Here is a 57671-nt window from a genome sequence, read left to right as displayed (position 1 = left end):
AAATTTTTTCATACATCGTCTTTTTGCTGCTCATTCATTTCACCCCACACAAGGATTCGAACCTGATGTCAAGGCGGAAAACCGGCTATTCCGGGCTCTTCCGGCCTTGAATGTTGAATCCAATATAACATGGCCGCGTTAATTGTTCCAAGATATAATAACTATAATTGCGATAGGTTGAAACTATAAGAAACGACGTACATTCAAAGAGGGCAGACCGCGTATAGCGGCAGTTTTTCCTGCGCTATCAACTTAAGCCCCGTTACTGAACATCAAGCGGGCGAATCTGAACCTCATCGAACCGGGAAGCCGTTGCAATGGACTTCAGCCCGATCTTGCCATGCAGGAACGGTCTATCGCTACGGTCTTCGTATTCCAACACCGGCTCGTTGCCGTTGTCGGCATAGACCGCAATTCGCGTTCCGACGGCGGTAACTTTCAGGCGAATCGATTCCCCCGCATGCGGCAGAGGGTATGCCGCGTCCGCCAGAGGCTCCGTATCGTAATCATGCTTTACGAGATGGATGCGGGCTCCGTCCGCATAAACATAATATCCCCGCAGGAAATCATCGCGGTTTTGGTTCAGCTCCAGCCCGTTCGCAGGGTCCGTAACCCGGATCAACAGGCCGCTCTGTCCGCCTTCCGCGGGTACGGCAAGGTCGGCTTCCACCGAATAATCCGTCCAGCCATATTCACCGGTTACGATTTTTGCCGGTTGCAGCGACGATGCGCGCAGATGGCCGTCCTTCACGGACCAAACTCCTTCATAACGGATCCAGCCGAAAGCGTTTTTGCCGTCAAACCCGTCCTTGAATTCCTTGACGGGCGCGAATTCGCTCGCCTCCATCCAGGCAAAATCCATGGAACCTTCCTTCACTTTCAGCTTCAGCGTTTGCAGACCGCTTTCAAGTTTCACTCCATGGAACGATACCGTCTTCCATTGCCCCGGATTCCCGGGAGGTTTCACTTCGACGGCAGGCGCCGCCTCCTTGTTCCCGTCCGAGAGGCTGAACTTGACGCCTTGCGAACCGGGGGCTATGCGAAAATGAAGGCTGTAGCTCCCTTCGCTGGATACGTTCACACGATAGCTTAAGCTTGTGCCTTCCGCCAGCTCGGCGAGGTAGTAACCGCCATTCTCGTCAGCGGCAGCGGCAGTAACCGCCTCCGCATTTTCCGCATGAACGGCATCAACTTGGCCAGGCAAGGGGGCGTAGGCCAACCGATCGCCGCTTCCGTTTACTTTATTGCTGAAGGCAGCGTATCCGAAACGGGCGTCGGTGTTTTCAGCGGCGTAACCGATTTGCCCCGCTCCGGCCGCTTCCTCCAGTTGGAGCGAGAGGAGAAGCATGCCCGCGGCATGCACGCGGACCGCTTGGTTCTGAACTTCCAGCCGCAAATTTTGCAGGGTGCCGAGATCAAGGCCGTCCGGAATCGGCTGCTTTTCCACGGCGGCGGTTTTTCCTTGCCGGTACAGCTCGGCCTTGATTTCGCGGGATTGACCATCCAGCAGAACGATGCCGTAGCTTTCATCGTCCTGATAGGAGAAAACAAGACCCGCTTTGCTTCCTTGGCTTTCCGAACGCAGCTGTACATGAAACTCCGCGGTATAGTCGGATTCGGTCCTCGGTTCCGCCAGCAGCAAGGAACGCCCTTGTTTCCCTTGAGCAGCGGCGATCAGACCTTCCGCCGCGTTCACGGACCATTCGCCTTCCCCTGTTTTTTTCCAATCATCCCCGATTTCACTTCTTTCAAATCGGTCGCTGAAGGACGGCGGCTCAGGCGCGGGTTGCGGACCCTCCGTCGGCCCGTATACCTTGAAGCGGCTTCCGTTCCAGACCAGGCGATCCATGTTCAAATGCCGGAGCGGACCGACGATACCGGGCCCCTCCAGATTGTGATACATCATATATTGCGTGTCCAAATCAGGACCGGTCACGATCGAATTGTGGCCCAGGCCCACCGTCGCACCGTCTGAATGGAGGAGTACCGGATTGCCATCAAAGCCTGCGAATCCCGTGAGCGGAGAATCGCTTACCGCCGCATTCACCCGGTAACCGTTGCTGAACACATGATTTCCTGTATAAGTCATGTAATATTTTCCGTTTCGCTTGAAAACCGTCGGACCTTCCGTCCAACCTCCCATGTAAGCCCCCGTTTGCGTTTCTCCCGGAGCGACGGTGAGCGGATCGGTCATAGGAGCGGCTTGGATCCCCATCGAGCCGGCGTAGTAAAAATACCACTTACCATCGTCATCCACGAAAGTCGAACCGTCGATCGTACGGCCGAAATTATCCGTCGCCACGCGGAATGGCCCGGTCGGCAAGTCGCTCTCCAGCACGTAATGCCCTTGACCGGCCGGTGAGGTATACATATAAAACTTCCCGTTCCAATATCTCACTTCCGGAGCATAGGCAGCCGTCGTGATCGGATCCTCCGTACACAACCCTTCATACTTCCACTCTGCCAAATCGACCGAGCTCCATACCTTAACCCCTGCGTCCGTATCTCTCGTACTTACATATAAGTAATAATATCCGTTATAGGAGAATACGAACGGATCGCCCAATCCATATTGCTCCCATTCATCAGGCAGCGTGATCGGGTTCGTATAAGTACGAATTTGGGCTGGCTGGCTTTTCGCGTCCTGCCCCATAGAGTCGCATCCGGCTCCCCCAATCCCCAAACCGATGATCAAGAGTCCCGCCCAGCACGCTTTTCTCATGGCTCTCCCCCTTAACCCTAGAGAAATTCAATCATTTGTTTTATTCCAATATTTATGTTTATTTCGAGCTGATTATACGTTCATAAATCCATTATGTCAACGTTTTCATACCGATTTTATGAATATAATAAATAAAAAAAGAGATTTTATTCTAATAATATTAGAATAAAATCTCAAGAAATAGATTCGCATGGGCCAAGAAGGCAAGTTATAACGGCCCCACAGACCTTATTGGGTATGGCTTGGCACGATATTCGCGCGTCTCCGGATTACTTCACCAAACCTCCGCGCAGTGCCATCACGACGACCTGGGTCCGGTCCTCGCAGCCAAACTTCTGCAAAATCCGGTGGACGTAGGACTTGAGCGCCGCTTTAGTTGATGGCCCGGGCGAGCACCAGCAGCGCCGGGAGCGCAAGAAATGAAGCGAGCGTCGTCCAGACGATGCATTTGGACACCAGGCCGGGAGCGGCGTCGAAGCGTTCGGCCAGCACGACAGCATTGACCGCGACCGGCATCGAGGCCAGGATGAACAGCACGGAAAACAGCGTGCCGGTAATGCCCAGCAGCTTCAAGGCTGCGTAGGCCATGATCGGCGCTATGGCCAAACGAACCGCCAGGCCCGTCCAAAATGCCGCCGGTTTCACCCGTTTGGCATCCGGGCGTCCGACCTTGGTCATTTGGGCGCCCAGGATCGTCAGCACGACCGGCGAATAGGCGTCCGCTACCATAGAAATACCCTGCTCCAGCTCGGCGGCCAGGTGCAGTCCGGCGATTTTCAAAAACACGGCTAACGCCGCCGCGTAGACCGCCGGCAAAGCAAATACGGATTTGACCGCGCTTTTCACGGAAAAGCTGGATCGCGCGGCGAAATATACGCCGACCGTATTGACGATAATCATTTGCGTAATGACGTACACCGAGGCTTTGTCCAACCCCAACTGGCCGAAGGCGAGCAGCACGAGCGGCAACCCGTAATTGGCGCTGTTCGTCAAAGTCGAGATCAGCGTCAAACCGGCGGCTTCCGGCTGATCCAGCCGGCCGACGATCCCCGCCGCCTTGGCCACGCCCCACATCAGCAGCAGATTCACCAGGGAGAAAGCGATGGTGCTGTAAAGTTCATCCGAAGTAATATGAGCGTTTCGGAGCGTGTCGAAAATGATCGCCGGACTTAACACGTACAGGTACAACGTCAGCAGGGGCTTCGTGTCCCAGGCGCGGAACCGCGCCAGAAGCGCGCCGGCGGCGACCGGGACCGACAACGGCACGATGACATGGAGCAAAGTGGACAACACGGTTTGCAGCAGGGCCGAAACCTCCTCTCTCTTTTTGCTGCCCCCTATTTTAAACTCCGTTCCTCGCATCGTCCAAGACCAGAAAGCAATACCATTGATAGCCATTGCCTATACCTCTCGATTTCCGCCATAGATCGGCCAACTTCCGCGTTCTCGGCGAAGAATGGGATTATGGCAAGAAAAAGGCGGAAACGGAGGACAATAGATTTGAGAAGCGAACAAGAAATGATGAACCTCATTTTGGATTTCGCAAGGAACGATGAGAGAATCCGATTGGTTACTTTGGAAGGATCGCGTACGAACAAAAGGATTCCCCCCGATGCATTCCAGGATTACGACATTTCCTATTTCGTGACGGATTTGGATTCCTTCAAAGAAAACGATCGATGGCTCGATGGTTTCGGCCGTCGCCTCATGATGCAAAAACCCGAGGACATGGAGCTTTTTCCTCCGGAATTGGGCAACTGGTTTTCATACTTGATTCTTTTCGAGGATGGAAATAAATTGGACCTTACCCTGATTCCATTAAACGAGCTGGAGGATTATTTTGCGGCGAGCGACGGTTTGGTCGAGGTCTTGTCCGATAAGGATGCGTTGATCAAAAACGAAGTGATCGCGAACGATCGGCAGTACTGGATCAGAAAGCCGACCGCAAGAGAATTTGATGATTGTTGCAATGAGTTTTGGATGGTTTCCACTTACGTCGTAAAAGGATTAGCGAGAAAAGAAATCCTTTTTGCCATAGACCATTTAAGCGAGATAGCACGTCCTAATTTATTGCGAATGATGGCTTGGCAAATCGGTTCGACAAGGATATGCCTTTAGCGTCGGGAAAAACTACAAATTCATCCCTCGTTACCTGCCGATTGAAGATTGGGAGGCTTTGCTATCCACTTATTCCAAGAATGGGTATCCGGAAATATGGCGGTCTTTATTAACATGTTACGTATTGTTCAGGAAATACTCAAAAGCCGTGGCAAAAGCTCTCGGATATAAATATCCGGATGACGATGCGGCTATCACGAAGTATACGGAACGTATGTAAACGCGACCACGCAAATAACCCGCCTATAGAGGCGGGTCTTGTTTTTGGAACCATAATACAACCAGAGCTTATTTAAAACGAATCGATGCCCATCACATGATCCAGCGGCACCGGACCGATGCTGCGGCTGTCGTTGCTGTTGTTCCGGTTGTCCCCCATCACGAACACGTGATTTTCGGGAACCTCCCATACCTGGGCCGTCCCGTCAATCATTTGCTCCTTAATGTAAGACTCTTGCAGCTGCTCTCCGTTGCGGAACACGTGGCCATCCTTCACTTCGATCATATCGCCGGGCAAACCGATCACTCTTTTGACGTAGAAAATATCTTTCTCTTCCTCCCCGGAAAGCCAGGTGATGATCGGGTGTTCCTTCACATCGTCCCAGAAGGTGCGGCTCCGGTCCACGCGGCTGTCGATAATGACGATATCGCCATAGGCCGGCAGCTTCTCGAGCACATGCGTAAACTTCCAGGCGTAAATCCGCTGATTGTCGTTTAAGGTCGGTTCCATGGAATGTCCGTCTACCTTATAGGGCTGAATAATAAAAATGCCGATAATCATGCTAAGCACGAAGCCAAGGGCAATCGAGACGCCCCAGCCGCTGATTTCTTTCCACCATCTTTTCCGTTTCAAGCGAAAAACCTCCACCCACTCGATGTTTGACTCTATTATAACGGGAAGCGATACGGGAAGACAAACTTGGCAGTTAATCCCAGAATTCACCCCGTATCGCGAACCGCCCCTCGCCTCTTGCGATCGATGAATTATTTCACCCTATATGATATAGTCTAGTTATAGGTTCTACTTATAAGAAATAAAGGGGTTAACACGCATGGAACTTCGCCAACTTCAGTACACTTTGCAAATCGCCGAGGAGAAAAATTTCTCCCGCGCCGCCGACAAGCTGCATATCGCCCAGCCTTCGCTCAGCCAGCAGCTCTCCAAGCTCGAGCAGGAGCTCGGGGTAAAGCTGTTCCAGCGCAATACGAGCACCGTTGAGCTGACTTACGCCGGGGCCAGCTTTATCGAGCATGCGCAAAAAATCATGGACGCCGTCGCCCAGCTCCGCCAGGAAATGGACGATATCTCCCAATTGCGCGCCGGGCGCGTCGTGGTCGGCAGCATGCCGATTACCGGCTCCCACCTGCTGCCTTACGTCCTTCCCGCTTTTAAGGAAAACTACCCGGACATCCAGGTCACCCTGCTGGAGGATACCTCGCTGAACCTGGAGAAGCTGACGGCCGGCGGCGGCACCGATCTCAGCCTGCTCTCCTTGCCGCTGCAGGAGCCGACGCTCTCCTACGTGCCGATCGGCGAGGAGATCATCGATTTGGCGGTCCCGCAGGGCCATCGGCTGACGAAACTCCCGGGAGTCATGGAGCATGGCGTCAAGCTGGCGCTGCTTCAGGAAGAGCCGTTTATCGTCCTCAAAAAGGGCCAGGGGTTCCGCAAGCTGACGGTCGACCTGTGCCGCAGCGCCGGCTTCGAGCCGAACGTGGTGTTCGAGAGCAACAACATCGAAACCGTACAGTCGCTGGTCGCGGCCGGCATGGGCATCACGCTCGTTCCGCGGTTTATCGCCCGGGCCAAACGCAGCGAGCTGATCCCGGCCTATTTGCCGCTGGCCGAACCCGTCCCGAGCCGGACGCTTGTAATCGCCTACCGCAAAGGCCGTTATTTGTCTAAGGCCGCGGAAGCGTTCATCGACACGTTCAAGGCGACGATGGAGCGGCGCGAGTCGCTTTATAACTCATAAAGGCCGGGGCGGCGGTCGGCAAAGACGGGAATGCGGCGGCGGACCTGGTCGACCAGCGTCAGATCGATGGTAACGCCGACGATTTCCTCTCCTTCCCCGCCCTCCGCGATAACGTCGCCCCACGGGTCGATGATCAGGGAATGGCCGAAAAAGTCGTCTTTGCCGCTGCTCCCCGTTCGATTGCAGGCGATGACGTACATCTGGTTTTCGATGGCCCGGGCCATCAGCAGCGTACGCCAATGATGCAGGCGGGGATGCGGCCATTCCGCCGGCACGAACAGCAGCTTCGCGCCTTGAAGGGCCAGGGTGCGGGCCAGTTCCGGGAAGCGGATGTCGTAACAGATGGATGCTCCCGCCTGAATGCCGTCCAGCTCAAAGGTGACGCACCGCTCGCCCGGGCTCAGGAACTTCTCTTCCTCCATCAACCGAAACAGATGGATTTTCGCGTAGCTGCCCGCCTCCTGACCCGAACGGTCGAACACCCGCATCGTGTTGAACACCTGACCGCTCCGTTTCTCTGCGATCGATCCGGCTACCACGTTGATCCCGTGCCGCGCCGCAAATGCCGACAGCCACGCGCGACTCTCCCGCCCTTCGGGATCGGCAAGCCGCGCGATTTCCGTCAAGGCGTACCCGGTATTCCACATTTCGGGCAGCACGATCACGTCAGGCTTGGCCGGAGCCTCAGCCGCCCGCTCCATGGCGCTTTCCAGCCTCTCGCGATTTCGCGCCGGCTCGCCCAGGGCAATATCGCTTTGAATCAAAGCGATCCGCCAGTTTGTTCGTTGCTCCGTCAAATCGGCCATAGCGTAATGCCCCTCCCTTCGCGTGTCATGACTTTCGTAACTTGAGTCCATCTTAACGGGGGCGCTCCCAAGTACGCAAGGCACAACGCGATAACTCGCTTGATTTGCGAAAAAACGCGCCCGAATTACGCCTTTCCTTTGCAAAGCCGCGAAACGCATGGTATTCTAACATTAATTCATATCGTTTGCAGATATTCGTTAAACGCTAGGACGGGACCAGTACGAAAGAATGCGGCGCCCAGAGAGTAAATTCCATCGGCTGCGAGAATTTACATGCTTGCCCTTTCCGAACCCTATCCCCGAGCGGCCGGCCCCAAGCCGGACAGCGCCCCTGTTACCGGGCATTCGAGTCGGATGAGAACCTCATCAATAAAGGTGGTACCGCGGAAGTCACACTTTCGTCCTTTGCATGCAAAGGCGGGAGTTTTTTTGTTTTTCTGGGAGGCCCCGGGAAGCCGGCTCCTCTGTCCGTCAGTTCGAAAAAGACCGTTCTTTCCACCATTAGCGGCTCCCGTGTCGTTAGGCAACAAACTGCCGGCAACAAACGCCGGCAACCAGCTCCATCCTGCAATTTCAACCAAGATTTAGGAGTGATCCCCATGCTGCGTCGTATCGTCGTTAAAATCGGAAGCAGTTCGCTGACATCGTCGGAAGGAGGTTTAAACCGGGACGCCATCGCCTATTTCGCGACCGAGCTGGCCGGGTTGATCCGCAGCGGTTACCAGCCGCTGCTCGTCACCTCCGGCGCGGTAGCCGCCGGCTTCCGCGAGATCGGCTACCCCGAGCGGCCGAAGCTGCTGCATGAGAAGCAGGCTGCGGCCGCCGTCGGCCAAGCGCTCCTGATGCAAAGCTACCGCGAAGCGCTCGCCGGGCACGAGGTGTCGGCGGCCCAGGTGCTGCTCACCCGATCCGATTTTCAGAACCGTAAACGGACCGGCAACGCCAGCATGGCGATCGAGGAGCTGCTGAAAAGAAACGTGCTGCCGATCATCAACGAAAACGATACCGTGTCGCTGGACGAGTTGAAATTCGGCGACAACGACACGTTGTCCGCCCTCGTCGCCAATCTGATCCGGGCTGATCACCTGCTCATCCTGACGGACATGGACGGGCTATACACCAAGGATCCTCGCCTGGATCCCGCCGCCACGCGCATCGGCCGCGTGGCGGAAATTACCGGCGAGATCTACGCCATCGCCGGCGGCGCCGGCTCCGCCGTGGGCACGGGCGGCATGCGTTCGAAGATCGATGCCGCCAAAATCGCTTCGATCGGCGGGGTTCCCGTCTTCGTCGGCAAAGTGGCGGAGCCGGGCGATCTGCGGGCCGCCTTGCAGGGCGACGGAAAAGGCACCTATTTCGAAGCGCACGGGGCGGCGCTGCCGCGCAAAAAACAGTGGCTCGGCTTTTTTTCCACCCCGATCGGGACGCTGACGGTCGATGCCGGCGCGGAGGACGCGCTGATCCACGGCGGACGCAGCCTGCTGCCGGTCGGCGTCAAAGCCGCCAACGGGCACTTCCACACCGGCGACGTTGTTGAGGTGGCCAATGCCGGGGGCGAGGTGCTCGGCCGCGGGATCGTCAATTACGACGCGGACCAGCTGCTTGATATCCTGGGACTCCCCAGCGCCGAAGTCATCAAAAAAATGGAAGTCGTCCACCGCCTCGAGGTTATCCACCGGGATGAGTGGATTTCGCTAAAATCATAATTTGGGAACATGGATGAAGGAGGGTTTGACCCATGAGTGAAGTGAGACAAAAAGCCGAACAGGCCGGCAGCGCCGTATCTGCATTAAACCGTTTGACGACCGCGCAGAAAAACGAAGCGCTCCTGGCGGCGGCGGAGGCGCTCGTCGAAGGCAGCGCCGCCATCATTGCGGCCAACGAAGAGGACTTGCAGCGGGGACGGGACATCGGCACCTCTTCCGCCATGCTGGATCGGCTCGCTTTAACCCGGGAGCGCATCGAAGGCATCGCCGAAGGCTTACGGCAAATCGCCGCGCTGCCCGATCCCGTCGGAGACGTGCTGGAAACGATCGACCGCCCGAACGGGCTGCATATCGTCAAGCGCCGCGTGCCGCTCGGCGTGATCGGGATCATATACGAAGCCCGGCCGAACGTGACCGTCGACGCGATGGGGTTATGCCTGAAAACCGGCAACGCCGTCGTGCTGCGCGGCGGGTCCTCCGCCCTCTCCTCGAACCGCAAAATCGTGGAGATCATTCACGGAGCTTTGGCCGGCACCGCCATCCCGGAAGCTGCCGTACAGCTGATCGAGGACCCGAGCCGTTCTTCCGTCGACGAAATGCTCAAGCTGAACGGGCTGCTCGACGTCGTGATTCCGCGCGGCGGCAGTTCGCTGATTCAAAACGTCGTGCAAAACGCCACCGTCCCGGTGATCGAAACCGGTGCCGGCATTTGCCACACCTATCTGGACGCTACGGCCGACGCCGAAATGTCGGCGGCCATCGCATTAAACGCCAAGGTGCAGCGCCCCTCCGTTTGCAACTCGATGGAGACGCTGCTCGTCCACGAGGACTTCGCCTCCCGCCATCTCAACGACCTGGCGAACCGCTTCAAGGAAGCCGGCGTCGAGCTCAGAGGCTGCGAAGCGACCAGACGCCTTGTGCCCTGGGCCGTTCAGGCCACGGATGACGACTACGCGACCGAGTACAACGATTACATTCTTAACGTCAAAATCGTCGGCCGTCTGGACGATGCGCTGGCGCATATCGCCAGGTTCGGCACCAATCATTCGGAATGCATCGTGACGGAAGACGGCGGCAACGCCGAACGGTTTCAGCAGGAGGTGGATGCGGCCGCGGTATATCATAACGCGTCCACCCGCTTTACGGACGGTTTCGAATTCGGCTTTGGCGCCGAGATCGGCATCAGCACGCAAAAACTGCATGCCCGCGGCCCAATGGGGCTTACGGCGCTGACGTCCAGCAAATACATCATCCAGGGGAACGGGCAAATCCGGCAATAACGCCCGGATGCCCTTCCTCTTTTCGCAATCCACCCACCCACATCTCAGGAGGTCATAACTATGAACACGAATCTTTCTTTGGCGGCTTCCTCCATCTGCTTCTACGGAGCCGGCTCGATGGCCGAAGCGATCGTTCGCGGCCTGCTCGGCAAGCATGTTGCCGACGCGGACCGGATCGCCATGCTGAACCGCTCCAGCAAGGAGCGGCTCGCGTATTTATCGGACACCTACGGCGTGGCGACCGCGATCGAAGACGAGGCCAAACACCGCCATTTGCAGGAAGCTTCGATCATCGTCCTCGCCATGAAGCCGAAAGACGCCGGCGAAGCGTTAACCGGGCTCGGCCCACTGCTGCGCGAGAACCAGCTGATCGTCTCCCTGATCGCCGGCCTGTCCATCTCGACGATCCAGGCGCTGCTTCGCGCCAAGGCGCCGATCGCCCGCACGATGCCGAATACGTCCTGCTCGATCGGACAAGGCGCGACCGGCATCTCCTTCTCCGCCGAAACGACGGAGACGCAGCAGTCCCAGGTATTGTCGATGTTCGAAGCGGTAGGCATGGTCAGCGTCATTCCCGAAGAACAGATGGAAATTCTGACCGGAGTATCCGGCAGCGGCCCGGCATATGTATATTACTTGATGGAAGCCATGATCGAAGCCGGCATCCAAGGCGGCTTGTCGGCGGCGCAATCGCGCGAGCTGACGGTACAGACGGTGCTTGGCGCCGCCCTGATGATGGCCGAAACCGGCGAAGAACCGGCCAAGCTGCGGGCGGACATCACTTCGCCGAACGGCTCCACGCAGGCCGCGATCGCGGTGCTGGAAAGCGGCCGCTTCCAGCCGAGCGTGCGGGCCGCCGTGCACCGGGCCGCCGAGCGTTCCATGGAAATGGGCGAAGCCGTAAAAGCGGCCTTATTGTAGGATAGTCGAAGACGATTTTCAAACGCGGGAAGGGAGATGGCAACCGTGACGTTCAGCGCGATTCCATGGGAGGAGAAACAAGCCGCTCTTGGCGAGCTGCGCGGCTTTCATGAGCAATTTGCCGAACGCAGCCGATTTCCGGATATCGGCGGCAGTTTGTCGGTTCGAGTGGGCGATTTTGCGCCGAGCGACTTTTATTTTGCCGTCGCATCCGGCGGCAAGAACATATCGGCGCCTGCTCCCGAGGGCTTCCTGTTCGTGGACGCCGCCGGCGAACCGTGCGAAGCGACCCGGCTCGAGCCCGTCGCCGATACGCCCATCCATGCCAAAATCTACCGGATGACCGGAAGCGGCGCGATCATTCACGCCCATACGGTGATGAACAATGTGCTCAGCGAATATTACGGCGATGAAGGTTACGTGCCGGCGCAAGGGATTGAATCGATCAAGGAGCTGGGCATCGGGGAAGAAAATGCGGCCATTCGCGTGCCCATCCTGCCCAACCATGCCGAGATTTCCGCCATCGCCAAGAGGATTCCCCGCGCGCTCGACACCCGGATTCCCGGCATATTGCTGCGTGGTCACGGCATTTATGCCTGGGGCCAAAACGCCAACGAGGCCCGATGCCGTCTTGAGGCGTTCGAATTTATTTTCGAGGTGCTGCACCGTTCGATCCAGCTTCCGCCCAAACGCTGACGCACGCCAAACAAACCCGCGGCATGCATTCGTTCCTTCGTGCCGCGAGTTTATTTTTTTGCGCGTGGCTTGCGCTTACCTTTCGAGGAATTCGCCGTATGCCTTCGAATCCATCAGCTTGGAGAACGCGATGTTCGGATCTTCCTTCAGCCGGATATGCACCATCCATCCCCCGTCATAGGGCTCTTCGTTGACGAGCTCCGGCGACGCATCCAGCTCTCCGTTGACCGCGAGCACGGTTCCGCTGACCGGCGTAAACAGATCGGCCACCGTTTTGACCGATTCGATCGTGCCGATGCCGTCCTGGGCTTCAATCTCCTGTCCCGGGTCCGGCAGCTCCACGAATACGATATCGCCGAGGCGGTGTTGGGCCACGTCGGAGATGCCGATTTTCACCGTACCGTCCCCCATGTCAAGTACCCATTCATGATCGTCGCTGTACCACACATTTTCCCTGATCTCACTGGCCAAGCTATTTCCTCCTCTTTCAAACTGGATTATGAAGTCCAACGTTGGCGCGTTAGAAAAAAGACAACAACCGCGGTTCATCATGAATCATTTTGCATTTCTCGTTCAGATTATTCCAAACCTAGCTCTCATGTCAATATTATTAACACAATTAATAGAGTTGATAAGATGTAAGCGTTGCCTTCTCTGAAAATGAAAAATATTAAAAATTTTTATGATAACTTTATTGACATAGAGGCGTATTTTGAGTATTAATGAGATGTGTAAACTGCGGTTGATGGCAGAGGGAGAGATTACAATTCCGAAGTACTGTAACGCCGAAGGAGCAAGCCGCGGTCGCGGTGAATCTCTCAGGCAAAAGGACTTCTGCCGGACGCATCTCTGGAGAGAATTTGCCTATAGGGGTTGATTGTTCAAACACCTGTAACGCGAATCACCCAAGGGGAAACCTGTTTTCGATGGCGTCGAGGGATTACGATCACTCGCGTTCCGGCGCAGGGTAACTCTCAGGTACAAGGGACAGAGCCGATGAAAATCCGTGAGTCAGCGTATCGTATCAGGTCGCGCCGAACGGAATTTCTTGGCCTGTCCTTTTATTTTTATAGGGAAAAGCAGTGAACTATGGCCGATCAGGCCAAACGAGGTGATCATGATGTCCGAACCCCAATTGCACCAAACGCCGCTTTATTCCTGTTACGCACGTTACGAAGGCGTCCGCTGCATCGATTTCGGCGGCTGGGAGCTGCCGGTGCAGTTCAGCGGCATTCAGAAGGAGCACGAGGCGGTACGCGATCGGGCCGGTTTGTTCGACGTGTCACATATGGGCGAGTTTTACGCCGTAGGCCCCGAAGCGGAAAGCTTCTTGCAGCGGATGACGACGAACGACATTACCTTGCTTGAACCGGGAAAAGCCCAATACACCTTGCTTTGTTACCCGGACGGCGGCGTCGTTGACGATTTGCTGGTCTATAAACTGGACGAAGGCGAATACATGCTTGTCGTTAATGCCTCCAACATCGAGAAGGATTGGGATTGGCTGCAGCAGCATCTTCCCGCCGAAGGCGTAACGATGCGCAATGCCTCCAACGAAACGGCCCTCCTCGCCTTGCAAGGTCCGCTTTCCGCCTCCATCCTCTCCCCGCTTTGCGCGGAGGAGAAAGATCCCGGCGCGTTGCGCCCGTTCACATTTTACCCGAGGACGCGGGTCGGCGGCATCCAGGCGCTGCTCTCGCGCACGGGCTACACCGGCGAGGACGGATTTGAGCTGTACGTTGCGGCGGAGCACGCTCAAGCGCTGTGGAACGCGCTGATGGATGCCGGGGAAGCCCAAGGGCTGATTCCCGCCGGGCTTGGGGCGCGGGACACGCTGCGCTTCGAAGCCTGCCTGCCGCTGTACGGGCAGGAGCTGTCGCCGACGATTTCCCCGCTCGAAGCCGGCGTGCTCCGGTTCGTCAAATTGGAGAAAGACGACTTCATCGGGCGCGACGCGTTAATCAAGCAGCGCGAGGAAGGCATCCCGCGCAAGCTGGTAGGCCTGGAAATGCTCGATCGCGGCATTCCGCGCACGCATTACCCGGTGTTTGCCGATGGCTCCGGCTTGCCGATCGGAGAAGTGACCACGGGCACGCAATCGCCGACGTTGAAGAAAAATCTCGGCATGGCGCTCATCGAAAGCGCGCATGCCGCCGCCGGCACCCTGCTTGAAGTCGATATCCGCGGCAAGCAGCTCAAGGCCAAGGTCGTCCCGCTGCCGTTTTATCGCCGAAACCCATCCGCCAAGCGGTGAAAGGAGCATTCAGAAACCTATGTTGAAACACCGTTACCTGCCGTTAACCGAACAAGACCGAACGGAAATGCTCGCGACCATCGGCGTTGATTCCGTCGACGCGCTGTTTAAGGATATTCCGGAGGATATTCGCTTCAAGGGCGAGTTGCCGGTATCTTCCCGGCTGGACGAATACGCGCTAACCCGGCATATGTCGGCGCTGGCCGCGCGCAATGCCGATACCGACCGTTATGCCAGCTTCCTGGGCGCAGGACTTTATGACCATCATATCCCGTCCGTGATTCAGCACGTCGTCTCCCGTTCCGAATTTTACACGGCTTATACGCCGTATCAACCGGAAATCAGCCAAGGCGAGCTGCAGGCGATTTTCGAGTTCCAATCCTACATCTGCGAGCTGACCGGCCTCAAGGTCGCCAATGCCAGCATGTACGACGGCGCTACGGCCCTTGCGGAGGCCGGCTCTTTGGCCGCTGCCGCTACCCGGCGCAAGCAGCTTGTCGTCTCGCGGGCCGTGCATCCCGAAGCCCGTGAGGTGCTGGCGACTTATGCGCATGGGCTCAATCTTGAACTGGTCGAGGTTGGCTGGGATAGCGGCGTCACCGATCGCGAGGCGCTGGTCTCGGCCATTTCGGGAGACACCGCCGCCGTGTTGATCCAAAGCCCGAACTTCTTCGGTTCCATCGAAGATATCCGCGCCATCGGCGAGCTGATCCATGCGCACGGCGGCCTGCTGATCGTCAGCAGCAACCCGCTGTCGCTGGGCCTGCTCGAAGCCCCGGGCAAGCTGGGGGCCGACATCGTCGTCGGCGACGCGCAGCCGCTTGGGCTGGCGCCTTCCTTCGGCGGCCCGACCTGCGGATTTTTCGCCGTGTCGGAAGCCTATATGCGCCGGATGCCTGGCCGGATCGTGGGACAAACAACCGACCGGAGCGGCAAACGCGGGTTCGTGCTGACGCTGCAAGCGCGCGAGCAGCATATCCGCCGCGAGAAGGCGACCTCCAACATTTGCTCCAATCAGGCGCTGCTTGCTCTCGCCGCTTCCGTTTATTTGTCGGTGATGGGGAAACAAGGCATGGCCGTGGCCGCGGAGCTCAATTTGCAAAAAAGCCATTATGCCAAAACGCGCCTCTCTTCCATCCCGGGAGTGAGCCTGGCCTTCCCTGCTCCGGTCTTTAATGAATTCGTGCTTCGCCTGCCGGAAGGCACCGAACCGGAACGTCTGCAGCGAAAACTGCTGGAGGCCGGATTTATCGGCGGCTACGATCTCGGCCGCAGTTATCCCGAACTGGCCGGCCATGTGCTGATCGCCGTGACGGAAAAACGCAGCAAAGCGGAAATCGACCAATTCGCCAGCGTAATGGAGGAATCGATATGCTCGAAATAAAAGATACGAAACCGGATGAATTGCTGATTTTTGAGCGCAGCCGCCCCGGCCGGATCGGCTACTCCCTGCCGGAATGCGACGTTCCCGCCGTCCCTGCGGGGGAATTGGTGCCTCAGGAAATGCTGCGCGCCGACGGTTTGGCTTTTCCCGAGGTGTACGAGGTGGATGTCATCCGTCACTACACCGCTTTATCCCGCCGCAACTTCGGCGTGGATAACGGGTTTTATCCGCTGGGCTCCTGCACGATGAAATACAATCCGAAGATTAACGAGGATGTCGCAAGGTATCCCGGCTTGGCCAAAATCCACCCCTACCAACCGGAGGAAAGCTTGCAGGGAGCGCTCGAACTGATGTACCGCCTCCAGCAGGATCTGGCCGGAATCACCGGCATGGACGAGGTGACGCTGCAACCGGCGGCGGGAGCCCACGGGGAATGGACGGGTTTGATGATGATCCGCGCCTACCACGAAAGCCGCGGCGATAAGCGAACGAAAGTGATCGTGCCCGACTCCTCACACGGCACGAACCCGGCCAGCGCTTCGGTCGCCGGCTTCGAGACGGTGACCCTCCCTTCGACCGCACGAGGCATGGTCGATTTGGACGCCCTCCGGGCAGCCGTGGGCGATGACACGGCGGCGTTGATGCTGACCAACCCGAACACGCTGGGCCTGTTCGAGGAGCAAATCGGGCAGATCGCCGACATCGTGCATGCGGCCGGCGGCCTGCTGTATTACGACGGCGCCAACTCGAACGCCATTATGGGCATCACGCGCCCCGGCGACATGGGCTTCGACGTCGTGCACCTCAACCTGCACAAAACGATGAGCACGCCGCACGGCGGCGGCGGCCCCGGCGCCGGTCCGGTCGGCGTGAAGAAGCTGCTCGCCCCTTTCTTGCCGCAGCCGACGGTCGTCAAGAACGAATCCGGCAAATATGCGATTCGCGGCAGCCGCGCCGAAGGATCGACCGATAGGGCCGGAGACGGAGACGGCGGAACATCCCGCTCGATCGGCCGGGTCAAAGCTTATTACGGCAACTTCGGCATCCTCGTTCGCGCCTATGCCTACATCCGCACCCTGGGTCCGGAAGGTCTTCGCCAGGTATCGGAAAACGCCGTGCTCAACGCCAATTACATGATGAAGCGCTTGGCCCCTTACTTCGAAATGCCATACCCGGACGTGTGCAAGCACGAGTTCGTCATGTCCGGCAGCGGGCTGGCCAAATACGGCATCCGCACGCTCGACGTCGCCAAGCGGCTGCTCGACTTCGGTTATCACCCGCCGACCATCTATTTCCCTTTGAACGTCGAGGAATGCATCATGATCGAGCCGACGGAAACCGAAAGCAAGGAAACGCTCGACGGCTTCATCGACGTCATGATCGCCATCGCTAAAGAGGCAGAGACGAACCCGGAAATCCTGCTGAACGCACCGTACACGACGCCGGTGACGCGCCTGGACGAAACCGGCGCCGCCCGGAAGCCGGTGTTGAACTGCGCTTGCGGGTAATCGCGGAACGGTTCCAAGGAAGTCGATGTTCTACAATGCAACAAGGGATGCCGCTTTAAGCAGCATCCCTTCATTTATCTGCGCCCCTTCGGACAATGTTGCATTGCGTACAACAATTTGAACGATTTTTTATGGTTCGATGGAGAATATTGTATTTCATGCACCACTTTCGCCTAAACATGCCTCTATCCCGCGAAAAAGTTGTACTTTATGCAACAATTCGGCCTAAACTCTGAATGGAGGGGCGAAAATGTTGTACGTTTTACAACTACTACTCTCCCATCACGCTCGTCCTTGCTTAGAAATACACGACCCAAATCACGATGGCCAGCAAAATGCGATATACCGCAAACGGCACCAGCTTGATCCGGTTGATCAGCTTCAGGAAAAAGCGGATCGACAGCAAGGCAAACACGAAGGCGCTGATGAAACCAACCACGAAAAACGGCAACGCCTCAGGCGTGAAATACTCCAGGTTCTTCACCAGTGAGATCGCGCTGGCTCCCGCCATGATCGGCACTGCCATAATGAAAGTGAAATCGGCGGCCGCGCGGTGGCTGAGGCCCAGCAGCACCCCGCCGGAAATGGTCGATCCCGAGCGCGAGAAGCCCGGCCAGATCGACAGGCACTGCACCAGGCCGATCGTAAACGCCTGCTTGTACGTGATTTGATCGACGGTCTCCACCTTGGCCCGCTTGGGGGCGAAACGGTCGGCGGCTATCATCAACAATGCGCCAAGCACCAAACCGATCAACACCGTTGCCGTTGAGAACAGATGCTCATCGATGAAGTCCTCGAACAGGACACCGAGGATCCCGGCGGGAATCAGCCCGACGATCACTTGCATCAACTTGAGTCGCGGCCCTTCCTGCCGAGTCTTCTCCGGCATAAACCGCGACAGTCCCAGCAAATCGATAAACCGGTTCCGGAACACGACCAGGACGGCCAATATCGAGCCGAGCTGAATCACGACTTTAAAGGTATTGGCTACGTATTTCGAAGCCAGCAGCTGCTCGGTTTGCAGCCACATGTCGTCGACAATGATCATATGCCCCGTGGACGAGACCGGAGCAAACTCCGTCAACCCTTCCACCAAGCCCAAAATTATCGCTTTAAGCAAATCCAGAAAACTCATCGTATCGGTTTCTCCTTTATCTTTCTATTTTATCCTAGTTCTCCTGCCCCCGGCTTTGCCGTTCGGCGGCCGCGCCTTTTCTGCGTCGCAGCCAAATCATCAGCAGGATCAATACGCCGAGTCCGATTACGCCATAGGCGATATTCGAGTAGACGTCCATGAACTCGACGATTTGTTCCCACGAACCGCCGACGGCGGCTCCGAGCATCACCAGGGCCACGTTCCAAATCAGCGTCCCTATCGTCGTAAACAACAGGAACAAGCTAAACTTCATTTTCGACATCCCCGCCGGGATGGAAATCAGGCTGCGGATCAGTGGAATCATCCGGCAGAACAGCACCGTCCAATAACCGTACCGGTCAAACCAGGCGTCCGCCCGGCGGATGTCCTCTTTCTTCAGGCGGAGTATCCGGCCGTAACGGCCGATCCAGCCTTCCAGCCGGTCGACGTTAACCAGATAACCGATACCGTACAAAATGACCGCGCCGAAAACCGAGCCCACGGTGGAGGCGATAATCACCCCAACCGGCGTGAGGCTGGAGTAAGTCGTCATAAATCCCCCGAACGTCAAGATGACTTCCGACGGGATGGGAGGAAACACATTTTCCAGGGCGATGAGCAAAAAGATGCCGAAATACCCGAACTGCTCCATAAACTCCGTAATCCAGTTTTCCACGTTGTACCTCCAGTAGGATTTATCGAATCGCTTTTTTTACATTGCGCAAATACCGGGCCCGGATCATGAAGAAATAGGCCACTTGCGCCAGCAAAAAGCTGGTTAGAATTACGACGGTCTGCCAAGCGACGGAGAAGTTGAAATAACTCTGCATCGCCTTAAAAGCAAATAGGCTGTGCACCATCGCCAGCGCGATTGGAACGAAAAACAGCAGTCCCACCTGGCGCGTCACGATCCGGGTGAGCTCCCGCTCCGTCAAACCGAGCTTGGCCATCGCCCCATACTGCCGCCGGTCGTACGCCAAATCGCTGTACAGCCGGAAGTAGAGAAAGCTTCCCGCCGCGATGAAAAAGACCGTGCCGACCAGCAGGGCGAAAAACAACAACGCCCGGTACGTCGTCCGCTGCACCTCATATAAGGTACCGCTTACCGTCAACGTATAAGGCCGATCCATGTCGTACCTCATTTTGCCGTTGTCCGTCAACTCCGCCGCCATGCCGCGGGTCAGTTCCGGACGGTCCGCGTAGAATCCGGTAAAGCGATCGATTCGCAGCGATGACTCCGTATCCGCCAAAGGCCCCGTATTCTTCCTCGCATCGGCATCCGTACCAGCCCCGAGCCGCGCCGGCAGCTTATCGTTAACGACCAAACCGGAGAAATTCCCATCCCAATCGTCGCCGGTGGGCTCGATCAGGGATTCCGGAATCGCCACATGCTGCGTTAATCCGATTTCCCGCACCTCCAGGCCACCGCTATCGGCAAATACATAGCTGGCCGGCGCTCGCTGCTTCAGCAGCGGCCTTTCCCGTTCCGAGCTCAGCAGCACCATCGCTTCATTCATGCCGGGCGGCTCTTCGGAAACCTCAATGCCTGCCGCCGCCAACGCCCGGACATAATCGGAAAAAGCGATCAACGGCATCCGCTCCACCGGCGACGCCGTCGTCGAGGAGGCGACCTCCGCGACATAGACCGGCAGGCTTTCCGTCCGATATGCGATCCCTTTGGCTTCCAGCTCGCCGCGAATCCGCTGCAAATGCTCCTCTTCCAGCCGGCTGCCCGCCTTGGCTACGTAGCCGATCTCCACCGGATAATCCTGCTCGAATTCGTCCGCCAGCCGATTGACCGACGCAAAGGCACCCACCGCGCAAAAGGTCACCGTAGAGATCACCGTTACCAGGAAAAACATCCGCGCGTTTTCCTTCATCCGGTAGGCCAGGCCCGACACGGTCACCAGATTCGTCCTGCGCCAATAGAAGCCGAGCCGCCGCTTCGCGAGCTGGATCAGGAAGACGCTAAGCTGCGTGTAGAAAAAATACGTCCCCGCGATCGTCATCGCCGTCACCGGCAGCATGCGGATCAGCACGTTCGACGCCGTCGCCGTCGACGCCAACGCATAGCTCGCGCCCAGCAGCAGGGCCCCGAGCAGCGACAGGACCGCGGATGCCTGCGGCGGCGGCGCCGGTTTCATTTCCGCCTGAAACAACTCGATCAGCCGGTTTGACCCCAGCAGCAGCGTCGTGCAAAGCGAGATCAGCAGGAACAACAGCGAAAACGCCGCCACCGTCAGCAGCAAACCGGACCATGGCACATGGAACGCAAGCTGGGTGACGCCCAGCAGGTTGGATCCGGCCATCAGGAACAGCTTCGCCGTCAGCAACCCTTCAACGATGCCGCAAACCATCGAGCCCGCGCCGATCAGCATGTTTTCCAGGAAAACCAGCTTGCGCAGCTGTTTCTCGGTCATGCCGTGCAGCAGCAGAATCCCGAATTCGCGTTTGCGGGAACGCAGGAACGAACCAACGGAATAAATCACGAAGAAAAAGCAAAACACGTACATGATGACTTCCGCTGACGATAACACCAGCACCGCCGAACGGTACGCGACCTGTTCCTGGAGACCGGGATGGAACAGGAACAAGGCGCAGACGAAAAAGATCATGACGGAAAACGAGCTGCTCAGGAAATAAGCGGCATACGTCCGTTTGTTCCGCAGCACATTGTTAAAGGCGAATTGACGAAAGGTCATGGCTGTCCCCTCCCAGCAGCGACATCATGTCGATGATTTTCTGGAAAAAGGCCTGCCGGTTATTCCCGCGATACATTTCGTTGTAGAGCTTGCCGTCCTTGATAAAAATCACCCGGTGACAATAACTGGCCGCCAGCGCGTCATGCGTCACCATCATGACCGTCGCCCGGTACGATTCATTCATGGCGGCGAACGCCTCCATCACGCCCCGCGACGATTTGGAATCCAGATTGCCGGTCGGCTCGTCGGCCAAAATGAGCGAAGGCTCGTGAATCATCGCCCGGGCGATCGCTGTCCGCTGCATTTGTCCGCCCGACATTTCATAGGTATGCTTGGGCAAAATCTCCTCGATCCCGAGGCGCCGCGCCATCTCCCAGGCACGGGCCTTCATTTCCGGGACGGGTACGCCGTCCAGCGTAAGCGGCAGGACGATATTCTCCTCCGCCGTGAGCGTATCCAGCAGATTGAAATGCTGAAAAATGAACCCCAGCTCCCGCCGCCGGAACAAGGCCGTCTGCTCCTTGGCCATCCGATGCGGGTCTTGCCCATTCAGGATCACCTCGCCGGAGGTCGGTTCGTCGATGGTGGCGATCACGTTCAGCAGCGTCGTCTTTCCGCTGCCGGACGGTCCCATGATGCCGACGAATTCTCCGGCTTCGATCTTGAAGGACACGCCGTCCAAGGCTTTGGTGGCGATTTTGCCTTCGTATATTTTCGATAACGCCCGTACTTCCAAGATGGCCATTGCCGTGCGCTCCTTTATCTCGCTTGGGATGTCTTAATTATATAAAGGCCGCGGCTGCCGGCTCCATGGCTCAACCTTACAGTTACCTTACTTCGTTGTAAGCTTATTCGTCCGGCCGGAACACGATCCGCACGGTCGTGCCCCGTCCCGCCTGCGATTCTAATTCGACCCGGTGCCCCAGCTTGTCGCAGATTTGCTTCACCAGGTACAAGCCCATCCCGGTCGACTCCTGAAAGCTCCGGCCGTTTTCCCCGGTGAAATAAGCGTCGAACACCCGCGGCACATCGCTTTCCGGGATGCCCACGCCTTCGTCCGCGATTTCCAGCACCGCCTCGCGGCCCCGCGAAAAGCCGCGAAAACGGAGTTTCGCCTTCTCCTTAACGGTATATTTCACGGCGTTCGTCATGATTTGCGTCAGCACGAACGACAGCCATTTCTCATCCGAGGCTGCGGATAGGCCCGCTTCGATCTCGATGAGCGGAAACACCTTGCGGCGGATGAACAAACGTTTTTGCGCCGATGCGACAGACCGCACCAATGGCTCCAGTTCCAGCGTCTCCACCAGGAAGTCATGCTCAAACGCGTCCAACCGGGCGGTATACAACACCATTTCCAGCCCTTTGCGCAGCCGGTCCAGCTCGTCGCCGATCGCGACCGAACGCGGGTCGTCGTCGTTTTGCACCATTAAATGAATGACGGACAAAGGCGTCTTCATCTGATGCACCCATTGGTTGATGAAATGAAGGTGGCCGTCGATTTTGCTTTGCTGTCCGTTCAGCTCCGCCAGGTAATGGCGGTACTGCGCTTTGAGCAACTGCCGCAGTCCGTCGGACAGCGGAGTTCCCGGCTTCACATCGGCAAACCCGCGAAGCGAATCCAGCGGTTCTTCCAAACGGCGGTAAAACGTCCGGTTGGTCATATAGCGATAGATCAAATACGCCAGCAGCAAACACGTGCTAAGCAGCACGGCGTACAAACTGATCGCCGGATGACGGTAGCCGTCCAGCCAGTAAACGAACGTGGTAATCGCCAACTGCAGCACATAAATCACGATTAGCGGACGCTGCTCCCGAATAAACAGCCGCATCTTCTAATTCTCCCACTGCGGCACGAGCCGGTAACCCTGGCCGCGCACGGTCTGCAGCGCATCGTCGATGCCCAGCGCGGATAGCTTCTTCCGCACCCGCGTGACGTAAACATTAAGCGTGTTATCGTCGACGAACGCCTGGTCGTCCCATATTTTCTCCAGCAGCCGGTCGCGGCCGACCACCTGTTCGATTTTGCTCATCAGCTCATCCAGGATTTTGACCTCGGTCAGGCTAAGTTCCACCCGGCTCTCATGCAGGCTGAGATGCAGGCGGTCCCGGTCCAGCCGCAGTCCGGCCACCGTCAAGGAGCGGTCGTCCCCGCCGCCGGCATACATGCCGTATGCGCGGCGCAGCTGGCTTTTGATTTTCGCGATCACGATATCGTAATCGAAGGGTTTGGTTATATAGTCGTCGCCGCCGTTTTCCAGCGCCATCACCTGGTCCATTTTACCTTCGCGCGCTGACAAAAACACGATCGGGCATGTGGATAAGTTACGGATTTGGCGGCACCAGTAATACCCGTCGTATTTCGGCAAATTGACGTCCATCAGCACTAAATGGGGGTTATATCGTTCAAATTCGTCCTTTACCGCGGCAAAATCGCTCACCGCGCGGGTGTCGTAGCCGAATCGCTGCAAATATTGCTCCAGCAGGACCAACAACGGTTTATCATCCTCGACGATAAATACTTTAAACATCGTTTTGTTCTCCTTTTCTCTCAATCCCACTTCCTGCATTGTAACAAATTCCTGCCCGCAAAAGAAAATAGAGAGACTTCCGCCCTAAGGACGCCCGTCTCTCATTAAGCTAATGCAAATCTCTTATATTTCCCCGTCTTCCCAAATCGCGTCCCGCCGCTTCGGTTTTGCCAGCAGCTTCACTCCCCCGCCGATCAGCAGCAAGGCGATGACGGTCGGGCGCAGGTATTTATCGATCCGGAGATGCAGCCTTAGCTCGGGGAACCTCGCATCGACGAACGGCACGATCAATTCCATGCCAACGAAATAAACCCCTAACAGGATCAGGGCGATCCCCAGCCAATGCTGGTGTTCCCCCCTCGTTTGAATCAGCGGATGATCCTCCATCGGCAGGATGCCGTAGCGGCTCAACTGCTGCAGGCCGTCGAAAAAGCAATAAAACCAAATAATCGGGATAACGAACAGGAATACCGACAGCCGCAGCACGTCGATCACGTAGAAACTGCCCAGAAACAACACCATCATTTGCAGGCCGCGTTTTTGCAAGCCCAGGTACATTTGGCCGGCCCCCGGAAAAGCGGACAGCAGCGTCCCCAGCACCTTGCTGCGCCGGCCTTCGATCCGCCCGGCCTCCCATTCGTCCAACAGCGACCGGTCCATCAGGACCTCTCCGGCTTGCTTGCGGTGCACGAGCTGCACGGCATCGAACATGGAATATAGCCATATGATCGGAAGCAGTCCAAGGAACAGCAGGAACACGGATTCATTCGTCACGCTCGTAACGAAAAACATCATCGTGATCAAGCCGAAAAAAGCGATCAAAAACGACAGTCCGCGCTGCATGAGTCCAAGCTGAAAATGTCCCAACCCCGGCACGAAGGACAGCAGGATCGTATAGAACTTTTCCGACTCCCGCCCAGGTCCCTGCACATGCTGCAAATGCTCCCGGTAAGCCATTTCCTCCGCGGGCTCGCGGAGCATCGTCACCATCAGGTCGACCATCGATACCAGCCAGAGGAGGATTCCCGAGATCAGGGTAACCATAGCCAGCTCACCGCTAGTCGTGGCCATAGACAATACGAAGCCTAACAAAAGCCCGCCGAAAAAAAGACTCGGATAGAACACGCCCCTCCCTTTTTTGCCCCAGTAGAGATGCCCCAGGCCGGGGATAAAGTTCAACAGTAAAGCCAGCAGCCGATTGCGGATAAATGGCATTGCGAATCCTTCCTTTCTCCCTCTATTTTGTACGAATATGATTGATATTTTATCGTTTCAAGCCGTCCAGCCAGCCCGTCGCAGCCTCCATCATCTGCTTGCTCAGCGAAGGCTGCTGCGGCCGGTTCAACAGCTCGCCCGCCCCTGCGGTCATCCGGTCAAAAAATCCGCCGGTCAGCAGCAGCAGCGTAATGGAAGCGGCAATGACATAATGGAACAAAGGGTGTCGGCTCCAGGCATGGGTTCGCTTCGCCGGCTTCAGCTGCTGCTCTTCCCGCGGCAAGGCCCCTAATACGGCTCGCATCAACGCAGCCTCGTCTTCCGGTTCGGGCAGCTCTTGCTCCAGCGAGGATAGAGCTTCGGCGTATGCCGCAAAGGCCGCTTCATCCCTCAGCAGCAGGGCTTCCATGCGCCCTTGCGCCTCCGGCTCGGCATTCCCGCGTATGTAATCCGTCCACAGCCCGGGTTTGTTCTCCTCCTTGCTGCTCATCCCCATTCCTCCCTTGGCCAATGCTCGCGAATATAGGCTCTAGCCCGGTATAGCTTGGATTCAACCGTTTTGACCGTCACGCTAAGTTCTGCGGCGATTTGCTCATGGCTTTTTCCTTCCAGATAAAACTCGGTGACGATTTGGCGGTGCCCCGACGGAAGCTTGGCGATTTTGCGGCGAAGCTCCCGGCTGCGTTCGGCATCCAGCAATTCTGCCAGGCTATCGTCCTCCCGTACGGGAGCTTGAAGCTCCAGATCGGCAGGGTCCCATTGCTCTTCTTTGCGGCGCTCCCGCCTGCGTTTGAAATCGATCGCCTTATTGACGGCGATGCGGGTGATCCAGGTCTTTAGTCCTCGGGAACGGTACTCCGGGAGAGATTTATAGATTTGCAGGAAGGTTTCTTGCGCAGCGTCTTCCGCTTCCTTGGCATCATGCAGCACCGAATAGGCTACCCGGTATACATGAGTGCCGTATTCCCGGACCAGCCACGGAAATACGCCGCGGTCTCCCTGCTGAAATCTCAGAATAAACGACGTTTCGTCAATGACTCTCCCCTCCTCCCAATGATATAGACGTACGCGGCTCGTCCTGCCCCTGCACTATTTTTAAAAACGTTTGAAAGATACCAAAGTTCTACATTTACCTTGACCTTAAAATATTCCAGACTCAAATCGAATGTCATATAAATTTACATAAAAGTTTCTTTTTTTAGATTTTATGAAAATGCTTTAAACGAGAGATAACCAAGGATATGTCATCGATTTCCCCGTTGTTAAGCGTTTACTTCGGGATCATTCTTGTTTGTCATAAAATATGACATCGAACTATAATTCATTTCAGGTTAGCGATTATACGTTATTTTATCTTACATATCGTTAACGCAAAAAAACATCTTGGAGGTTGATGGAATGAAGAAATGGACTTCCCGCAGTTTAAAAACTCTTTTGGTCACCGGGCTGGCGGTAACCGCCCTGCTCCCCAATCTGTTTCTCGCCCCGGCTTCCGCGGCTGAAACGACGACCGTTACCGGCACCGTTACGGCAGCCGAAGCCGTCAAAAAGCTGCCCAAGGTGCAGGTGATCGCCACCGGCGGCACGCTGGCCGGACAATCCAAGGACGAAACCAGCTTCCAGAACTACAAGGCCGGTTCGCTGCCGATCGCCGATCTGGTCGCCTCGCTTCCGAATAAAGATCAAATCGCCGACGTCACCACCTATCAGTTCGGCAACTCCGGCTCCAGCGCTTATACGATTGAGCAATTATACGATTTATCCCTGAAAGTGGACGAAGCGCTCAAAACCCAGGACGGCGTCGTTGTAACGAGCGGGACCGATACAATGGAAGAGATCGCCTACTTCCTCGACCTGACCGTTCGCAGCCCGAAACCCGTAGTCGTAACCGGCTCGATGCGGCCGTGGACCGTGATCGGGACGGACGCGCCGGCCAACCTGTATAACGCGATCAAGCTCGCGGCCAGCGGCAAAACGAAGTATTTCGGCACCGTCCTGATGCTGAACGACGAATTCCACGCCGCCCGGGAAGTGACGAAGACCAACTCCTACCGGACCGACACGTTCGTCACGCCGGAAATCGGCGCCCTTGGCTATATCGATGAGAAGACGATCCGCGTTTACCGGGCGCCGTTCCGCGCGTTGAAGCCGGCTAGCGAATGGGCTACGCCGTTTGACCTCGGCAAAATCGCCAAAAGCGCTCTGGCCAAGGTCGAAATCGCATACTCCTATCAGGATGCCGGTCCCGGCGCGATCAGCGGGTTCGTCGCAAACGGCGCCAAAGGCATCGTGACCGCCGGAACCGGCGCAGGCGGCATATCCAAGGCAATGAGCGAGGAGCGTAAAGCCGCGATCGAAAAAGGCGTCGTATTCGTCACGACGACCCGTACCGGTTCGGGCAGCAACTATTCCAGCGGCGACGGCATCATTGCCGGGGATAACCTCAACGCCGCCCACGCCCGTATTCTGTTGCTGCTCTGCTTGTCCTTCTCGAAGGAGTTCGATACGGTCAAGGACTGGTTTACGACGGTCGGCTACGGACAAATCGAGCGTCCGGCCAAATAAAGGTTCGAACATAAGAAAAACGTCTATCGACGTACATTCAAAGTAGACAGACCGCGTTTAACGTTAGTTTTTCTTGCGATATCAGGATACCAATGCTCCGAAGTTTATACTTTCTGATATCTTCAAAAACAGCTGCGTTTCCTCTTAAAAGGGCGCAGCTGTTTTTGGGCTTCAATTTGACGAGCGTCCGGGGAATCGGTAAGATTTGGAGGGAGGTGTTTCTATAAAATGCAAACGTTGCTTACGCTTGGCAGCATCATGATGTTTCTCGCCGTAGCCCTTGGCGCCTTCGGGGCGCATGCCCTCAAGAACATCCTGACCGAAGACAAGCAAAAAACGTATCAAACCGGGATCCAGTACCATATCGCCCACAGCCTGGGGTTATTGCTGCTGGGGCTCGCCGCAGACCGGCTCGACCACGCCTCGCTGATCGTGTTGTCCGGCTGGTTCCTGTTTGCCGGGATCCTCTTATTTTCCGGCAGCCTGTACGCCTTAAGCTTGACGGGCATCCGGAAGCTTGGCGCCATCACGCCGCTGGGCGGACTATGCTTCCTGGCCGGCTGGGTCATTTTTGCGATCGCCGCGATTCAAGGGTAAAACGAAAGCCTACAAAAGTGCGGTTTCGCAGGAATTTCGCATTTTCTCATCGTGCGAGAAGTTCCGGAGAGTTAAGCTGCGCTTTTGTCCCGGACCCCAACAAGGTAAATTACCACGAACAACACCATGCTGACGGGCAATATCAGAAATCCCCGCTCGTAACCGGCCATATCGATGATTTTTCCGAAAAAGAAATTAAACCCGATGTCAAACAAGGAAGCGACGCTGATGATCGCCCCCGTAGCCGTCGAGATCAGGCCCGCGGGATAAAATCGCTGCAGCATCATGACGATCGTCGGATACAGGATCGAGAAGAACAAACCGCTGGCGCTAAGCAGCCATAAGCCGGGCTTCCCCCACAAAATCCCCGTGACGTAAAGAACGCACGCCGCCAAAGCAAACCACGTGATGCTGCGGAACAAACCAAGCTTGTCGATCAACGGCGAGAAGATCAGCCGCCCCACCGTGATCCCGCCGAAAAACACGGCCAAATAGTTGGCAGCGCCCCCCTGGGACAAGGACAAATGGTTCGTGCCGTAAGCGACCAGCCAGTTCAAAATACCATGCTCCGCAATAAAATAGCAGCCAAACAGCAGCACCAGCGGCACGAACGAACGGTTGGCCACGACGTCCCGGAAGCGGTGCTTTCGGACCGGATCGCCCTCCCGCTCCCCTTCGCTTCGGTTGTCGGGAATCCGGTTCAAAGAAACGAACAGGAAAGCGACGACGCCCAACGCGAGCAGAATGCCGTTGGTCAGCTTCCAATCGGAGAAGCTTCCGGCGAAATTGCCGACCAGGCTCTGACTCCCGGTAGTGCCGACCCCCTGCACGAAAAACAAAAAGTTGACCGCCAGTCCCGGCGTTGCCGCGAACAACAGCGGGGTTACGATATTAATCGTGGTGCTCAGCAAGGTGGAAGCCCCCATCGCCAAAAACATCCCGATCAAAACGGCATAAAAGTTGTCCGAAAGCACGAACAGCAGCAGCGCCATCATCCAGATAAGGAGCATGGCTTGCATCGCTTTTTTCCGTTCGAACCGGTCCGTCAATCTGCCGCCGATCAATAAGAAGACCAGATTCCCGGCGTAGCTCACCGTCACGATTTGGGCAACCTGGTTCGTCGTCAGCCCGAAATGGTCGGCGAATACGACGGAAAAGACCCCGCGCAGGCTATCGCTGGCCCCCAGCGCGATCATTAAAACGAAAAATCCCCAAAACACGTAGTTTCTGTTTTTCACCGCTTCGTTTCTCTCCCATATTCTTATGTATACGAACCTGCATAAGGAAAAGCAGGCCGGTTTCAAAGAATCAGCCTGCTAAACGTATCATATCAGAAATGCGCCAATAGATCTGCATTCGATTTATATTATTCCGCGGACAGCGTTACGACGTGTGTCTCCCCTTCGTTCACCTCGACGGTAATGAAGGAGATCGCGTCGCCGAGCTCCGTTGCAACGGTTTGCGCAGGTACAGCCTTCCCGTTATGGAACAGGACATCGGTGCGGAATGGGAAGGATGCCTTCCAGAAAAGCGCCTCGCCCTCTTGGAGAGTTAACGCTGTCTTATCGTTTCCGTAGTGACGGACCGCTATCGTTCGTCCAAGCGCCGGCACCTCGGTCAACTCCGCCCATTCCAATGAGGCCGCCAGTTTCGGCTGCGTCGCCAGCCCGTCGTTGCCGTCTCCGGAGATCCCCATCAACCCGGTGGCCACAGCCCCTACCGCGCAATAAGAAACCTCGGGATACTCGCGGCGGTCAAGGGACGGGGCGACCAATTCCTTCAGCTCGCGATAAGCATCCTCGATCATTCCGTACCGGTAGAAAATATCCGGCAGATACGTTTTGCCCTCCACGTTTTCGACGAGGTTCACGCCCACGTCCTCCAAAGCCCGGCGCAGCTTGCCCGGATCCGCCACTGCCCCGAAATACAACGGAAGGAACGTGCCTTCGGCGTTGTATTTCGTGACGAACGTCCGGTCCTGCCGCATCGCGCCGCTGAAGCGCCCGTGCTCTTCGCTCCACCAAAGGCGATCATAGCTCTCCTCCAGCTCTTGCGCCTTGGCGGCGAAACTTTCTTTCTCCTCGTTCCGGCCGGCAAGCTCGGCCATCCGGGAGTAGGCGCGGTAGGCGGCAATTTGCGCGCCGACCATATCTCCGCCGGCCAAAGGTTGGATGCCCGCTTCGTTGTACGTGGCCAGACCACGACGCCCGTAAGCGGGGTTATAGTCCAATATGCCGTCCCCGTCTTTGTCCCAGGTTGTTGTATATTCCGTTAAGGTCAATCGGAAAAATTCCCGAAGAACCGGATGCGCCAAGTAGTCTCTGTCGCCCGTCCACAGGTACATCCGCCAGCATGCATCGATGATGTCGAAGTTGGCGGGCAGGTTATACCAGAAGTCCCGATCGTTATCGTAGTCCTCTTTGGCAGGCTTATTATCCTTGGTAATTTCCCAGTAGGTGCACCAATCCCGCGACGGCGCGATATTTTCGGCAAACCGCAGCAGCATGTTTTTCGTGTGCGGCGCCAGGCCCAAAGCCGCCGCGCCGGCGCTGTGATGCATGACGTCCCGGATGCAAAACGCTTCCCGGCCCGGCAGGGCCGCTTCATACCAAAGCCCGACGGCATCTTCGCCGAAATGGGCGTATTCCAGTGCTTGGCGTTTGGCCCAGACAAACCCTTCGTTCAGTTCGGCATCCGGCGAACGGAAGGTTATGGCTCCTGCCTTTTTCCTCAATTCCATCGTATCGCTCACAATTTTCCACTCCCCTATCTTTATTTAGCTTTCTTTCGAACCCGAGAACGTCAAACCTTCCATAAACGCCTTTTGGGCGGTAAAAAACAAAACGATGCACGGCAAGGTGATCACGACCGCGGCGGCCATCAGCAAATTCGTATCGGTCGAATACGTCCCCTGGAAGCCGGCCAACCCCAAAGTGAGCGTCTTCCAGCGATCGCTGTTGACGTAGATGAGCGGCCCCATAAAGTTGTTCCACGAGCCCATGAATACCATGACGCCCACGGCCATAAGGGCCGGCTTGGAGAGCGGCAGGAAGATCGTGCGCCAAATCTTGAAATAGCCGCAACCGTCGATAATCGCCGCCTCTTCCAGACCCACCGGCAGCCGGGAATAAAACTGGCGGAACAAAAAAATGTAAAACGGCGAAGCGAAAAACGCCGGGACGATCAGCGGATATAACGAATCCAGCATCCCCAGGTTTTTGAACAGGATGAATTGGGGGATCATCGTCACCTCGCCGGGCAGCAGCATCGTCGACAGCACCAGCACGAACATGAGTCCGCTGCCTTTGACCTTTAATCGCGCGAACGCATACCCGACCAGCGAGCAGGAAAACACCGTGCCGACGATCGGTAAAATGGTGGTGATCAGGGAATTGACCAAATAACGGCCGAACGGAAACGCGGTTAGCGCTTTAGCGTAATTTTCCCACCGCCAGTTTTGCGGCCACACGCCCATGCCGGATCTCGCGATTTCCTCCAGGCTGCGCAGCGAAGCGGCGATCATCCAGATGAACGGATACAAAAACGCGACGCTTCCCGCAATGAGCACGATATAGGCCAATATACGCGTTGCGGCGTTTTTACCCCCTTTGTTTGCGGACACGGCGCTTCCTCCCTCCAACTTCGTTTTCGTAGTAAACCCACAACGCGCTGCTTCGGAACACCAGCGCCGTAAAAATCAGAATGATCAAGAACAGTACCCAGGCCAGCGCGGAGCCGTAGCCCATCTTGAACCACATAAAGGCATTTTGGTACAAATAGTAGGCATAGAAGAGCAAGGAATTATCAGGACCTCCCGCCACCAGAAAACCTTGGGTAAATGTCTGAAAGGCGCCGATCATGCTCGTTACGGCGTTAAAGAACAGGATCGGCGAAATTTGCGGCAGCGTCACGCTCCACATTTTGCGCAGCGCCGTAGCGCCGTCGATCTCCGCCTGCTCGTACAAGCTTTGCGGTATATCCGACAAACCCGCCAAATAAATGATCATATTCCCGCCGACCGTCCACAAGCTCATGATGATGATCGCCGGCATCGACCAGGACGGGCTGGATAGCCACGCCGGCCCCTCAATGCCGACCAGGTGGAGCACCGAATTGATCAGCCCCACGTTCGGATTGAAAATCCAGATGAACAACACCATTTGCGCAACCCCTTGCACCAAGGTAGGCAGGTAGTAGATCGTGCGGAACAGATAGATTCCTCGCAGCTTCAAATTCATCAACAGGGCGATCAACAAGGACAGCACGACCTGTAGCGGAACGCTCACCAGCGTGTAATAGAAAGTAACGCCGAGCGATTTGTAGAACAGGCTGTCCTTGAACAGCATCCGGTAGTTATCGAGCCCGGCCCACTCCGGATCGCTGACGACTTCCCAATGGGTAAAGCTGATATAAAAGGAGAAAATCATCGGCCCGAGCGTAAACAACAGGAATCCTACGACCCAGACCGACACAAACATATAGAAGCTGGCGGTTTTGATATGCAGCACTTTCTTCCTGACCAGCAAACCGGTGACCGCGAAGAGAACGGCGTACAAGAGCACGATGCACGTCAGAAAAGGGAGAAGCGGCAGCAGAGCCGCCGGCATCCCCAAGGTTTCGAAAAATCGGTAAAGTGTTTCAATGATTCCGTTCATAGGCCGCTCCCGTTATCGCCCTAAAATCTGATTAATCTTTTCGGCCACCTGCGGGAAGATCTCTTTCACATCGTGGTTTCCGATCCCGATCGGAGTCAGATCGTCAATGGCTTTCATTTCGTTGTTGATTTCGTTCGTGCGTTTTTGCGCCTCCTGGATATGTTGGTTTTCCGCGGCCAGCACGAAGGCCTTCAGGTTCTTGTCCGGATAGATTTGCTCAAATGCCGCCGTTGCGCCGGCCAGCACCGGTACCCCGTAGGCGCTTTTGTTTCCGCCGATGATCTTTTGCGCTTCTTCGTTTTGGGTCAAATAATCGATGAAGGTTTGGGCCGCTTCGGGATTTTTGCTGTCCTTGCTCAGCGCCAGGCCGTCTACTTCCTTGGAGCCGCCGTTACCCGGGAACGGCACCAAATCCCAGTTAAACCCTTCCGTTTCAGCCATTTGCGGGATGTACCACGGACCAAAGTCGGTGAACATGCCGATCCGTCCGCCGAGGTACCAGTTCATCATGTTTTGACCCTGCTTTTCGCTGTCGCTCGGCACGATGCCGGCTTGCTTCGTCGATACGATGTATTCTCCGGCGGCGATCGCTTCCGGCGCACCCAGCGCCGATTCGCTCAAGTCGTCGGTGTAATAGCGTCCATTGAAAGCATAGATCCAGTTGCCCAGCCACAACGGCTCGGAGCCGTAAATTTTGGACTGGCCTTCGCCGGAAGTGATCTGCTTGGCGATTTCGTCGAACTGCTCCGTCGTCATCGGTTCGGTTTTGCTCGGCAGCGGAATATTGTTCTTCTCAAACAAATCCACGTTGATGGCCATGACCTTCGGTTTGATGATAAACGGAGCCGCATAAACCTTGCCGTCGATCGACATCGCGTCCACTAAGGATTGCGAGCTGAACACCGAAGGATCGACTTGCTGCTCTTGGAAAGCGTTTGCAAATCCGGGCAAATCCCCTCCGGAGATCAGGATGACATCGGGCGCGGTGCCTCCGGCGATCATCGTTTGCAGTTTGGTGAGGTAATCTTGCTGAATCCACTGGTTTTCCACTTTGATTTCCGGATGCTTGGTTTGAAAATTGTCGATCACCTGCTTAATCGCATCGGCTTCCGTTTGCGCGCCCCAATAGGCGAAGCTGATACTCCCCTTCGCAGCCGAACCCGCGTTGCCGGCGGAATTTTCCGCTACCGCGTTATTTTCTGCGGCTTTGTTTCCGCCCCCGCAAGCCGTTAAACCAATTACAACCAGAAGAGACAAAACCACAAAAGTCCATTTTTTCACTTTGCTTCCCCCTAATGATAGTTATACGGCCGGCTGCAACGACAACCGACCCTATCGGTTATGAACCAACGCCCCCCTGAGCATCGAGCTTTCGTTCAGCTCCGCAGCTGCTGCGGACAATCAGCTTGGACGGGAGCACGACCTTCAGCGGAACCTCTCTGCCGTTCATCCGTTCGAGCAGCATTCTAACAGCGGTTTGGCCCATTTGTTCGGTGTAAATCTTGACCGTCGTTAACGGCGGATCGGCGTAGACTGCCATTTCGATGTCGTCGATGCCTACGATGGCGATATCTTTCGGCACTTTCAAGCCGGACTCCTTGATCGCCCTGCCCGCCGCGATGGCCATCGGGTCGGAGCCGATCAGAAACGCCTGCGGAAGATTCCCCTTGTCGATCGCGTGCTTCATAAGACGATATCCGGTAGACATCGAAAAGTCGTTGCCGATATGCACATGCTCGGGCATGTACATCTTTTTTTGCTTCATATAAGACTCGAAGCTGCTTTGCCGTTGATCCACCGAATCAAACCCCGTATTGGAACCGAAGCGGTTAATAAAATCACGCGAACTGATCAAGCCGATTTCCGTATATCCCAGACCGATCAGATGATCCAGAGCCATGATCGTGACCTTGTTGAAATCGACGATGACCGAATCAAACCGATTTTCGTCGGGGCTGTAATCGACGAACACGACATTCTGAATCCGGCTAAAAAACAGATTGTAAGGGTCGAATTCGAATTTGCCGATCACGATCAAGCCGTCAAGGCCGGAGAGGCTCTCATACGATTCGTGGTTCACCCATCGGATCGTCCGGGTAATGTGCAGACCCAACTGATTGAATTCCTTCTCGATTTGCAGACGAATGGACAAATAGTACGGATCCTCCGACTCGAATTGTTCGGAGCAGAAAGTAACCAGTCCGATTTTGCAGTCTTTTAACTGCGCCGCTTTCGCCGCAGCGGGGCGCCGTTGAACGATCTTGTACTGCAACTGCTCCACGGCGGCCATGATTTTCTTCCTCGTTTCCTCCTGGACCGATAGGGACGGGTCTCCATTCAAAACACGGGATACCGTGGATGGAGACACGCCGGCCAAACTGGCCACATCACGAATTGTTGCCAAAACAAATCACCTATTTCCGCTTCTTTTTTGGGAAACATCCCTCGCATTCATTGTATAGTTTAGCAATCAATTTGCCAACAATAAGATGTTTTGTTTAGTAAACATTAGCGAACTGATTGTTGAGTTCACTATAGCAGACGACGAATATTTTGACAATAACTTTTTGATCGTCGCTTTCATTTTGGGATTCAGTATTATTCATAGCTATTTTCAGCACTTTTTCAATGCGATTAAGATTTTTGTTTACTATATGTTTCGTAAACTATATACTCGATTATGAACTCGCATTCCTAAAATCAACGACTTGCGCACAGGAGGAATTATGAAAAGTTTAATCAACGCAACCATCCCGGCAATCACTATAACCCCCGAAGAAGACGGGGTTGAAATCACCACACGCCGCGAATATCCGGAAGAACATGTCGTTTTGTACCATATCCGACTTACCGCCAAACCCAGGAAAGCGCATTCGCCGATTTGCCGAATCGAATGGTCCCAGCCTTCGGTGGATATTCATTCCTTATGGCATCCGGGAACGGACCGCAACAAAGCGTTCCACATCGATTGGGGCGACGGATTTCCGTCCCGGATTACTTCGCTTGCCCCGGTGGCGGCCTTGTTCAATGTGCAGGGACAAAACCGGCTGACCTTCGCTTTTTCGGATGCGCTGAACCAATTGACGCTAAAAGCGGGGATCCATGAGGAAGACTCTACATTTCTCTGCTCGATTTCGCTGTTCGAAGAACCAATGCCCGAGCTTGAGGTCTATGAAGCCACGCTTCGCCTCGACTACCGTGACATCCCTTACTATGAGGCATTAAGCAGCGTGGCCGCTTGGTGGGAGACGCTTCCCGGGTTTCGGCCCGCGGCCGTTCCCGCCGCCGCGCTGCGCCCCATGTATTCGACCTGGTACTCCTTCCACCAGAACTTGACCGCCGCCGCATTGGAGCGGCAGTGCCGGCTAGCCAAGGACATCGGCTGCGACAGCATCATCGTCGACGACGGTTGGCAAACGGAGGATAATAGCCGGGGTTACGGATATACCGGCGATTGGGAAGTCTGCAAGACGAAAATCCCCGATATGAAGGTGCATGTCGAGGCGGTTCACCGACTGGGCTTGAAATATTTGCTGTGGTACTCGGTGCCTTTTGTCGGTATTTACAGCAAGGTGTGGGACCGCTTTAAGGATAAACTGCTGCTGACTGAGGAGAAATTAAACGCCGGCGTCCTCGATCCCCGGTTCCCGGAGGTTCGGGAGTTCTTGATCGAAACTTATGAACGGGCGGTCCGGGATTGGAACATCGACGGCTTGAAGCTCGATTTCGTCGACAGCTTCAGGCTGACTTATGAGCTAAACCGCCAAGGCGCATGCGAAGGTCAGGATTACCGCTCCGTACCGGAGGCCGTCGACCGGCTGCTGTCCGATGTCATGATCCGGCTCCGGGCAATCAAACCCGACATCCTGATCGAATTCAGGCAGACCTACATCGGCCCTTTGATGCGGAAATACGGCAACATGTTCCGGGCGAACGATTGTCCGAACGACTTCATCCAGAACCGGATTCGAACGTTGGACCTGCGGCTGCTGTCGGGGAACACGGCCGTCCATTCGGACATGATCATGTTCAATTACAACGAGACCGCGGAAAATGCCGCCCTGCAGCTGATCAACGTTCTTTTCTCGGTGCCGCAAATTTCCGTCCGTCTCGAGGAACTCGGATCCGAACATCTGGACATGCTCCGTCACTGGCTTTCCTTCTGCGCCGAACATCGCGAGGTCCTGCTTCAGGGCGAGCTGGCACCGCGATGTCCCGAGCTGCTGTACCCGATCGTATGGGCCCGAAAGGACGAACGCCAAATCGTTGCCTTATATGCCAGCATGGTCGTTGAACTCGGGGACGAATTCAACCAATTGACGATCGTCAACGGAACATCCAGCGAGAACGTCGTGATCAAACCGCACCTCTCCCCCGCCGTCTACAAGATGGAAATTAAAGATTGCTGCGGCCGGACAATAGGCTTACAATCGATAGAGATCGGCGAAAATCTATTTGAAGCGGCGGTTCCCAAAGCCGGAAGCGTCCGCTTGACCCGAATGATTGCGGAGGGGCAGGCATATGTCAAAGATTGAACGCGTACACGTCATTTTCAAGACTCACCTCGATATCGGATTTACCCATCTGGCCGCCAACGTAGCCAGGCAGTACCGCGAGGAATTTATTCCGCAGGCGTTAGAGTTGGCCGAACGCATGGAAAATAGCCCGGGTCCGGAACGTTTCGTCTGGACCGTGGGCTCCTGGCTGATTCACCACTATCTTGAGCATGCCGACGAACCGCAGCGGCTGCGGATGGAGCAGGCGATCCAAAAGGGCCTTATCGCCTGGCATGCCCTGCCGTTTACGACGCATACCGAGCTGATCGATGCGCGACTGCTGTCCTTCGGCCTTTCGCTGAGCCACCGGCTAGATAAGCGATACGGCAAAACGACGATCGCCGCCAAAATGACCGACGTGCCCGGACACACGGTCGCCATGGTTCGGCCGTTGCAGGAAGGCGGAGTCCGTTATTTACATATCGGCGTCAACCCGGCCTCAAAAAAACCGGCCGTACCGAAGCTGTTCCGCTGGGTATCGCCGGACGGCGCTGAAATCATCGTCAATTACGCCGGAACTTACGGCGAAGTGCTTGAGATGGATGGATTGAAGGACGCGCTCGTCTTCGCCCATACCGGCGACAATTGCGGCCCGCCGAGCGAAGAGGAAATCTGCGGTCAGTTCCGCGAATTACGGCAGCGCTTTCCCGGAGCCGAGGTCGTCGCCTCCACCTTGGATGCATTTGCGGCGGCGCTGGAGTCGGTCCGCGAACAACTTCCGATCGTGACGGAAGAAATCGGCGATACCTGGATCCACGGTGCGGCCACCGATCCGCGCAAACTGGCGGGATATCGCGAGCTGCTGCGGCTTCGCAGCAAATGGCTCGGCGAGGGAAGCATCGGCGAGAACGATGCCGATTACCGGGCGATGAGCGAGGCTTTGATGCTCGTCGCCGAGCACACATGGGGGCTTGATCTAAAGAAATGGCTTCCGGATTTTCGCAGCTATGCCAAGCAGGATTTTCATGCCGCACGCGCCAGGAACGAGATCGATGCTACGGATATTCCGGCAAAATACGGCTACATCGGCGCTTTTGCGCTAGACGAGTTCGATAAACAATCCAGCGCTTTGTTCAGCAAAGAAGCCAGCCGGCGTTCCTATTCCATGCTGGAGTCTTCCTGGGCTGAACAGCGGGCTTATGTCGAACAGGCGGCTCTGAAGCTGCGCCCGGATAAGCAGTTGGAAGCTCTGCAGGCCCTGGCCGAGCTGACCCCGCAAAAAACAGGCCTGAGCGGTAGCGCTCATCTGCAGGCTCGCACGCCCTACCGCAGCGGCGCTTTTGAACTTGCTTTCTCGGAGCGCGGAGCCTTAATCGCCCTGACCGACGGCTGCGGAAAAAACTGGACGAACGAACAGCATCCGCTAGGCGAGTTTGTCTACGAAACATTCGGCACGGAAAATTACGCCCATTATTTCCGGACGTACATGGAGAACCTCCCCGCGACCCATCCTTGGGCGGACGCGGATTTCGGCAAACCCGGCTTCGAACAAGTCCGGCCGCTGCCCGGCCACAAGCTGTACTACCCGGTGCTTGATGCGCTGGAGCATCAACCGATGGCAGCTTCGGACCGTTATGTCCTGCGGCTGCGCATGCCGGAGGAAGCGACCGGGCTTTACGGGGCTCCGAAGGAACTGGAGATCGTCTACGACATCCCGCACTCGGCGAATAAGCTCGAAGTCACCCTGCAATGGTTCGGCAAAGATGCCAACCGCCTTCCGGAAGCGAGCTGGTTCGCCTGCGGTCTGGCCGTGGACAATCCGAACCTGTGGACGATGAGCAAGTTGGGACGCGCCGTTTCGCCGCTGCAGGTCGTCAAAGACGGTAACCGCAACCTGCACGCGATTGACGAGGGCGTCTACTATCAGGGAGCCGACGGACGGGCAGCGATCGAAAGTCTGGACGCCGCGTTGGTTGCGCCGGGCGCCAAACGACTCCTGCAATTCGACAACACGTTTGCCTCCTTGGAACAAGGATGGCACTTTAATCTGCACAACAATATTTGGGGCACCAATTTTCCGATGTGGTACGGCGAGGACGCCAAATTCCGGTTCCGTATCCAGCTGGAGTCCCATCCCAAGCAATAAGGGAGGCGTTATGAACGGGCATCTTACCCGCCTTTGATTGGAGAGGAGCTACCACGATGGCAGAGAAGAAACTGATTCTTTTTTTGGATAGCGGCGATACGCTCATCGATGAATCGACGGAGGTGCGGGACGAAGACGGCATCGTCGTCGAAGCCGGGTTAATCCCGGGTGCCGACGCGATGATCAAAACGCTGCACGAACTCGGCTATACTTTGGCTCTCGTAGCCGACGGCGAAGCGCAATCATTCAAGAACGTCTATCGTCAGCACGGTTTGTACGATTATTTTGCCGCCATGATCTATTCGGAAAATATCAAAGCGGAAAAACCGAGCCCGCGCATGTTCAAAGCCGCCCTTGGGGCATTGAACTTAAGCGAGGCGGATCTCTCCCGGATCGCTATGGTTGGCAACAATCTGAGCCGTGATATCAAGGGAGCGAACGCTTTGGGCATCACGAGCGTGTTCATAAAATGGACGCCGCGGTATCCCCATACGCCGGCAGGCCCGGACGAGGAACCCGATTACACGATCAGCGAGCCGCTGGAATTGGTGGAGCTGGCTGAACGGCTCAACGCCCGGCTGGCGGGAAAGCAAGCCTAATCAGACACAAGCAAAAAGAAGCTTTCTCAGGCTGCTTACCTGAGAAGGCTTCTTTTTGCTCGTAATCCGGATTAACCTACGGTCACCGGAGCTTTTGCCGCCGGTTTGCTCCACTTTCCGTCGCTTTGCGCCGTCTTCATCATCTTCTCGTAAATGTCCGGTCTCCAGTCGGGCACGCCCGTAATCGGCATCTATTCAAATACGTTCAACCTCACACGCAAAAAATTATAGATCTCCTCGGCAATGTTAACCTGGCAGCACGATTCCAGCCCTTCAAACCCCGGGGAGGAATTGGCTTCGCAAATTTTGTAGTGGTCCCCGTCGAACAGCAGATCGATGCCGGCGATGTCCAGGTTGAGCAACCGCGAAGTCTCCAGCGCCAGCCACTCGATTTCCGGATTAATTTCGTAGGGTTCTACGAAGCCGCCGCGGGAAAAGTTCGCTTTGAAGCTATCGTTGCCGGAGCTCCGCTTCATCGCCGCAACCGCGCGGCCGCCGATCGTCAACACCCGCAAATCCATGCCCCGGCTGGACTCTACGAACTCCTGCAAAATCATTGTCGCGTTCTCTTTGTAGGCATTGATCATCTCCAGCAGATCAATGAATTTCGATTGGGTCTCGGCCAGGAACACGCCGCTCCCCTGGGAGCCGGAAATCGTCTTGACGACGACCGGAAAACCCAAGTGCTTGTCGACCAAATCCACGTTCACCTTCGACCGGATCAACATCGTTTTGGGAACGGGGAGGTTATACTCGGCCAGGATTTGTTGGGTGAACAGCTTGTCTTTGACCGTATCGATGCTTTGCGCCGAGTTAAACGTACGTACGCCAAGCCGCTCCAAATGGCGGATCAGCGCCAGCGCGAAATAGTTCGTGCCCGCCCCCATCCGCGGCAACACAAAATGAGGCAGCTGCAGCACCTCCCCGTCCACCATCACGCTTTTCCGATCATCCCGGGTCACGGTCAATTCGAACTGCTCCGGGGCGAGCACCCGCACATCGATCCCTTGCTTCTCGGCTTCTTCGATCAGCCGTTTGATTTCATAGGTTTCCGGTTTCACGTCGTTAGCGGAACTCTTGTAGATAATCCAGCCTTGCATATGAACGACCCCCAGCTTTAGTTTGCGATCTTCTTCCTTCAGCATACGATTCTAGTTAATTACTAGTATGTATTCAAATCAAGATTCATGTAAAATCGGCCGAGGCCAAAAAAAGGAACGGCCGATTTATTAACGAAACCGGCCGTTCCTATGTTTAACTTTATCGCATACCGCCGCGGAACCGCTGGGTATAGGCTCTTGCCTCTTCCGCCGTCCGCACGCGGTTACGGCTCCACTCCAGCAGAATCCGGTCGATATACCGGAAATGCACCTTCCCGGCGAATACCGCTTCTTTCAGGGCCAGGAGGATCAGCTCCTCCGGATACTGATCCTGGTCGACCCAGCCGGAGATCGTCTCGCATTCCATCGGCGATAACGGACGGGCAAACTCCTTCTCGAAGATGACGAAAAGGTTCCGCTCCTGCTCCTCCATCTGTCCTGCTCCGGCCGTTGGCTCCAAGTTGCTTTCGCTCCTAACGGCTGAACGCTCCTCTTCGGCCAGAAACTCGCCTAACCGCTCATACGTCCCCGCTAGATTGTATCGTTCCGACCGAATTCCGTTCGTTTCTTCTATTACTTCGTCGATGCTGATCCAGCCTTCCTTAAGCAGGCGGCGAATGACGGGCGACAAAGTCCCCGGCGCCACGTCCATACGCCGCTCCAATTGCTCGAGGGATGGAAAGTCGTTATGCTCGGCTTGTTTGAAAGCAAGCAGTTGGATGAGAAGCATCGCATCGGTATCGCTTAAGCGAAAATGCCGGTAATGGGCCAACAGCGGATACGGAATAGGAACCACGCCCGCCCCCATGCCATAAGCAATTCCTTTCGCCCAAGCCTTGTTGCCTTCATTCATCGCCATATAGATTCACACCTTCTAGAGGTAGGTCAAAAAGTCATCTTTCGATCACGAAGCCATTCAAGGAAGGTTACTCGGCGTCGAATCTTGAATTCAGCTGGGACTTCCGTTGCTCACGTAGATCTGTCTACGCTCCGCTACTCATTCCCTAGTCTTCATCCAACCTTCTTGGTGCTCCAAACCTGACTTTTTGAACCTTTTATTGAAACGGTTGTTCAAAAAGTCATTATGGATACAGTCGGTACAGCATCCGCGGGAACGGAATCGTCTCCCGCACGTGGTCCAGCCCGCAGATCCAAGCTACGGTACGTTCAAGTCCCAGGCCAAAGCCGGAATGAGGTACCGAACCGTATTTACGCAAATCCAGATACCATTGGTAAGTCTCCGGCGACAGGTTATGCTCCTGGAAGCGGGCTTCCATCAACGCCGGATCGTCGATCCGCTGCGAGCCGCCGATGATTTCGCCGTATCCTTCCGGCGCGATCATATCAGCGCACAGCACGACGTCCGGACGATTCGGATCCGGCTTCATATAGAACGCCTTGATGCCGGCCGGATAATGCGTGATGAACACCGGTTTATCGTAACGCTCCGCTATCGCGGTTTCGTGCGGGGCACCGAAGTCCTCGCCCCAAGGAATGTCGAAGCCTTGCGTATGCAAATATTCGATGGCGTCATCGTACGTGATCCGCGGGAACGGGGCCTGGATGTTTTCCAGCTTGGATATGTCGCGTCCAACGGCTTCGAGCTCGGGCCGGCAATTTTTCAGCACCGATTGGACGACGTAGGAGATGAAGTTCTCCTGGACTCTCAAGCTTTCTTCATGATCGGTAAAGGCCATTTCCGGCTCGATCATCCAGAATTCGATCAAATGGCGGCGCGTCTTCGATTTCTCGGCGCGGAACGTCGGCCCGAAGGAATAGACCTTGCCCAGCGCCATCGCTGCAGCTTCCATATAAAGCTGTCCGCTTTGGGTCAAATAGGCGTCTTCCTCGAAATATTTCGTATGGAACAGATTAGTTGTGCCTTCCGCGGAGGTTGGCGTCAAAATCGGCGGATCGACCAACGTAAATCCGTTCTGGTCGAAAAATTCCTGCACGGCGCGGATGATCTCCGCCCGAATGACCATAATCGCCCGTTGCTTCGAAGAACGAAGCCACAAATGACGATGGTCCATCAGGAAATCGACGCCGTGTTCCTTCGGCGTGATCGGATAATTTTCGGTCAAATGCAGGATTTCGATATCCGTTACCGTCATTTCGTAGCCGGATTGGCTGCGAGGCTCCTCGCGAATGATCCCCGTAACGTACATCGAGGACTCCTGGGTCAAGCTCTTTGCGTTATTCCAAGCTTCCTCGGATACCTCGCTTTTCACGACAACCGCCTGAATATACCCGGTTCCGTCGCGAAGCTGCAAAAATTGGATCTTGCCGCTGGAACGTTTGTTATTAAGCCAACTGCCGATGACAACCGTCTCCCCGACATGCTCATTCACTTGACGAATCACAGTTTTGACCGCCATGCCTATATCTCTCCTCTAACGTCACAATATTGGAATGTATGGAAGTTGACTAATTCGCCGTTGGTTACTTGGATTCCTGCACGATCTGCAGCGTATCGCGGGCGATCATCAGTTCTTCGTTCGTCGGGATGACCAGAACTTCCACTTTGGAGTTGGGCGTCGAAATGCGGCGAGGGTCTCCGGAGCGGACCTTGTTCAATTCTTTATCGAGCTCCACGCCAAGGTAACTCAAGTTCTCGCACACTTTCTCGCGAACGATCGCCGAGTTCTCGCCGACGCCGGCCGTAAAGACGATTACGTCTACGCCGTCCATCGCAGCCGCATAAGCCCCGATGTATTTCCGCAGGCGGTACTCGTACATCTCGAATGCCAGCGTTTCGTTCGGTTGGCCGGCTTCCCAGCCGTCCGTGATGTCGCGCATGTCGCTACTGCTGCCGGAAATCGCCAGCAAGCCGCTGTGTTTGTTCAGCATGGAATTAACCTCGCTGATCGACAACTCTTCTTTGTTCATGACAAAGGTAACGACCGTAGGATCCAAGTCGCCGCTGCGCGTACCCATCATCAGACCTTCCAGCGGGGTCAGACCCATGGAGGTATCGACGGAAACTCCGCCCTTCACGGCCGTCAAGCTGGCGCCGTTCCCGATGTGGCAAGTAATGATCTTCAAATCTTCGATCGGCCGGTCCAGATATTCGGCGGCCATGCGGCTTACATATTGGTGCGAAGTGCCGTGAGCGCCATAGCGGCGTACATGGTGCTTCCTATACAATACTCTCGGAATCGGGTACAAGTAGACCTTTTCCTCCATTGTCTGATGAAACGCCGTATCGAAAGCGACCACCTGCGGCACGCCCGGCATATTGATTTCCGCCGCGTTAATCCCCATGATCGCCGGCGGATTGTGGAGCGGTGCGAGATCGAACAAGCGGCGAATTTCCGCTTTAACTTCAGGAGTGACCAGCGCGGAGCCTTTAAAAGCTTCGCCGCCGTGCACGACGCGGTGTCCCACGGCTTGAATCTCGTCGACCGATTTGAGCACGCCGTGCTCTTTGTCCGTCAACTTGTCAAGCACTTTGCGGATCGCGGTCGTATGCTCCAAAATTTCGCTGACTTCCTTTACTTCCTCTTTGCCGGTCGTTTTATGCGTCAAAATGGAAGAGTCCATTCCGATCCGTTCCACCAAACCTTTGGCCAGCACCGATTCATCGGTCATATCGTAAAGCTGATATTTCAGGGAAGAGCTTCCCGCGTTGATTACTAGCAATTTCACAGCCGGTCACCGTCCTTATCGTATTTGAAAAATCCTTCGCCCGTCTTCACGCCTAAATTGCCTGCGCGAACCATTTTCTTGAGCACGAAGGAAGGACGGTATTTCAGCTCGCCGAATTCGCGGAACATGCGCTCCAACGCCGCCAGCACGGAATCCAGGCCGAAGCGATCGGCCATTTCCAGCGGTCCGTATTGGAACTGGTAGCCCGCGCGCATCGCATCGTCGATTTCTTCCGCGGATGCCACGCCTTCGCCTAACACATGCAACGCTTCATTGATCATAACGCAAATAATCCGGGATGTAACGAAGCCCGGGGATTCGTAAACCATGATGCCGCGTTTCTCCACAACCTCTTCCACGAACCGTTTCGTTTCTTCGAACGTCTCGTCGGAAGTTTTGAGGCCGCGAATAATCTCCACCAGATTGATTTTGGCAACGGGATAAATAAAGTGCATGCCGATCACGCGTTCCGGATAAATCGTTCCGCCGGCGATTTCCGTCAAGCTGAGCGTCGACGTGTTGCTGGCCAAAATGATGTTGCTCGGGCAAACCTGATCCAACTGCTTGAACACCTCTTTTTTGGCATTCATATCTTCCGAAATGGTCTCGATCACCATATCGCAGGTTCCGAGTTCGGCAAAATGTGTAACTTTATGGATTCGGGATAAGATCAGTTTCTTTTCCGCTTTCGTGATCGCCCATTTTTCGAGCTGTTTATCAAGACTCGTTTCAATCATGCTGTAGGCATGGTCTAATTTGTCGGCCGTTTCTTCCACGAGCAGCACGTCCAATCCTCGGGCCGCCAGCATTTCGCTGATCCCCTGCCCCATCGTGCCGCCGCCGATGACACCTATTCTTTTGTAGTTCATGGTCCTCTCGCTCCATCCTTTCATTGTCTGTACCTAATATTGTTCCCCAGATGTCGAATAATACTTCTTCTTATACCCAACATATAATAATATCTTAGCACGAAGAAAAAGTAAAAAAAAATAACCGGCATAATGAATTATGCCGGTAAATGTACACTGTCACGAAATTGACATCGGAATTGCTCTCCGGAAAGGCGTTCCTCGGCCAATAGGATTTCAAGCGATTTGTCGAAAACTGCCGAATGCCGGATCAGCATCTCTTTCGTTTTGGCGGCAAGCTCCTCCAAAATGCGCGAATTTTCGTTCATCAGCACCTCGGTGGTGACCATGTCCATATTGACGATTCCAAGCGAAGTCAAGCCTGACGACATCATCGTGTGCACGATCTTCAAAGCCTGCTCGAAGTCGTTGCTCGAACCTGTGCTGCGGCCGCCGTAATAAATCTCTTCCGCCGCCGCCCCGGCCAATGCGATCATGATCTGGCCTTCGAGATACGCTTTGGTGTACAGATATTTCTCGTCCTGCGGATTGTGGCGGACATACCCGAGCGCTCTGCCGCGCGGGCTGAGGGCCACCTGGCTTACGCTCCCCGGGGCGACCGCTTCGGCCGCAATGGCATGTCCGAGTTCATGGATCGCCACGCGGCGTTTCTCTTCCTCGGCGGCCTGCCGGTCGGTCTTCTCGCCCATCAGCACCTTATCGATCGCCATCGACAGATGCGGCTGGGTAATCTGGTCCAACCCGTCGCGCATCGCATAGATCGCCGCCTCGTTCATGACGCTTTCCAGTTGCGCGCCCGAGAAGCCAAACGATTCCTCGGCGATCTTATCCAGGTCCACGCTGTCATGCAGCGGTTTGTTGTGCGCATGCAGCTCAAGAATGTGCCGGCGGCCCTTTTTGTCCGGCAGATCCACCTGGATGTGGCGATCGAACCGTCCCGGACGAAGCAATGCGCTGTCCAGCATTTCTTTGCGGTTGGTAGCGGCGATGATCAGAATGCGCGGGCTATCCGACGTATAGATACCGTCCATTTCGGTCAGCAGCTGATTCAGTGTCTGATCGTATTCGCGTTGCTGCCCGCCTTCCCTTTTGCCGCCGATGACCTCGATCTCATCGATGAAGATGACCGCATTCTCTTTATTTTCTTTTGCGGCGCGGGTTCTGGCCTCTTTGAACAGCTCGCGGATCCGGCTGGCCCCGACGCCGACGTACATCTCCACGAACTCGCTGCCCGAAGCCGCCACGAACACCGAGTTCGTATAGCTGGCCGCCGCTTTGGCCAGCAGCGTTTTCCCGGTTCCCGGAGGACCCGTGAGCAAGATCCCCTTGATCGGACGGATGCCGAACTTGCTGATCTCCTCGTGCCGAACCATAAAATCCAACGCCTCGCGCAGTTCCTGCTTGGCACTCTCCTGTCCGCCGATTTGCTCGAACGTCAGCTTCGCCGGTCCGCGTTTCTTGCGTTTGCGCTCTCCGGCAGCACCGATCGTGATCCCGCCGCCACGCATTTTCACCGCCGTAACCAAGGCGCCGAACAGGACCAAGGCGACGACGAGCGGAACGATGTTATAGCCGGTGACGGCCAGGAATACCAGCAAGACGGGGACAAAGCCGATCCCCGCTTCGAGCATCCATCTACGCATTGGGCCATACCCCCATTCGTTCCGGAGTGCGAGGCAAAATAACGAACTTGCTGGCCTGTCCATCCGTCAGCGTAACGTATACATTCTCGTCATCCATCTCCGCTTTGGCCGTGATTTGGTCATTCGATTGCTCCATTCGCTTCAGAGCCGCGTTAATTTGCGTATATTGCTTGTTTTCCATCGCCTGGGCGACCGTAAACAAAGCTTCTTCCCAAAGCTCGTCCAGGGCCGGCGAGGAGTTGTCCACTACATCCAATTTCAACGACCGGCTGCCGATCTGTGCTTTCCCGTCCTTCTCGATTTGCCGGACCAGCCCGCCGATATCGGTGCCTGGCGCCAGATCCAGCTTGACCGCCAGCTCATCGGGTTTGAGCTCCAATTGTACGTTTTTCACGCCGTCATAGCTATTGACGATATTCTCCAGCGGACGCTCAATCGCCCACTGCCGGTATAGGAACCACCCGCCAAACAAAACGAGGGCGGAAATGGCGACACTTGCGGCTATTGGTCCAATACGCAGTTTCACGTGATGTCCCCCTTATCTATAGTAATCATCTTCCAAAGCATTCATCTTCCGATGACGTTTTCTTTCCGATATATCGAATCGTATATCAGAACTACAAATAAGAGTATATCATATCGTATATCAAATATCGAATTAAAGTATGGAGATAATTAAAATTTTTTATTGTTCTTCTTTTTCGAATAGCGCTACAGCAATTTGCTGCGGTGCCAACGAATGAGGTATGGAGACGAAAGTTTCCTCAATGGTGGATACCTCGAGCAATCGATATCCTGCGGCTTCGATCAGAACATCCGCTGCACGGGAAGTATCGTTCCATAATGCAATCGCGAGCAGGCGATCCTTATGATAAGCTTTGGCGATCACCGCCGGATTTTGATTGACGATGCCCTCAACGTCCCGGAACTTTCCGTAACCAAGCACATGCCAGTACTTGGCGCGAAGCTCAGTCACTTGTTTTGCATATTGGCGATTGTCCGCAAACTTGTCCGCCAACAGATCGTTCCGGTCATCCTCGTAACGGATTTCAAGCTCGTACCGCAAGCCGAATACAAACGCATAATTCGCCACGCGAGGCGAGAAATAGGGATACGGGTTACGGATCGTCACCACCGTCTCCGGAAAACAATACCGGAACAATTCCGGGTAATTGATCTTCTCGGAAATCTCATCGTTCGTTTCCGTATCCGGACGGACGGACTCTCTGGACGGCTCGGCAAACAAGCCGTGAAGGCAATCCGCATAGCCCGAATATAAATCCGTCACATGTTCCGTGAAAAACGCATATTCACGGTTGATTTCTTTGGTGCGGGATTGAATGCCCTCGAGCAATTGTCTTCTTCCTTGGGACATGGACAGCGAAGGCTTGCCTTGCGCATGCGGGTGCCGATCGTCAAAACAAGGATAGGCCGGCATGCCGCCAATCTGGTCGAACAAAACGCCGTCGGCGCCGAAAGCAGCGATATAGTCCACCTTCTCCTTCATCAATTCTTGCCACTCCGGACAGGAGGGACACGAGATCGAGAAGGATTTGCTTGTATAGCTGGCTTGGAAAGAGCTTTGATGCGATTTGTTGTAATATTCAAAGTACGGTACATTCCAACGGCTTTTGGACTCGAGCCGATTCCCTCCGCTCTTATAAAAATCCGATGAGATATCGATCAGATGGCCTTGCTGATATAACGTGACCTTGCCGCCCGCGTGTTGCACGGCCTTGATGTTCGACTTGAGCGCCTCGGCGCCGCCCAGCGATTCACTTGCGTGAACATGCGGATACTGGTTGTCATGGCCGCTATCGTACCATCCGAACAATCCGAGCGTATCGCAGCCGTGCGCGCGGGCGATTTCGTACAAGCGAGGCAAATCGTCGTATTTCCACGTTTCGGTCCCGTACTGCTGCTTGAGAATGACGAGAAAATATCCTTTCATCTCTTTGACCCACTGCGGCTTCTCGGTTTGATAGCGCCAATTCCCGGACCATTCGGCATATTCCCGTGCTCCGTGATGCCAGGTTCCCGTGTAGAGCTTAAGAATGGAACGCGGCGCCGTCCAGATTTCATCCCGCTTCACGAACGGCATTTTCTCCAAAGTAAGCGTGATTGCGCCGGGGTCGCGTTTGCTTCCCTTTACGAGCAGCTCGGATGTGTAGAACTCAGAGTCGCAACCCGCGAGGTACAGCGTTTGATCTCCGTCGACCAGAGCCATCCATTGCATGCTCCCGCCATGAGGATGACCGCCGGGGTAATTCAAATGCAAGGCGTTGGAATATTTGGCCCGGGTTTCCGTCATATTCGCCAAATATTTGCCGACATTCGTTATTTTCTGGCCACATTGCTGCGGCCAAAGCAATGCGGGCTTCCCGCCGGCCAACGAATGAATAACACCGATATTCGGATATTCGAAGTCGGTGATCAGGATATCTTCGCGGTTATCGATTTCCGCTCCGAATACCAAGTTTTCACCTTGCAAAGTCACAAACAACTTGATTCCAATATCGACGGTAAAACCGCGAACGTTCAACCCGTCGGCTGCAAATTCAAGACGGTTGCCCTTATGTACAACCCTATAGGACTGATTGTTGGCATAAACGGTGTTCTCCCAATCATCTCCCTTTTTAAATACCAGTTTGAAGCTTCCGGCGGACGGCGAGGAAACCACACTGTCCAAAGCGCCTTTTCGATTGGAAAGCCAAACCAATCTTCCCTGATCGTCGAATTTCGCAGTTAAGTCATCGTTCGTCAATTCGTACATCATATATAATGTCTCCCACCGTTATATTTCGCATAGCTCCACCAGCCACAGGGTGAATCCGTACGGCTCCAGAACATCAGCAATGTCAAATCCTTGCTCGGATTCCCTCGACCGTTCGTTCCACCGGTTGGTCAATTCCAGCTCGGTGCTGGCCGGGCCTGTCAAGCGGTTGTTGCGCAGAGCGTCCACCCGATATTCGGTAACCGTCACCTGACCGTACGGAATGCCGCTCAGCATCAGATCGACGGCCATCGGCTTGTCGCTCGGATTCGTAGCCAATATGGCGTACCCCGTATCATCTCCGGTAGCGATGACAAGGTGTTGATGCTCTCCCAGCATCTCCAGCTCGTTCGTCTTGAGCATATACAGCATGCGCATGGCATTGCCGCCCGGCGTGGCGGCAAACCCGCCGCCCTCCAGCAACAGATACTGGGTAAACGACATTTGATGTGCCGGATTATGAAACGTGCACCAAGGAAAAATAAACATGCCGGGCAACCGGGTGGACAAGATCATCGCCGACAAGACGCCCGCAGCGTTCTTCAAATTATCCGTCCATATTCCCGTCGTCCGGGTGAACCCGTATTCATCCACAAAAATCGGAAGATCGGGCAAGTTTAACTCCTTGATCCATGCATGATGCATGTCATAAAATGCTTTCATCCGGTTAGGATGGCCGTTGTAATCGTGCATGGAATAAAAATCGATTTTCCGCCGCTCGTCCTGATCGTCGGCCAAATGCTGCAAAAACTCGCGCCATAAGTGCGGGCGATCCATCACCGCGTTGATGGCGGTGCCGCCGATTTCCAGCGGAATCTCATACCGATGGCGTTCGTTTAATTTCCTTACGGCCCGGTATGCCCGAGTGAACAGCTTATAATAATGTCCGGTGCCGATGCCGCCGAAGCGCAGGTAGTCGCTCTCGTTGCAGGGCTCGATATAGCGGATGTTGGGATACAGATGTTTGTAGTGCTCGATGACCCGTTCCACAACCTCTTCGTATTTATCGAGCGAGACGATGCCCTGATCCGTTTCTTTTTCATATCTGCGAAGGTTCAGCAAAATTTCCTCGCAATGCTCGCTATGGGCGGAAAGATAAGTTTGTATATGCACCTCGGAGGGAACCGTCGCCCCCCAGTCGTATTCATGATGTTGGGCATCATCTACATATCGATTGACCCCAATTTGATAGTTCCAGAAATATTCGTCCGTACGATAATCCCAAACTTCGTCAAGCGTGATCCAGCAACGCATGATCCTGGGCCGTCCGTGCTTCCCGGCCCAGAATGCCGGAAAATCGGCCGGCGGCGCGAACCGCAGCGTCGAGTTTTGGTACCGCTCCACGCGCGGCCACGTTCTTGCCGCCTTTGCAGCGTTGATTTTTACCTTTGCCCTCATGGTACTCCTCCTCGGAAAATAGCGATCCGGAACTTTTTACTTATTCGCCGCCTGCTCCTGGGCCCGATGGATTTCCGTAGCCTGTTCGATCCATTTCGAGCCGCCTTCCGCCAAATACTTCTTCTTGAAATCCTCGTACATCGCATCGAGATCGCCGTTCGAGGTAATGGCTACCATCCGGAATTCCGTCTCCATATCGTTTAAAATCGTTCCGACTTCTTGCTGGATCTCCGGTACTTCATAGATATAGACGTCATCGATCGTATTTTCCAGAGCCATTTTCCGCGCTTCGAGCGTAACCTTGTTGAACAACTGATCGCGCAATCCGCCGATTCGATACATAATTCTCGAGTATACGTATCCTCCCTCACTCCGCAGCTGTTCGGCATCGTCATAAGGAGGAATCCATTCGAATTCGCCTTTATCATTCCGCTTGTGATGCACGCCTTCAAGCCCGGCCCATGTCAACGTGTAGCCCTCCTCACTGACCAGGAAATCCAATACCTTCATGGCCGCTTCCGGATGTTTGGCTTTGCTGGAAATCACGGTATAAGGGTCGCTGTCCTCAAACACCGGCTTCAGGTATCCCCCTTGTCCGTTCGGCCCCTTGATGACGGTGTAGACAAATTCCGGCTTCGGATCTTCAACATAGCGGGTAAGCCAGTTTTGGGTGATTCCGTCCGCATTAAAGTTGTACGCCCCGACTTTCCCGTTCCACACCTTCTCGTACGATTGCAGCGCCGGCACCGTGGCGAACTCCGGGTCGATCAGCCCCTCTTTATACAGCTTATTGATATACTTGACCGCATCAAGGTAACCGGGAGCCAGCATCCAGGGAACCACTTTGCCGTCAACCAGCACTTGCCGGGTAAACGGAACGCCGAAGGCCGTGAAGAGATGCGTCCAGGTTTGATTTGCACCGAAAGCCACGCCCAGTCCGATCGTGTCGTTCAGCCCGTTCCCGTCCGGATCGTCATTCACGAAGGCGCGCAGAACGTTCTCGTATTCCTCCAGCGTCGTCGGCACTTGGAGCCCGAGGTTATCCAGCCAATCCTTGCGAATCGCCAGCGCATTGCCCGGGAACCAGCCATAGGGAATTCCGTAAATTTTTTCGTCGACCGTCGCCGGTCCCTTCATGTATTCGCCCTTATTTTCCAACATGTTCGATCCGTTGGACGCGAGTACATCATCCAGCGGCATAATTACGTCATTCTCCGCCATTTCCTTCAGACTGGTCTTGGATATCTCAAAAATGTCCGGCGCATTCCCGCTAACGATTAACGTATTCAGGCGGTTGCCGTAATCGGCGGTGACGACGGACTCCACTTGGACATTGACCCCCGTCCGTTTGCGGATTTCCTCAATGACCGGGTTATCTTCAGGGAATTCCGTTTCCCTCTTCATCAGAATCGTTACCGTAGGGGGTTCGCCTTGTTCCTGAACGGAGGTTTCCGCAGAAGCCGGCTGTTGGGACGAAGCTCCCCCCGAATTTGCCGTACTGCCTGCGCCGGAGTTGTTGCATGCCGTTACAAATAACAGGATCAGAAGAAAGAATACGTTCAACTTTTTCAAAGACGCTTTCTTTTTCACAGTCATCCTCCTCGTATGGGGTCCTTCAGGACGTAATCATTTCCGTTCATTCAACCTTTCACCGAGCCGATCATGACACCCTTGACAAAATATTTCTGCAAAAATGGATAAACGATCAGCATCGGCAGGATCGAGGCTACGATCGCCGTCATCTTCAAAGATTCCTCGGACACATTCGCCATCACTGCGCTGTCATCAAACCCTTTCGACGATTCCATCGCGCTATAATTCAGCATGGTTCTCAGAAATACGGGCAGCACCTCCTTTTCATGCGAGTGGATATAAAGAACCGCATCGAAATAAGCATTCCAATGGGAAACACCGTAGAACAGAGCGATCGCTGCAATGACCGGCTTCGACACCGGAAGAATGATCGAGAACAATGTGCGCAGCGGTGTAGCGCCGTCTATGCTTGCCGATTCCTCCAACTCGGGCGGGATGCTCTGAAAATAATTTTTCATAATGAAAAAGTTCCATGCGCTGATCGCCGAAGGAACAATAAGCGCCCATAAGGTGTCCACAAGCCCTAAGCTGTTCACCAGTAAATAAGTGGGGATCATCCCGCCGCTGAACAGCATCGTGAAGAAGATCATCAGCGTAAGCGGCGTCCGCCATAGAAAACGCCGGAGCGATAACGGATAAGCAAGCGTCGCCGTAAAAACGACATTGAGCAAAGTGCCGGCAAACAGCCGGAACATCGAATTGGAATAAGCCTGTCCGACGCCCGAATTTTGAAACAACCTCACATAGGAGTCGAACGAAAAACCCCGCGGAAGGAGGAACATCCCGCCCCCCGTGGCCAGCTTCGGATCGCTGAACGAATACATCAGAACGTGCCAGAACGGATAAAGCGTCACAACGGCAATGATCAATAAGAAAGCACTAAGTAACCACTGTTCGAGATGGCCCGGTTTGATTGCCTTCATCCCCTTCCTCATCTAGATTAGCCCGCTCTCCCTGTCGATTCGCTTGGCAAGGCCGTTCGTAACCAGCACCAGGATCAACCCTACTGCGGATTTAAACAAACCGGAGGCGGTGGACAAATCGTATTTCGCTTCTTCGAAAGCCAGCTTGTACAAATACGTATCCAGGATTTCGCCAACCTCGTACACCAATGGGTTATAGAGCGCAAAAACCTGCTCCAGACCGGCGTTCAAGAAGCTTCCGACATTGAAAATCAACATAATAACGATCGTGGTTCGCAGACCCGGAAGTGTGATGTGCCAGATTTTTCGCCATTTTTTCGCGCCGTCCACCATGGCTGCTTCATAGAGATGCGGATCGATCGTCGCAATGGTGGCCAGGTACAATACGGTGCCGAACCCCGCTTCCTTCCAGATGTGCGACCCGATCAACAAGCCGCGAAAGTACTCCCGGCTGCCCATGACATTGAAGACCGTTCCCTCATGCCCATACCAGCCGGCAATTTCGGTCACGATGCCGGTAGTGGGTGATAGCAGCGCATAGATAATGCCGCCGATTACAACCCAGGATACAAAGTGCGGGAGATAGACGCTCGTTTGCACAAATTTTTTGAATGGCGCATTTCTCACTTCGTTTATGACCAAAGCCAAAATAATCGGCGCCGGGAATACGAATACCAGTTGATAGAAGCTAATGATCACTGTATTTCTTAGTGCCCTCTGAAATCCGGACATTTCAAACAGCGTTCTGAAATTTTCGAATCCGACCCATTCGCTGGCGGCAATTCCTTGATAGATGTTGTAGTTCTTAAAGGCAAGCACAATTCCGTACATGGGCCCGTATTCAAAAACGAGGAAAAACAACAATCCCGGCAGGGCCATCAGATAAAGCCATTTATCTTTTCGCAGCAGTTCAAAGGTTCGTTGCAGTCGACCGGTTCGCATCTCTTCGTCTCAACCTTTCTTTTCTTCTTTGCCCCTACTATACTCATGCTTTCCGGGTCAGACCAACCTCCAAGATTCCCTCGGCCTGCATTATTCTCAAAATTGAAAAAGCCCGGGGTCGCCGGCGTCGCACAATTGGTGCAGCTCCGCAGAACCCCAGACTTATCGATGTACCGTTTACCCTACCATTTTCACAATGCATACTGTATTCTCACGTTGCTTTTCTTTCCAAATCGCAAATCTTCCGGAGCTCTAACGGCGTAATCCCCTCCATCTTCTTGAAGGCACGCGTGAAAGATAAAGCGTTAAGATAGCCGACCTCCTGGGAAATGTGTTGAATCGGGGCGTCGGTTTCCAAAAGCAGCCGCTTCGCATAGTGAATTCTGGTTTGCATCAAATAATCCACAAAATTCTCGCTAAACTGCTCCTTGAACAGTCTGCTTAATGTCTTGCTGTTAATATCGAACTCGGAACTAAGCAACGAAAGCGACAAATTCGGGTCGGCATAGTGTCGATCAATATATTCCCTTATTTTAAGCATCGTTTCGGCATGTCCGTTTTTCTTTCGAATCGCTTCCAATCGAATGCCCGCAGTCACTAAAATCTCTCGAATCGCATTGCCCGTCTTTTCCACTGAAGTCTGATCGTTAATCGTTCGTTCCAATTCCGGATCAAACTCCGTGTTCCATACCTCCAGCAACTCGTCCGGCAACTGGGACAATTCCCTGCGAATGTGGTAAATGAGCCCCTGATGCAGCATGTCGATATCTTCTTTCGGAACAAGCAATATTTTCACCTGGTTCAGCCACTCATTCAAGCGGTTTTGCCAATCGGGAACAGCCAATCGATACTGAACGGCAAGGTCGCGCGAAGAGGAGATCATTCCCAGATGGCCAAAACGGTCCATTCCGTCGATGTCCCAACTTCCTATCAATCGGTTTTTCCCTAGGGACAGCTTATATTTCAACATTTGACGGGCTTCCCCGTAAGAATCCGAAATATGTTTCGTTTCCCAGACCGGACTGCCGAGGCCGATGCTTATCTTGATATTCAAATGGTTGTCGATCCACGTCAAAGCTTGTTTCAATGCGGAAACAATCGTCTCCTGCTTAACGGAGCCGCTCCTTTGAATCGGATACATCAAGGCAATCTGATCCACCGAGACCCAATCCGCCCATGGATGCGGCCGGATTGCTTCATGATCCATTTCCGCCAATGCATTGTACATGGCGAACTTCAACGTGGACAGGTCACGCTCGCTGTACTTTGCGCTGAAAGCAGGGTAGTCGTCAATTTCCACTACCGCCATCACAAAACCTTCGGAGTCAGGATGCCAGTCGTACGCCGACAACCTTTGCCGCGCTTCCTCCGCCGTCCCCGAAAACCCGCCTTCCCTTAGCTCGGCAAACAGGATTCTCCTTTTATTGACAGCGTTTTCCACATGTTGCTGTTCATACTCCGTCGATTGCTCGATCATTCTTTCCAACACCAGTTCCAAAAAATCAAACTCGTCATTATGCTGCTTTTTTTCAAAGGTCGGTTTAACATGGGACAGAAGGCGATCCACTTTGGACATAATCGCATGAATCGGTTTATAGTTCCTTCTTGTGGTAAGCACCGTCCAGAGCAAACCGAGGCAGATGACCGTAAAGCCTACAGCAGCATATAAGATTGCAGCCGTATTAAGGATGCCGTTAAGAACACCTTCGGAATATCCGAGACGAATCGTATACCCTGTGAAGTCTGAAATATCGACGGCTGTCGCTTTCACATGTCCGGGACCCGATCTGAGGATCGGATTGCCCTGCGCGTCCATTACTTCCACAAATGTGCTGCTTGTATCGGTCAGACGGCGGACCAGATCCGTCAAACCGTTCACATTGACGTTCATGGCGATAAGTCCGCCCGCTTCCCGGGAGATAGGAACGGAACGCGTCAAGGTGATTACCCGATCCGGAATTTGCGCATCGAATTCTTTGTATTCCCTGACGCCGCTCCAAGCTGTCCTGTTCGCTTCGGTAAAACGGGCGGCCTTCCTTATAAAATTGCGGTCGCCAAATTGATTCAGCGTAGTCGTAACATTGACGGATTGCACGGACTGATCCGAGAACCGATAAACATACATCGAATGAATTAACGGATACGTAGAGGTGACTTTCCTCAGTATGACGGAGAGCTCGTAGGTTTTGTAATACGGGGTGTTTGCCGGACTTAACTGTACCAGTTGAGTAAATTGAGTTTTATCGAGCAGTTCGTTAAATATCACCTGCTCATTCAAGCGAATCTCCCTGTCGATCGCGGAGTTGACAAACTTCGCCATGACCAGACTTTCCTTCTTTGCGGTTTCCCGGGACAAGTAGGCGGAGCCCGCAAGCGTCAGCAAAACCAGAATGGTAAACACGCAGAAGACAATCGGCAGGTAGGAAACCAGCAATTGTTGATAGTATCCCTGTTTCTTCATCTCGCAAACTCCCATTTTTACATTATATTATGATGATCAACTATTTTTATAATGCTAGAGAGAGGTTAGGCCGATGTAAAATTCCTTTATGTAAAAATTGATTAATCGGATAGAAGGCTACCCATTAATTGAGTAGCCGACCTTCCACACCACCGTGCATACCGTTCGGTACACGGCGGTTCAATCGCATTGAGTGCTATTGACGTAGACGCTCGTATTGGGCAGGGAAGTCATAATACCCTGCCTGTGCGAGCCTTTCGTTTGTTACAGAGCGATTCAATACTGCGCTTCCGGCTATTCGCCAGTAGC

The 57671-nt window shown here is 54.8% G+C and carries 47 protein-coding genes, 1 pseudogene and 1 riboswitch (1 of these 49 running past the window's edge); of the genes and pseudogenes, 14 read left to right on the top strand and 34 right to left on the bottom strand.

The window, feature by feature from the left end:
• The 3 genes from leuC to ACQ4N8_RS14415 form a co-directional block, all read right to left on the bottom strand.
• A protein-coding gene (leuC, locus tag ACQ4N8_RS14425) for a 3-isopropylmalate dehydratase large subunit (RefSeq protein WP_430705074.1) crosses the window boundary here: on the bottom strand, positions 1–34 show its 5' end (the start). 1391 nt of this gene lie to the left of the window's left edge; 34 of the gene's 1425 nt are visible here — the first part of the coding sequence; the start codon lies at positions 32–34; its stop codon lies off the left edge, out of view.
• Positions 35–262: 228 nt separating this feature from the next.
• Positions 263–2722, bottom strand: a complete 2460-nt coding sequence (locus ACQ4N8_RS14420; RefSeq protein WP_430705073.1) for a family 43 glycosylhydrolase — start codon at positions 2720–2722, stop codon at positions 263–265.
• Positions 2723–3094: 372 nt separating this feature from the next.
• A complete protein-coding gene (locus ACQ4N8_RS14415) occupies positions 3095–4027 on the bottom strand; it encodes an AEC family transporter (RefSeq protein WP_430705099.1) in 933 nt (310 codons plus the stop codon).
• 195 nt (positions 4028–4222) lie between these two features.
• Here ACQ4N8_RS14415 and ant(6) point away from each other — a divergent pair.
• Positions 4223–5060, top strand: a pseudogene (ant(6), locus tag ACQ4N8_RS14410) (aminoglycoside 6-adenylyltransferase).
• A 72-nt stretch (positions 5061–5132) separates the two neighbouring features.
• On the opposite strand, the gene lepB reads toward ant(6), so the two are convergent.
• Complete coding sequence (gene lepB, locus ACQ4N8_RS14405; RefSeq protein ID WP_430705072.1) at positions 5133–5693, bottom strand: signal peptidase I; 561 nt, start codon at positions 5691–5693, stop codon at positions 5133–5135.
• Positions 5694–5892: 199 nt separating this feature from the next.
• Between lepB and ACQ4N8_RS14400 the strand changes: the two genes are divergently transcribed.
• Positions 5893–6816: a LysR family transcriptional regulator gene (locus ACQ4N8_RS14400; RefSeq protein ID WP_430705071.1), complete on the top strand. Its 924-nt coding sequence runs from the start codon at positions 5893–5895 to the stop codon at positions 6814–6816.
• On the opposite strand, the gene ACQ4N8_RS14395 is transcribed toward ACQ4N8_RS14400, so the two are convergent.
• Positions 6804–7622, bottom strand: coding sequence for a carbon-nitrogen family hydrolase (locus ACQ4N8_RS14395; protein ID WP_430705070.1), 819 nt, complete (start codon positions 7620–7622; stop codon positions 6804–6806). The genes ACQ4N8_RS14400 and ACQ4N8_RS14395 overlap by 13 nt on opposite strands.
• A 599-nt stretch (positions 7623–8221) precedes the next feature.
• On the opposite strand from ACQ4N8_RS14395, the gene proB reads away from it, so the two are divergent.
• From proB to mtnB, 4 genes are read left to right on the top strand one after another with little or no spacing between them, the layout of a single operon-like run.
• Positions 8222–9328: a glutamate 5-kinase gene (gene proB, locus ACQ4N8_RS14390; RefSeq protein ID WP_430705069.1), complete on the top strand. Its 1107-nt coding sequence runs from the start codon at positions 8222–8224 to the stop codon at positions 9326–9328.
• 32 nt (positions 9329–9360) lie between these two features.
• Entirely contained in the window at positions 9361–10608 is a 1248-nt protein-coding gene (locus tag ACQ4N8_RS14385; RefSeq protein ID WP_430705068.1) for a glutamate-5-semialdehyde dehydrogenase, read from the top strand.
• Positions 10609–10668: 60 nt separating this feature from the next.
• On the top strand, positions 10669–11529 hold the full coding sequence (gene proC, locus ACQ4N8_RS14380) for a pyrroline-5-carboxylate reductase (protein WP_430705067.1): 861 nt from the start codon (positions 10669–10671) through the stop codon (positions 11527–11529).
• 45 nt (positions 11530–11574) lie between these two features.
• Entirely contained in the window at positions 11575–12225 is a 651-nt protein-coding gene (mtnB, locus tag ACQ4N8_RS14375) for a methylthioribulose 1-phosphate dehydratase (protein ID WP_430705098.1), read from the top strand.
• 75 nt (positions 12226–12300) lie between these two features.
• On the opposite strand, the gene gcvH is transcribed toward mtnB, so the two are convergent.
• A complete protein-coding gene (gene gcvH / locus ACQ4N8_RS14370) occupies positions 12301–12696 on the bottom strand; it encodes a glycine cleavage system protein GcvH (RefSeq protein ID WP_430705066.1) in 396 nt (131 codons plus the stop codon).
• 271 nt (positions 12697–12967) lie between these two features.
• A riboswitch (glycine riboswitch) is annotated at positions 12968–13069 on the top strand.
• A 276-nt stretch (positions 13070–13345) separates the two neighbouring features.
• Here gcvH and gcvT point away from each other — a divergent pair.
• Genes gcvT through gcvPB form a run of 3 tightly spaced genes read left to right on the top strand, consistent with a single transcriptional unit; the run spans position 13346 to position 17371 of the window.
• The gene (gcvT, locus tag ACQ4N8_RS14365) at positions 13346–14479 is read left to right on the top strand and encodes a glycine cleavage system aminomethyltransferase GcvT (protein ID WP_430705065.1); all 1134 of its coding nucleotides are present in this window, start codon (positions 13346–13348) and stop codon (positions 14477–14479) included.
• A gap of 19 nt (positions 14480–14498) precedes the next feature.
• The gene (gene gcvPA, locus ACQ4N8_RS14360) at positions 14499–15863 is read left to right on the top strand and encodes an aminomethyl-transferring glycine dehydrogenase subunit GcvPA (RefSeq protein WP_430705064.1); all 1365 of its coding nucleotides are present in this window, start codon (positions 14499–14501) and stop codon (positions 15861–15863) included.
• A complete protein-coding gene (gene gcvPB / locus ACQ4N8_RS14355) occupies positions 15851–17371 on the top strand; it encodes an aminomethyl-transferring glycine dehydrogenase subunit GcvPB (RefSeq protein WP_430705063.1) in 1521 nt (506 codons plus the stop codon). The genes gcvPA and gcvPB overlap by 13 nt, the downstream gene beginning before the upstream one ends.
• 298 nt (positions 17372–17669) lie before the next feature.
• On the opposite strand, the gene ACQ4N8_RS14350 is transcribed toward gcvPB, so the two are convergent.
• From ACQ4N8_RS14350 to ACQ4N8_RS14310, 9 genes are all read right to left on the bottom strand, one after another.
• Entirely contained in the window at positions 17670–18506 is an 837-nt protein-coding gene (locus ACQ4N8_RS14350) for an undecaprenyl-diphosphate phosphatase (RefSeq protein ID WP_430705062.1), read from the bottom strand.
• A gap of 34 nt (positions 18507–18540) precedes the next feature.
• Positions 18541–19182, bottom strand: a complete 642-nt coding sequence (locus ACQ4N8_RS14345) for a DedA family protein (RefSeq protein ID WP_430705061.1) — start codon at positions 19180–19182, stop codon at positions 18541–18543.
• Between the two features lie 19 nt (positions 19183–19201).
• Positions 19202–21208 carry an ABC transporter permease gene (locus ACQ4N8_RS14340; RefSeq protein WP_430705060.1) on the bottom strand — a complete coding sequence of 669 codons (2007 nt, stop codon included), beginning with the start codon at positions 21206–21208 and terminating at the stop codon, positions 19202–19204.
• Positions 21183–21953, bottom strand: a complete 771-nt coding sequence (locus tag ACQ4N8_RS14335; protein WP_430705059.1) for an ABC transporter ATP-binding protein — start codon at positions 21951–21953, stop codon at positions 21183–21185. The genes ACQ4N8_RS14340 and ACQ4N8_RS14335 overlap by 26 nt, the downstream gene beginning before the upstream one ends.
• 103 nt (positions 21954–22056) lie before the next feature.
• The gene (locus ACQ4N8_RS14330) at positions 22057–23040 is read right to left on the bottom strand and encodes a HAMP domain-containing histidine kinase (RefSeq protein ID WP_430705058.1); all 984 of its coding nucleotides are present in this window, start codon (positions 23038–23040) and stop codon (positions 22057–22059) included.
• A 3-nt stretch (positions 23041–23043) separates the two neighbouring features.
• Positions 23044–23739: a response regulator gene (locus ACQ4N8_RS14325; protein ID WP_430705057.1), complete on the bottom strand. Its 696-nt coding sequence runs from the start codon at positions 23737–23739 to the stop codon at positions 23044–23046.
• Positions 23740–23862: 123 nt separating this feature from the next.
• On the bottom strand, positions 23863–24954 hold the full coding sequence (locus ACQ4N8_RS14320; RefSeq protein ID WP_430705056.1) for a hypothetical protein: 1092 nt from the start codon (positions 24952–24954) through the stop codon (positions 23863–23865).
• A gap of 49 nt (positions 24955–25003) precedes the next feature.
• Positions 25004–25444, bottom strand: a complete 441-nt coding sequence (locus ACQ4N8_RS14315; protein ID WP_430705055.1) for a hypothetical protein — start codon at positions 25442–25444, stop codon at positions 25004–25006.
• Positions 25441–25884: an RNA polymerase sigma factor gene (locus tag ACQ4N8_RS14310; RefSeq protein WP_430705054.1), complete on the bottom strand. Its 444-nt coding sequence runs from the start codon at positions 25882–25884 to the stop codon at positions 25441–25443. The genes ACQ4N8_RS14315 and ACQ4N8_RS14310 overlap by 4 nt, the downstream gene beginning before the upstream one ends.
• 468 nt (positions 25885–26352) lie before the next feature.
• On the opposite strand from ACQ4N8_RS14310, the gene ACQ4N8_RS14305 reads away from it, so the two are divergent.
• Together ACQ4N8_RS14305 and ACQ4N8_RS14300 are read left to right on the top strand one after the other, a co-directional pair.
• Complete coding sequence (locus tag ACQ4N8_RS14305; RefSeq protein WP_430705053.1) at positions 26353–27519, top strand: asparaginase; 1167 nt, start codon at positions 26353–26355, stop codon at positions 27517–27519.
• A 228-nt stretch (positions 27520–27747) separates the two neighbouring features.
• A complete protein-coding gene (locus tag ACQ4N8_RS14300) occupies positions 27748–28116 on the top strand; it encodes a DUF423 domain-containing protein (RefSeq protein WP_430705052.1) in 369 nt (122 codons plus the stop codon).
• Positions 28117–28187: 71 nt separating this feature from the next.
• On the opposite strand, the gene ACQ4N8_RS14295 is transcribed toward ACQ4N8_RS14300, so the two are convergent.
• The 6 genes from ACQ4N8_RS14295 to ACQ4N8_RS14270 all read right to left on the bottom strand — a co-directional run bounded on the left by ACQ4N8_RS14295 (position 28188) and on the right by ACQ4N8_RS14270 (position 35175).
• Positions 28188–29354 carry an MFS transporter gene (locus tag ACQ4N8_RS14295; RefSeq protein ID WP_430705051.1) on the bottom strand — a complete coding sequence of 389 codons (1167 nt, stop codon included), beginning with the start codon at positions 29352–29354 and terminating at the stop codon, positions 28188–28190.
• A 128-nt stretch (positions 29355–29482) separates the two neighbouring features.
• Entirely contained in the window at positions 29483–30868 is a 1386-nt protein-coding gene (locus tag ACQ4N8_RS14290; protein WP_430705050.1) for an MGH1-like glycoside hydrolase domain-containing protein, read from the bottom strand.
• A 24-nt stretch (positions 30869–30892) separates the two neighbouring features.
• Complete coding sequence (locus ACQ4N8_RS14285; RefSeq protein ID WP_430705049.1) at positions 30893–31738, bottom strand: carbohydrate ABC transporter permease; 846 nt, start codon at positions 31736–31738, stop codon at positions 30893–30895.
• Positions 31716–32771, bottom strand: coding sequence for a carbohydrate ABC transporter permease (locus tag ACQ4N8_RS14280; protein ID WP_430705048.1), 1056 nt, complete (start codon positions 32769–32771; stop codon positions 31716–31718). The genes ACQ4N8_RS14285 and ACQ4N8_RS14280 overlap by 23 nt, the downstream gene beginning before the upstream one ends.
• A gap of 12 nt (positions 32772–32783) precedes the next feature.
• The gene (locus ACQ4N8_RS14275) at positions 32784–34052 is read right to left on the bottom strand and encodes an extracellular solute-binding protein (protein ID WP_430705047.1); all 1269 of its coding nucleotides are present in this window, start codon (positions 34050–34052) and stop codon (positions 32784–32786) included.
• A gap of 58 nt (positions 34053–34110) precedes the next feature.
• Complete coding sequence (locus tag ACQ4N8_RS14270; protein ID WP_430705046.1) at positions 34111–35175, bottom strand: LacI family DNA-binding transcriptional regulator; 1065 nt, start codon at positions 35173–35175, stop codon at positions 34111–34113.
• A gap of 322 nt (positions 35176–35497) precedes the next feature.
• Between ACQ4N8_RS14270 and ACQ4N8_RS14265 the strand changes: the two genes are divergently transcribed.
• The 3 genes from ACQ4N8_RS14265 to ACQ4N8_RS14255 are packed head-to-tail and all read left to right on the top strand — an operon-like array spanning position 35498 to position 40012.
• On the top strand, positions 35498–37306 hold the full coding sequence (locus ACQ4N8_RS14265) for a glycoside hydrolase family 36 protein (RefSeq protein WP_430705045.1): 1809 nt from the start codon (positions 35498–35500) through the stop codon (positions 37304–37306).
• The gene (locus ACQ4N8_RS14260; RefSeq protein ID WP_430705044.1) at positions 37293–39413 is read left to right on the top strand and encodes a DUF5054 domain-containing protein; all 2121 of its coding nucleotides are present in this window, start codon (positions 37293–37295) and stop codon (positions 39411–39413) included. The genes ACQ4N8_RS14265 and ACQ4N8_RS14260 overlap by 14 nt, the downstream gene beginning before the upstream one ends.
• Positions 39414–39469: 56 nt before the next feature.
• The gene (locus tag ACQ4N8_RS14255) at positions 39470–40012 is read left to right on the top strand and encodes an HAD family hydrolase (protein WP_430705043.1); all 543 of its coding nucleotides are present in this window, start codon (positions 39470–39472) and stop codon (positions 40010–40012) included.
• Between the two features lie 191 nt (positions 40013–40203).
• Here the strand turns inward: ACQ4N8_RS14255 and ACQ4N8_RS14250 are convergent, their stop codons facing one another.
• The 13 genes from ACQ4N8_RS14250 to ACQ4N8_RS14190 all read right to left on the bottom strand — a co-directional run bounded on the left by ACQ4N8_RS14250 (position 40204) and on the right by ACQ4N8_RS14190 (position 57362).
• Positions 40204–41112 (bottom strand): ATP-grasp domain-containing protein, encoded by a 909-nt coding sequence (locus tag ACQ4N8_RS14250; protein WP_430705042.1) that lies wholly within the window; start codon positions 41110–41112, stop codon positions 40204–40206.
• A 160-nt stretch (positions 41113–41272) separates the two neighbouring features.
• Positions 41273–41971: a DnaD domain protein gene (locus ACQ4N8_RS14245; protein ID WP_430705041.1), complete on the bottom strand. Its 699-nt coding sequence runs from the start codon at positions 41969–41971 to the stop codon at positions 41273–41275.
• A 223-nt stretch (positions 41972–42194) separates the two neighbouring features.
• On the bottom strand, positions 42195–43490 hold the full coding sequence (gene asnS / locus ACQ4N8_RS14240; RefSeq protein ID WP_430705040.1) for an asparagine--tRNA ligase: 1296 nt from the start codon (positions 43488–43490) through the stop codon (positions 42195–42197).
• A gap of 64 nt (positions 43491–43554) precedes the next feature.
• The gene (locus ACQ4N8_RS14235) at positions 43555–44760 is read right to left on the bottom strand and encodes an acetate/propionate family kinase (protein WP_430705039.1); all 1206 of its coding nucleotides are present in this window, start codon (positions 44758–44760) and stop codon (positions 43555–43557) included.
• The gene (locus ACQ4N8_RS14230) at positions 44757–45629 is read right to left on the bottom strand and encodes a 3-hydroxyacyl-CoA dehydrogenase family protein (RefSeq protein WP_430705038.1); all 873 of its coding nucleotides are present in this window, start codon (positions 45627–45629) and stop codon (positions 44757–44759) included. The genes ACQ4N8_RS14235 and ACQ4N8_RS14230 overlap by 4 nt, the downstream gene beginning before the upstream one ends.
• Positions 45630–45766: 137 nt before the next feature.
• Entirely contained in the window at positions 45767–47272 is a 1506-nt protein-coding gene (locus ACQ4N8_RS14225; protein WP_430705037.1) for an AAA family ATPase, read from the bottom strand.
• A complete protein-coding gene (locus tag ACQ4N8_RS14220) occupies positions 47265–47798 on the bottom strand; it encodes a hypothetical protein (protein WP_430705036.1) in 534 nt (177 codons plus the stop codon). The genes ACQ4N8_RS14225 and ACQ4N8_RS14220 overlap by 8 nt, the downstream gene beginning before the upstream one ends.
• Before the next feature lie 159 nt (positions 47799–47957).
• The gene (locus tag ACQ4N8_RS14215; protein WP_430705035.1) at positions 47958–50048 is read right to left on the bottom strand and encodes a DUF6259 domain-containing protein; all 2091 of its coding nucleotides are present in this window, start codon (positions 50046–50048) and stop codon (positions 47958–47960) included.
• Positions 50049–50066: 18 nt separating this feature from the next.
• Complete coding sequence (locus tag ACQ4N8_RS14210; RefSeq protein WP_430705034.1) at positions 50067–51443, bottom strand: hypothetical protein; 1377 nt, start codon at positions 51441–51443, stop codon at positions 50067–50069.
• A gap of 36 nt (positions 51444–51479) precedes the next feature.
• Positions 51480–53033, bottom strand: coding sequence for an extracellular solute-binding protein (locus ACQ4N8_RS14205; protein ID WP_430705033.1), 1554 nt, complete (start codon positions 53031–53033; stop codon positions 51480–51482).
• A 50-nt stretch (positions 53034–53083) separates the two neighbouring features.
• Entirely contained in the window at positions 53084–53959 is an 876-nt protein-coding gene (locus tag ACQ4N8_RS14200; protein WP_430705032.1) for a carbohydrate ABC transporter permease, read from the bottom strand.
• Positions 53960–53971: 12 nt separating this feature from the next.
• Positions 53972–54901, bottom strand: a complete 930-nt coding sequence (locus tag ACQ4N8_RS14195) for an ABC transporter permease (RefSeq protein WP_430705031.1) — start codon at positions 54899–54901, stop codon at positions 53972–53974.
• A gap of 211 nt (positions 54902–55112) precedes the next feature.
• Positions 55113–57362, bottom strand: a complete 2250-nt coding sequence (locus ACQ4N8_RS14190; protein WP_430705030.1) for a helix-turn-helix domain-containing protein — start codon at positions 57360–57362, stop codon at positions 55113–55115.
• Positions 57363–57671: the final 309 nt, after the last annotated feature.

It is taken from the genome of Paenibacillus macerans, assembly GCF_050565405.1.
Taxonomy (GTDB): domain Bacteria; phylum Bacillota; class Bacilli; order Paenibacillales; family Paenibacillaceae; genus Fontibacillus; species Fontibacillus macerans_B.
This window is presented reverse-complemented; position numbering and strand designations above follow the sequence as displayed.

Excerpts from the sequence above, each read along its gene's own strand:
- ACQ4N8_RS14305 (WP_430705053.1), top strand. The coding sequence starts at position 26,353 with ATGAAGAAATGGACTTCCCGCAGTTTAAAAACTCTTTTGGTCACCGGG.
- ACQ4N8_RS14420 (WP_430705073.1), bottom strand. The coding sequence starts at position 2,722 with ATGAGAAAAGCGTGCTGGGCGGGACTCTTGATCATCGGTTTGGGGATT.
- ACQ4N8_RS14385 (WP_430705068.1), top strand. The coding sequence starts at position 9,361 with ATGAGTGAAGTGAGACAAAAAGCCGAACAGGCCGGCAGCGCCGTATCT.
- ACQ4N8_RS14250 (WP_430705042.1), bottom strand. The coding sequence starts at position 41,112 with ATGCAAGGCTGGATTATCTACAAGAGTTCCGCTAACGACGTGAAACCG.
- ACQ4N8_RS14280 (WP_430705048.1), bottom strand. The coding sequence starts at position 32,771 with ATGAACGGAATCATTGAAACACTTTACCGATTTTTCGAAACCTTGGGG.
- proB (WP_430705069.1), top strand. The coding sequence starts at position 8,222 with ATGCTGCGTCGTATCGTCGTTAAAATCGGAAGCAGTTCGCTGACATCG.
- ACQ4N8_RS14325 (WP_430705057.1), bottom strand. The coding sequence starts at position 23,739 with ATGTTTAAAGTATTTATCGTCGAGGATGATAAACCGTTGTTGGTCCTG.
- ACQ4N8_RS14395 (WP_430705070.1), bottom strand. The coding sequence starts at position 7,622 with ATGGCCGATTTGACGGAGCAACGAACAAACTGGCGGATCGCTTTGATT.
- ACQ4N8_RS14245 (WP_430705041.1), bottom strand. The coding sequence starts at position 41,971 with ATGGCGATGAATGAAGGCAACAAGGCTTGGGCGAAAGGAATTGCTTAT.
- gcvT (WP_430705065.1), top strand. The coding sequence starts at position 13,346 with ATGTCCGAACCCCAATTGCACCAAACGCCGCTTTATTCCTGTTACGCA.
- ACQ4N8_RS14335 (WP_430705059.1), bottom strand. The coding sequence starts at position 21,953 with ATGGCCATCTTGGAAGTACGGGCGTTATCGAAAATATACGAAGGCAAA.
- ACQ4N8_RS14400 (WP_430705071.1), top strand. The coding sequence starts at position 5,893 with ATGGAACTTCGCCAACTTCAGTACACTTTGCAAATCGCCGAGGAGAAA.
- ACQ4N8_RS14225 (WP_430705037.1), bottom strand. The coding sequence starts at position 47,272 with ATGCGTAGATGGATGCTCGAAGCGGGGATCGGCTTTGTCCCCGTCTTG.
- gcvPB (WP_430705063.1), top strand. The coding sequence starts at position 15,851 with ATGCTCGAAATAAAAGATACGAAACCGGATGAATTGCTGATTTTTGAG.
- ACQ4N8_RS14315 (WP_430705055.1), bottom strand. The coding sequence starts at position 25,444 with ATGAGCAGCAAGGAGGAGAACAAACCCGGGCTGTGGACGGATTACATA.
- ACQ4N8_RS14255 (WP_430705043.1), top strand. The coding sequence starts at position 39,470 with ATGGCAGAGAAGAAACTGATTCTTTTTTTGGATAGCGGCGATACGCTC.
- ACQ4N8_RS14330 (WP_430705058.1), bottom strand. The coding sequence starts at position 23,040 with ATGCGGCTGTTTATTCGGGAGCAGCGTCCGCTAATCGTGATTTATGTG.
- asnS (WP_430705040.1), bottom strand. The coding sequence starts at position 43,490 with ATGGCGGTCAAAACTGTGATTCGTCAAGTGAATGAGCATGTCGGGGAG.
- ACQ4N8_RS14200 (WP_430705032.1), bottom strand. The coding sequence starts at position 53,959 with ATGAAGGCAATCAAACCGGGCCATCTCGAACAGTGGTTACTTAGTGCT.
- ACQ4N8_RS14195 (WP_430705031.1), bottom strand. The coding sequence starts at position 54,901 with ATGCGAACCGGTCGACTGCAACGAACCTTTGAACTGCTGCGAAAAGAT.
- proC (WP_430705067.1), top strand. The coding sequence starts at position 10,669 with ATGAACACGAATCTTTCTTTGGCGGCTTCCTCCATCTGCTTCTACGGA.
- ACQ4N8_RS14300 (WP_430705052.1), top strand. The coding sequence starts at position 27,748 with ATGCAAACGTTGCTTACGCTTGGCAGCATCATGATGTTTCTCGCCGTA.
- ACQ4N8_RS14350 (WP_430705062.1), bottom strand. The coding sequence starts at position 18,506 with ATGAGTTTTCTGGATTTGCTTAAAGCGATAATTTTGGGCTTGGTGGAA.
- ACQ4N8_RS14265 (WP_430705045.1), top strand. The coding sequence starts at position 35,498 with ATGAAAAGTTTAATCAACGCAACCATCCCGGCAATCACTATAACCCCC.
- ACQ4N8_RS14320 (WP_430705056.1), bottom strand. The coding sequence starts at position 24,954 with ATGCCATTTATCCGCAATCGGCTGCTGGCTTTACTGTTGAACTTTATC.
- ACQ4N8_RS14340 (WP_430705060.1), bottom strand. The coding sequence starts at position 21,208 with ATGACCTTTCGTCAATTCGCCTTTAACAATGTGCTGCGGAACAAACGG.
- ACQ4N8_RS14210 (WP_430705034.1), bottom strand. The coding sequence starts at position 51,443 with ATGAGGGCAAAGGTAAAAATCAACGCTGCAAAGGCGGCAAGAACGTGG.
- ACQ4N8_RS14215 (WP_430705035.1), bottom strand. The coding sequence starts at position 50,048 with ATGATGTACGAATTGACGAACGATGACTTAACTGCGAAATTCGACGAT.
- ACQ4N8_RS14190 (WP_430705030.1), bottom strand. The coding sequence starts at position 57,362 with ATGAAGAAACAGGGATACTATCAACAATTGCTGGTTTCCTACCTGCCG.
- ACQ4N8_RS14230 (WP_430705038.1), bottom strand. The coding sequence starts at position 45,629 with ATGAACTACAAAAGAATAGGTGTCATCGGCGGCGGCACGATGGGGCAG.
- ACQ4N8_RS14260 (WP_430705044.1), top strand. The coding sequence starts at position 37,293 with ATGTCAAAGATTGAACGCGTACACGTCATTTTCAAGACTCACCTCGAT.
- gcvPA (WP_430705064.1), top strand. The coding sequence starts at position 14,499 with ATGTTGAAACACCGTTACCTGCCGTTAACCGAACAAGACCGAACGGAA.